General features: G+C 73.8%; 57 protein-coding genes and 3 tRNA genes (2 of these 60 cut by a window edge). 40 read left to right on the top strand and 20 right to left on the bottom strand.

Annotation, left to right across the window (positions count from 1 at the left end; translation table 11 throughout):
- From OG559_RS04830 to serA, 5 genes are all read left to right on the top strand, one after another.
- Positions 1–82, top strand: the 3' end of a protein-coding gene (locus tag OG559_RS04830) for a putative bifunctional diguanylate cyclase/phosphodiesterase (protein WP_405112864.1). It extends 2,381 nt beyond the left edge of the window; only the last 82 of its 2,463 coding nucleotides appear in the window; its start codon lies beyond the left edge, outside the window; its stop codon occupies positions 80–82.
- 183 nt (positions 83–265) lie between these two features.
- Positions 266–2,128, top strand: a complete 1,863-nt coding sequence (locus tag OG559_RS04825; protein WP_405112862.1) for an acetolactate synthase large subunit — start codon at positions 266–268, stop codon at positions 2,126–2,128.
- Positions 2,128–2,643, top strand: a complete 516-nt coding sequence (ilvN, locus tag OG559_RS04820; RefSeq protein WP_405112859.1) for an acetolactate synthase small subunit — start codon at positions 2,128–2,130, stop codon at positions 2,641–2,643. Before OG559_RS04825 ends, ilvN begins: the two co-directional genes overlap by 1 nt.
- A gap of 71 nt (positions 2,644–2,714) precedes the next feature.
- Positions 2,715–3,728 carry a ketol-acid reductoisomerase gene (ilvC, locus tag OG559_RS04815; RefSeq protein WP_396669759.1) on the top strand — a complete coding sequence of 338 codons (1,014 nt, stop codon included), beginning with the start codon at positions 2,715–2,717 and terminating at the stop codon, positions 3,726–3,728.
- Positions 3,729–3,994: 266 nt separating this feature from the next.
- The gene (serA, locus tag OG559_RS04810; RefSeq protein WP_396669760.1) at positions 3,995–5,593 is read left to right on the top strand and encodes a phosphoglycerate dehydrogenase; all 1,599 of its coding nucleotides are present in this window, start codon (positions 3,995–3,997) and stop codon (positions 5,591–5,593) included.
- An 86-nt stretch (positions 5,594–5,679) separates the two neighbouring features.
- Here serA and OG559_RS04805 read toward each other — a convergent pair whose 3' ends face one another.
- Together OG559_RS04805 and OG559_RS04800 are read right to left on the bottom strand one after the other, a co-directional pair.
- Complete coding sequence (locus tag OG559_RS04805; RefSeq protein WP_405112855.1) at positions 5,680–6,036, bottom strand: hypothetical protein; 357 nt, start codon at positions 6,034–6,036, stop codon at positions 5,680–5,682.
- A gap of 351 nt (positions 6,037–6,387) precedes the next feature.
- Entirely contained in the window at positions 6,388–7,263 is an 876-nt protein-coding gene (locus OG559_RS04800) for an FAD:protein FMN transferase (RefSeq protein ID WP_405112853.1), read from the bottom strand.
- Positions 7,264–7,485: 222 nt separating this feature from the next.
- On the opposite strand from OG559_RS04800, the gene OG559_RS04795 reads away from it, so the two are divergent.
- Positions 7,486–8,517, top strand: a complete 1,032-nt coding sequence (locus OG559_RS04795) for a 3-isopropylmalate dehydrogenase (RefSeq protein ID WP_396669763.1) — start codon at positions 7,486–7,488, stop codon at positions 8,515–8,517.
- 182 nt (positions 8,518–8,699) lie between these two features.
- Positions 8,700–9,797, top strand: coding sequence for a branched-chain amino acid aminotransferase (locus OG559_RS04790; RefSeq protein WP_405112850.1), 1,098 nt, complete (start codon positions 8,700–8,702; stop codon positions 9,795–9,797).
- A 104-nt stretch (positions 9,798–9,901) separates the two neighbouring features.
- Here the strand turns inward: OG559_RS04790 and OG559_RS04785 are convergent, their stop codons facing one another.
- The 4 genes from OG559_RS04785 to OG559_RS04770 all read right to left on the bottom strand — a co-directional run bounded on the left by OG559_RS04785 (position 9,902) and on the right by OG559_RS04770 (position 12,440).
- A complete protein-coding gene (locus OG559_RS04785) occupies positions 9,902–10,642 on the bottom strand; it encodes a tyrosine-protein phosphatase (protein WP_405112848.1) in 741 nt (246 codons plus the stop codon).
- 84 nt (positions 10,643–10,726) lie between these two features.
- Positions 10,727–11,185: a PRC-barrel domain-containing protein gene (locus OG559_RS04780; protein WP_405112845.1), complete on the bottom strand. Its 459-nt coding sequence runs from the start codon at positions 11,183–11,185 to the stop codon at positions 10,727–10,729.
- 161 nt (positions 11,186–11,346) lie between these two features.
- Complete coding sequence (locus OG559_RS04775; RefSeq protein ID WP_350885845.1) at positions 11,347–11,877, bottom strand: carboxymuconolactone decarboxylase family protein; 531 nt, start codon at positions 11,875–11,877, stop codon at positions 11,347–11,349.
- A 2-nt stretch (positions 11,878–11,879) separates the two neighbouring features.
- Positions 11,880–12,440 carry a peroxiredoxin gene (locus OG559_RS04770; RefSeq protein WP_405112841.1) on the bottom strand — a complete coding sequence of 187 codons (561 nt, stop codon included), beginning with the start codon at positions 12,438–12,440 and terminating at the stop codon, positions 11,880–11,882.
- A gap of 372 nt (positions 12,441–12,812) precedes the next feature.
- Between OG559_RS04770 and cimA the strand changes: the two genes are divergently transcribed.
- Positions 12,813–14,396, top strand: a complete 1,584-nt coding sequence (gene cimA, locus OG559_RS04765; RefSeq protein WP_405112838.1) for a citramalate synthase — start codon at positions 12,813–12,815, stop codon at positions 14,394–14,396.
- 65 nt (positions 14,397–14,461) lie between these two features.
- Here cimA and OG559_RS04760 read toward each other — a convergent pair whose 3' ends face one another.
- A complete protein-coding gene (locus OG559_RS04760) occupies positions 14,462–15,403 on the bottom strand; it encodes an endonuclease/exonuclease/phosphatase family protein (RefSeq protein WP_405116389.1) in 942 nt (313 codons plus the stop codon).
- A gap of 428 nt (positions 15,404–15,831) precedes the next feature.
- On the opposite strand from OG559_RS04760, the gene OG559_RS04755 reads away from it, so the two are divergent.
- The 8 genes from OG559_RS04755 (at position 15,832) to OG559_RS04720 (ending at position 23,061) form a co-directional block, all read left to right on the top strand.
- Positions 15,832–16,356, top strand: coding sequence for a hypothetical protein (locus OG559_RS04755; protein WP_405112835.1), 525 nt, complete (start codon positions 15,832–15,834; stop codon positions 16,354–16,356).
- Positions 16,357–16,530: 174 nt separating this feature from the next.
- A complete protein-coding gene (locus OG559_RS04750) occupies positions 16,531–17,580 on the top strand; it encodes an AAA family ATPase (RefSeq protein WP_387016601.1) in 1,050 nt (349 codons plus the stop codon).
- A 95-nt stretch (positions 17,581–17,675) separates the two neighbouring features.
- Entirely contained in the window at positions 17,676–18,689 is a 1,014-nt protein-coding gene (locus OG559_RS04745; RefSeq protein WP_405116387.1) for a DUF58 domain-containing protein, read from the top strand.
- Complete coding sequence (locus OG559_RS04740) at positions 18,686–19,645, top strand: VWA domain-containing protein (RefSeq protein ID WP_405112833.1); 960 nt, start codon at positions 18,686–18,688, stop codon at positions 19,643–19,645. Before OG559_RS04745 ends, OG559_RS04740 begins: the two co-directional genes overlap by 4 nt.
- A gap of 95 nt (positions 19,646–19,740) precedes the next feature.
- Positions 19,741–20,604 carry a S1C family serine protease gene (locus OG559_RS04735; protein WP_405112831.1) on the top strand — a complete coding sequence of 288 codons (864 nt, stop codon included), beginning with the start codon at positions 19,741–19,743 and terminating at the stop codon, positions 20,602–20,604.
- 109 nt (positions 20,605–20,713) lie between these two features.
- A complete protein-coding gene (gene arfB / locus OG559_RS04730; RefSeq protein WP_396669771.1) occupies positions 20,714–21,139 on the top strand; it encodes an alternative ribosome rescue aminoacyl-tRNA hydrolase ArfB in 426 nt (141 codons plus the stop codon).
- 57 nt (positions 21,140–21,196) lie between these two features.
- Complete coding sequence (locus OG559_RS04725) at positions 21,197–21,778, top strand: GNAT family N-acetyltransferase (RefSeq protein ID WP_405112828.1); 582 nt, start codon at positions 21,197–21,199, stop codon at positions 21,776–21,778.
- A gap of 182 nt (positions 21,779–21,960) precedes the next feature.
- The gene (locus OG559_RS04720) at positions 21,961–23,061 is read left to right on the top strand and encodes a cellulose binding domain-containing protein (RefSeq protein WP_405112826.1); all 1,101 of its coding nucleotides are present in this window, start codon (positions 21,961–21,963) and stop codon (positions 23,059–23,061) included.
- 60 nt (positions 23,062–23,121) lie between these two features.
- On the opposite strand, the gene OG559_RS04715 is transcribed toward OG559_RS04720, so the two are convergent.
- Positions 23,122–23,988: a 3-methyladenine DNA glycosylase gene (locus OG559_RS04715; protein WP_405112824.1), complete on the bottom strand. Its 867-nt coding sequence runs from the start codon at positions 23,986–23,988 to the stop codon at positions 23,122–23,124.
- Positions 23,989–24,071: 83 nt separating this feature from the next.
- Positions 24,072–25,436 carry a hypothetical protein gene (locus OG559_RS04710; protein ID WP_405112822.1) on the bottom strand — a complete coding sequence of 455 codons (1,365 nt, stop codon included), beginning with the start codon at positions 25,434–25,436 and terminating at the stop codon, positions 24,072–24,074.
- 233 nt (positions 25,437–25,669) lie between these two features.
- Between OG559_RS04710 and OG559_RS04705 the strand changes: the two genes are divergently transcribed.
- The 4 genes from OG559_RS04705 (at position 25,670) to OG559_RS04690 (ending at position 27,186) form a co-directional block, all read left to right on the top strand.
- Positions 25,670–26,473, top strand: a complete 804-nt coding sequence (locus OG559_RS04705; RefSeq protein ID WP_405112820.1) for a fumarylacetoacetate hydrolase family protein — start codon at positions 25,670–25,672, stop codon at positions 26,471–26,473.
- 124 nt (positions 26,474–26,597) lie between these two features.
- Positions 26,598–26,669, top strand: a tRNA-Gln gene (locus tag OG559_RS04700).
- Positions 26,670–26,802: 133 nt separating this feature from the next.
- Positions 26,803–26,875: transfer RNA gene (locus OG559_RS04695), tRNA-Glu, on the top strand.
- A gap of 238 nt (positions 26,876–27,113) precedes the next feature.
- A tRNA-Glu gene (locus tag OG559_RS04690) sits at positions 27,114–27,186 on the top strand.
- A gap of 90 nt (positions 27,187–27,276) precedes the next feature.
- Here the strand turns inward: OG559_RS04690 and OG559_RS04685 are convergent.
- The gene (locus OG559_RS04685) at positions 27,277–27,963 is read right to left on the bottom strand and encodes an IclR family transcriptional regulator (protein ID WP_091671614.1); all 687 of its coding nucleotides are present in this window, start codon (positions 27,961–27,963) and stop codon (positions 27,277–27,279) included.
- 49 nt (positions 27,964–28,012) lie between these two features.
- Here OG559_RS04685 and leuC point away from each other — a divergent pair, with 49 nt between their 5' ends.
- From leuC to OG559_RS04665, 4 genes are all read left to right on the top strand, one after another.
- Positions 28,013–29,455: a 3-isopropylmalate dehydratase large subunit gene (leuC, locus tag OG559_RS04680; RefSeq protein ID WP_405112818.1), complete on the top strand. Its 1,443-nt coding sequence runs from the start codon at positions 28,013–28,015 to the stop codon at positions 29,453–29,455.
- A 17-nt stretch (positions 29,456–29,472) separates the two neighbouring features.
- Positions 29,473–30,060, top strand: coding sequence for a 3-isopropylmalate dehydratase small subunit (leuD, locus tag OG559_RS04675; RefSeq protein WP_405112815.1), 588 nt, complete (start codon positions 29,473–29,475; stop codon positions 30,058–30,060).
- A gap of 172 nt (positions 30,061–30,232) precedes the next feature.
- Positions 30,233–30,955 (top strand): HU family DNA-binding protein, encoded by a 723-nt coding sequence (locus OG559_RS04670; RefSeq protein WP_405112813.1) that lies wholly within the window; start codon positions 30,233–30,235, stop codon positions 30,953–30,955.
- 142 nt (positions 30,956–31,097) lie between these two features.
- Complete coding sequence (locus OG559_RS04665) at positions 31,098–33,092, top strand: endonuclease/exonuclease/phosphatase family protein (RefSeq protein WP_405112811.1); 1,995 nt, start codon at positions 31,098–31,100, stop codon at positions 33,090–33,092.
- Positions 33,093–33,150: 58 nt separating this feature from the next.
- On the opposite strand, the gene OG559_RS04660 is transcribed toward OG559_RS04665, so the two are convergent.
- The 4 genes from OG559_RS04660 to cofC all read right to left on the bottom strand — a co-directional run bounded on the left by OG559_RS04660 (position 33,151) and on the right by cofC (position 37,381).
- Complete coding sequence (locus OG559_RS04660; RefSeq protein ID WP_405112809.1) at positions 33,151–34,029, bottom strand: NUDIX domain-containing protein; 879 nt, start codon at positions 34,027–34,029, stop codon at positions 33,151–33,153.
- Between the two features lie 15 nt (positions 34,030–34,044).
- Complete coding sequence (locus OG559_RS04655) at positions 34,045–36,267, bottom strand: RNA degradosome polyphosphate kinase (RefSeq protein ID WP_405116385.1); 2,223 nt, start codon at positions 36,265–36,267, stop codon at positions 34,045–34,047.
- Positions 36,268–36,491: 224 nt separating this feature from the next.
- The gene (locus tag OG559_RS04650) at positions 36,492–36,689 is read right to left on the bottom strand and encodes a cold-shock protein (RefSeq protein WP_350885811.1); all 198 of its coding nucleotides are present in this window, start codon (positions 36,687–36,689) and stop codon (positions 36,492–36,494) included.
- Positions 36,690–36,724: 35 nt separating this feature from the next.
- The gene (gene cofC / locus OG559_RS04645; RefSeq protein WP_405112806.1) at positions 36,725–37,381 is read right to left on the bottom strand and encodes a 2-phospho-L-lactate guanylyltransferase; all 657 of its coding nucleotides are present in this window, start codon (positions 37,379–37,381) and stop codon (positions 36,725–36,727) included.
- A gap of 120 nt (positions 37,382–37,501) precedes the next feature.
- On the opposite strand from cofC, the gene OG559_RS04640 reads away from it, so the two are divergent.
- The 3 genes from OG559_RS04640 to OG559_RS04630 are packed head-to-tail and all read left to right on the top strand — an operon-like array spanning position 37,502 to position 40,372.
- The gene (locus OG559_RS04640; protein WP_405112803.1) at positions 37,502–38,245 is read left to right on the top strand and encodes a lysophospholipid acyltransferase family protein; all 744 of its coding nucleotides are present in this window, start codon (positions 37,502–37,504) and stop codon (positions 38,243–38,245) included.
- Positions 38,242–39,249 carry an NAD(P)H-dependent glycerol-3-phosphate dehydrogenase gene (locus tag OG559_RS04635; RefSeq protein ID WP_405112801.1) on the top strand — a complete coding sequence of 336 codons (1,008 nt, stop codon included), beginning with the start codon at positions 38,242–38,244 and terminating at the stop codon, positions 39,247–39,249. The genes OG559_RS04640 and OG559_RS04635 overlap by 4 nt, the downstream gene beginning before the upstream one ends.
- A 7-nt stretch (positions 39,250–39,256) precedes the next feature.
- On the top strand, positions 39,257–40,372 hold the full coding sequence (locus tag OG559_RS04630; protein WP_405112798.1) for a cystathionine gamma-lyase: 1,116 nt from the start codon (positions 39,257–39,259) through the stop codon (positions 40,370–40,372).
- A 231-nt stretch (positions 40,373–40,603) separates the two neighbouring features.
- Here the strand turns inward: OG559_RS04630 and OG559_RS04625 are convergent, their stop codons facing one another.
- A complete protein-coding gene (locus tag OG559_RS04625) occupies positions 40,604–40,804 on the bottom strand; it encodes a DUF397 domain-containing protein (protein ID WP_405112796.1) in 201 nt (66 codons plus the stop codon).
- Between the two features lie 4 nt (positions 40,805–40,808).
- Complete coding sequence (locus tag OG559_RS04620) at positions 40,809–41,654, bottom strand: helix-turn-helix domain-containing protein (RefSeq protein WP_405112794.1); 846 nt, start codon at positions 41,652–41,654, stop codon at positions 40,809–40,811.
- A gap of 428 nt (positions 41,655–42,082) precedes the next feature.
- Here OG559_RS04620 and OG559_RS04615 point away from each other — a divergent pair, with 428 nt between their 5' ends.
- Complete coding sequence (locus tag OG559_RS04615) at positions 42,083–42,298, top strand: hypothetical protein (protein ID WP_396669786.1); 216 nt, start codon at positions 42,083–42,085, stop codon at positions 42,296–42,298.
- A gap of 187 nt (positions 42,299–42,485) precedes the next feature.
- Positions 42,486–43,583, top strand: coding sequence for a D-alanine--D-alanine ligase family protein (locus OG559_RS04610; protein ID WP_405112792.1), 1,098 nt, complete (start codon positions 42,486–42,488; stop codon positions 43,581–43,583).
- Between the two features lie 42 nt (positions 43,584–43,625).
- Here the strand turns inward: OG559_RS04610 and OG559_RS04605 are convergent, their stop codons facing one another.
- On the bottom strand, positions 43,626–44,285 hold the full coding sequence (locus OG559_RS04605) for a DUF3515 family protein (RefSeq protein ID WP_405116383.1): 660 nt from the start codon (positions 44,283–44,285) through the stop codon (positions 43,626–43,628).
- Between the two features lie 9 nt (positions 44,286–44,294).
- Positions 44,295–44,528: an Lrp/AsnC ligand binding domain-containing protein gene (locus OG559_RS04600; protein ID WP_161687828.1), complete on the bottom strand. Its 234-nt coding sequence runs from the start codon at positions 44,526–44,528 to the stop codon at positions 44,295–44,297.
- A gap of 182 nt (positions 44,529–44,710) precedes the next feature.
- Here OG559_RS04600 and OG559_RS04595 point away from each other — a divergent pair, with 182 nt between their 5' ends.
- Both OG559_RS04595 and OG559_RS04590 read left to right on the top strand, forming a co-directional pair.
- Positions 44,711–45,649, top strand: coding sequence for a thiamine-phosphate kinase (locus OG559_RS04595; RefSeq protein WP_405112790.1), 939 nt, complete (start codon positions 44,711–44,713; stop codon positions 45,647–45,649).
- A 28-nt stretch (positions 45,650–45,677) separates the two neighbouring features.
- Positions 45,678–46,145 carry a GNAT family N-acetyltransferase gene (locus OG559_RS04590; RefSeq protein ID WP_405112787.1) on the top strand — a complete coding sequence of 156 codons (468 nt, stop codon included), beginning with the start codon at positions 45,678–45,680 and terminating at the stop codon, positions 46,143–46,145.
- 105 nt (positions 46,146–46,250) lie between these two features.
- On the opposite strand, the gene rpmB is transcribed toward OG559_RS04590, so the two are convergent.
- Positions 46,251–46,442: a 50S ribosomal protein L28 gene (rpmB, locus tag OG559_RS04585; RefSeq protein ID WP_013284551.1), complete on the bottom strand. Its 192-nt coding sequence runs from the start codon at positions 46,440–46,442 to the stop codon at positions 46,251–46,253.
- Between the two features lie 177 nt (positions 46,443–46,619).
- Here rpmB and OG559_RS04580 point away from each other — a divergent pair, with 177 nt between their 5' ends.
- The 3 genes from OG559_RS04580 (at position 46,620) to OG559_RS04570 (ending at position 51,527) form a co-directional block, all read left to right on the top strand.
- Positions 46,620–48,236, top strand: coding sequence for a DAK2 domain-containing protein (locus OG559_RS04580; protein WP_405112784.1), 1,617 nt, complete (start codon positions 46,620–46,622; stop codon positions 48,234–48,236).
- Entirely contained in the window at positions 48,233–50,437 is a 2,205-nt protein-coding gene (gene recG, locus OG559_RS04575; RefSeq protein ID WP_405112781.1) for an ATP-dependent DNA helicase RecG, read from the top strand. The genes OG559_RS04580 and recG overlap by 4 nt, the downstream gene beginning before the upstream one ends.
- Positions 50,438–50,588: 151 nt before the next feature.
- Positions 50,589–51,527 (top strand): serine hydrolase domain-containing protein, encoded by a 939-nt coding sequence (locus OG559_RS04570; protein WP_405112779.1) that lies wholly within the window; start codon positions 50,589–50,591, stop codon positions 51,525–51,527.
- Positions 51,528–51,728: 201 nt separating this feature from the next.
- On the opposite strand, the gene OG559_RS04565 is transcribed toward OG559_RS04570, so the two are convergent.
- Positions 51,729–53,009, bottom strand: coding sequence for a hypothetical protein (locus OG559_RS04565; protein ID WP_405112777.1), 1,281 nt, complete (start codon positions 53,007–53,009; stop codon positions 51,729–51,731).
- 306 nt (positions 53,010–53,315) lie between these two features.
- Here OG559_RS04565 and rsmD point away from each other — a divergent pair, with 306 nt between their 5' ends.
- The 6 genes from rsmD to OG559_RS04535 all read left to right on the top strand — a co-directional run.
- Positions 53,316–53,879, top strand: coding sequence for a 16S rRNA (guanine(966)-N(2))-methyltransferase RsmD (rsmD, locus tag OG559_RS04560; protein WP_405112775.1), 564 nt, complete (start codon positions 53,316–53,318; stop codon positions 53,877–53,879).
- A complete protein-coding gene (coaD, locus tag OG559_RS04555; RefSeq protein WP_387016554.1) occupies positions 53,876–54,358 on the top strand; it encodes a pantetheine-phosphate adenylyltransferase in 483 nt (160 codons plus the stop codon). Before rsmD ends, coaD begins: the two co-directional genes overlap by 4 nt.
- 222 nt (positions 54,359–54,580) lie before the next feature.
- Complete coding sequence (locus OG559_RS04550) at positions 54,581–55,078, top strand: hypothetical protein (RefSeq protein WP_396669795.1); 498 nt, start codon at positions 54,581–54,583, stop codon at positions 55,076–55,078.
- Between the two features lie 111 nt (positions 55,079–55,189).
- Positions 55,190–55,753 (top strand): YceD family protein, encoded by a 564-nt coding sequence (locus OG559_RS04545; protein ID WP_350888493.1) that lies wholly within the window; start codon positions 55,190–55,192, stop codon positions 55,751–55,753.
- A gap of 5 nt (positions 55,754–55,758) precedes the next feature.
- Positions 55,759–55,932 (top strand): 50S ribosomal protein L32, encoded by a 174-nt coding sequence (rpmF, locus tag OG559_RS04540; protein WP_161687848.1) that lies wholly within the window; start codon positions 55,759–55,761, stop codon positions 55,930–55,932.
- A gap of 114 nt (positions 55,933–56,046) precedes the next feature.
- On the top strand, positions 56,047–56,081 hold the 5' end (the start) of the coding sequence (locus OG559_RS04535; RefSeq protein ID WP_405116381.1) for a phosphate acyltransferase PlsX. The gene runs 964 nt beyond the window's last position; the window shows 35 of its 999 coding nt (coding positions 1–35); the start codon lies at positions 56,047–56,049; its stop codon lies beyond the right edge, outside the window.

Raw genomic sequence — 56,081 nt, 5'->3', positions numbered from 1 at the left:
TGTGCCGGAGAGCACGTCACCGACGCCCGTGAACCAAAATGTGGGATCAGTTGACTCATCGCGTGAGATGCGGCAGGCTTGACCGCATGCCGTCGACCTCTCCGCGAGTACTTACCTGAGCGCACTCTCCGTCATCGAGAGTGCGCTGGCCCCGTGCATCTGCACGAGGGCCGTTTTTATTGCCGTCGGACCCATCCGGGTGTGCCCCGCCCGCGTTGCACCGCCTGAAGAGCATCAGCCACTCCAGCCGAAGGCCTGAACCGCCATGACGAGACCCACGCCAGAGACCCTCGCCCACTCCGCCCGCCGGACCCGTGCCGGCGCCGAGCCGGCGACCGCCGACCAGGTCGCGCCGTCCGCCCCGGCGGTACGGCAGCCCGCGCCCGCGCAGATCTCCGGAGCCGGGTCGCTCGTGCGGTCCCTGGAGGCGCTCGGCGTCGACGTCGTCTTCGGCATTCCGGGCGGGGCGATCCTCCCGGCGTACGACCCGCTCTACGACTCCACCGTCCGGCACATCCTGGTCCGGCACGAGCAGGGCGCCGGACACGCGGCCACCGGGTACGCCCAGGCCACCGGCAAGGTCGGGGTCTGCATGGCCACCTCCGGCCCCGGCGCGACGAACCTGGTCACCCCGATCGCCGACGCGTACATGGACTCGGTGGCCATGGTGGCGATCACCGGTCAGGTGGCCCGGCCGTCGATCGGCACGGACGCCTTCCAGGAGGCCGACATCCAGGGCATCACCCTGCCGATCACCAAGCACAACTTCCTGGTGCAGACGCCGGAGGAGATCCCGCAGGTGCTCGCCGAGGCGTTCCACCTGGCCTCGACCGGTCGCCCCGGCCCGGTGCTGGTGGACATCCCGAAGGACGTCCTCCAGGCGCAGACCACCTTCTCCTGGCCGCCGACGCTGGACCTGCCCGGGTACCGGCCGACCCTGCACCCGCACGGCAAGCAGATCCGGGAGGCCGCCCGGCTGATGACCTCGGCCCGCCGGCCGGTGCTCTACGTCGGCGGCGGGGTGCTCAAGGCCGGCGCCACGGACGGGCTGCGTCGGCTGGCCGAGCTGACCGGCATCCCGGTGGTCACCACGCTGATGGCGCTCGGGGCGTTCCCCGACTCACACCCGCAGCACCTGGGCATGCCGGGCATGCACGGCACCGTGTCGGCGGTCTACGGCCTGCAGAAGTCGGACCTGATCGTGGCGCTCGGCGCCCGGTTCGACGACCGGGTCACCGGCAAGCTGGACTCGTTCGCCCCGGACGCGACCGTCGTGCACGCCGACATCGACCCGGCCGAGATCGGCAAGAACCGGCACGCGGACGTGCCGATCGTCGGCGACGCCCGGCACGTGATCGACGAGCTGATCGCCGCGGTCACCACCGAGCGGTCCGCCGGCCGGCCGGCCGACCTCGGCGACTGGTGGGCCCAGCTCGACGAGCTGCGCAAGCGGTACCCGCTGGGCTACGAGGAGTCGGCCGACGGCTCCCTCTCCCCGCAGTACGTGATCGAGCGGCTCGGGAAGATCGCCGGGCCGGAGGCCGTCTACGTCGCCGGCGTCGGCCAGCACCAGATGTGGGCGTCGCAGTTCATCTCGTACGAGCGGCCGGGCACCTGGCTCAACTCCGGCGGCCTCGGCACCATGGGCTACGCGGTCCCGGCCGCCATGGGGGCCAAGGTGGGCAGGCCGGACACGGTGGTCTGGGCGGTGGACGGCGACGGCTGCTTCCAGATGACCAACCAGGAGCTGGCCACCTGCGCGCTGGAGGGCATCCCGGTCAAGATCGCCGTGATCAACAACGGCAACCTCGGCATGGTCCGGCAGTGGCAGACGCTGTTCTACAACGAGCGGTACTCGAACACCGAGTTGGGCACCCACAAGCACCGCATCCCTGATTTCGTCAAGCTCGCCGAGGCGCTCGGCTGTGTCGGCCTGCGCTGCGAGAGCGCGGCCGACGTGGACTCCACCATCGAGGCGGCGATGGCGATCAACGATGCCCCCGTCGTGATCGACTTCGTGGTCGGCAAGGACGCGATGGTCTGGCCGATGGTGGCCGCCGGCACCAGCAACGACGAGATCATGTTCGCCCGCGGCGTCCGCCCGACCTTCGACGAGGACGATATCTAATGAACCTGCACACCCTGTCCGTGCTCGTGGAGAACAAGCCGGGCGTCCTGGCCCGGGTCTCCGGGCTGTTCTCCCGGCGCGGCTTCAACATCGACAGTCTCGCCGTCGGCGAGACCGAGAACCCGGACGTCTCCCGGATCACCATCGTGGTCAACGCCGAGTCGTCCCCCCTGGAGCAGGTCACCAAGCAGCTCAACAAGCTGGTCAACGTGCTCAAGATCGTCGAGCTGGACCCGCAGGTCTCGGTCGCCCGGGAACTGCTGCTGGTCAAGGTCCGCGCCGACCGGGCCATCCGTGGCCAGGTGCTCGAGACGGTCAGCCTGTTCCGCGCCCGGGTGGTCGACGTCGCGCCCGACACGCTGACGATCGAGGCCACCGGCACCCCCGACAAGCTGGACGCGCTGCTGCGCGACCTCGAAACGTTCGGGATCAAGGAGATGGTCCAGTCCGGCACGGTGGCGATCGGGCGCGGCTCGCGTTCGATCACCGCCGGCCCGGCGCTGAGGGCCGCCTGAGCCCCTTGCCCGCCACACCACCCGCACAAGCCACGACGGGCCGCCCGGGCCGCCGTACGAAAGGGAAGTCAATGAGCGTTGAGGTGTACTACGACGACGATGCCGACCTGGGCCTGATCCAGGCCAAGAAGGTGGCGGTGATCGGGTACGGCAGCCAGGGCCACGCCCACGCGCTGTCGCTGCGGGACTCCGGCGTCGACGTGGTGATCGGCCTGCCGGCGGGCTCGAAGAGCCGGCCCAAGGCCGAGGAGCAGGGCCTGCGGGTGCTCACCCCGGCGGAGGCCGCGGCCGAGGCCGACGTGATCATGATCCTGGCCCCGGACACCGCCCAGCGGACCCTCTACACGGAGGCGATCGCGCCGAATCTGGCGCCCGGCAAGGCCATCCTCTTCGGCCACGGCTTCAACATCCGGTACGACCTGATCAAGCCGCCGGCCGACGTGGACGTCGCGATGGTCGCCCCGAAGGGCCCGGGTCACCTGGTCCGCCGCCAGTACGTCGACGGCAAGGGCGTGCCCTGCCTGGTCGCCGTCGAGCAGGACGCCACCGGCACCGCCCTCGCGTTGGCCCTGGCCTACGCGAAGGGGATCGGCGGCACCCGGGCCGGCGTGATCCGGACCACCTTCAAGGAGGAGACGGAGACCGACCTCTTCGGCGAGCAGGCGGTGCTCTGCGGCGGCGCGGCGGCCCTGGTGCAGACCGGGTTCGAGGTGCTCACCGAGGCGGGCTACGCCCCCGAGGTGGCCTACTTCGAGTGCCTGCACGAGCTGAAGCTGATCGTCGACCTGATGTACGAGGGCGGCATCGCGAAGATGCGCTACAGCATCTCCGACACCGCCGAGTACGGCGACCTCTCCCGTGGCCCGCGCGTCGTCGACGCCCGGGTCAAGGAGGAGATGCGCAAGATCCTCTCCGAGGTCCAGTCCGGCGAGTTCGCCCGCGAGTGGGTGGCTGAGGACGAGGCGGGCCGGCCGAACTTCACCAAGTGGCAGGCCGAGGGCGCGGCGCACCCGATCGAGGAGACCGGTCAGAAGCTGCGGTCCATGATGAGCTGGGTCGACCGGCCGATCACCGAGACCGCCTGACCCCGGCGTGGACAGCGGCGACCCGCCCGACGCCCACCCGGCGCCGGGTGGGTCGCCGCTGTCTTCTCACCTGTCCGTAACCCCGCTGACATGTCGGGTTTGTGAGGGCCCTCACCCCGCAGTCCGGGGCACGCCGGCCGGCCCGCGCCCTAACATCGCGGGTAGGTGCGTAGCCGCCACCTGACGGCCATGGCACGACTCGGCGCAGGGCGCAGCGCGGCGCCCCCACGTCCCGGCCGACCGCCACACGACCTCTACGAGGACCGATGACTCCTGTCGTACTGATCGCCGAAGAACTCGCCCCCGCCGCCATCGAGGTGCTCGCCCACGACTTCGACGTCCGTCACGTCGACGGCACCGACCGTCAGGCCCTGCTCTCCGCGCTCTCCGAGGCCGACGCGGTGATCGTGCGCAGCGCCACGCAGATCGACGCCGAGGCGATCGCCGCCGCCCCGCGGCTGAAGGTGGTGGCCCGGGCCGGCGTGGGTCTGGACAACGTCGAGGTGCCGGCTGCCACCGCGCGGGGCGTCATGGTCGTCAACGCCCCCACCTCCAACATCGTCTCCGCCGCCGAGCAGGCCGTCGCGCTGCTGCTGGCCGTGGCCCGCAACACCGCAAGCGCCAGCGCCGCGCTGAAGGCCGGCGAGTGGAAGCGGTCCAAGTACACCGGCGTCGAGGTGCAGGGCAAGACCGTGGGCGTGGTCGGCCTCGGCCGGATCGGGGTGCTCTTCGCGTCCCGGATCGCCGCCTTCGGCACCCGGCTGATCGCGTACGACCCGTACATCCAGCCGGCCCGCGCGGCGCAGCTCGGGGTGCGCCTGGTCGGGCTGGAGGAGCTGCTGCGGGAGAGCGACTTCATCTCGATCCACCTGCCGAAGACCCCGGAGACCGTGGGCCTGATCGGCGAGAAGGAACTGGCGATCGTCAAGCCGGGCGTGCGGATCGTCAACGCCGCCCGTGGCGGACTGATCGACGAGCAGGCCCTCGCCGACGCGCTCGCCGAGGGCCGGGTGGGCGGTGCCGGCGTCGACGTGTACGTCAAGGAGCCGTGCACCTCCTCGCCGCTGTTCGCCTTCGACAACGTGGTGGCCACCCCGCACCTGGGCGCCTCCACCGCCGAGGCGCAGGACAAGGCCGGCCTGGCCGTGGCCAGGAGCGTGAAGCTGGCGTTGCAGGGCGAGTTCGTGCCGGACGCGGTCAACGTGCAGGCCGGCGGCGTGGTCGCCGAGGACGTCCGCCCGCTGCTGCCGCTGGCCGAGAAGCTCGGCCGGGCGTTCACCGCCGTGGCCGGCGGGGTGGCCGCCAGCGTCACCGTCGAGGTGCGCGGGGGAGTCGTGAACCACGACGTCTCGGTGCTCAAGCTCGCGGCCACCAAGGGGCTGTTCAGCTCCGTGGTCGAGGAGCAGGTCACCTACGTCAACGCGCCGCACCTGGCCGCCGAGCGTGGCGTCGAGGTCAACCTCGCCAGCCTGGCCGAGACCGCCGAGCACCAGACCCTGGTGACCGTCCGCGGCGCGCTGCCGGACGGCCGCACGGTCAGCGTCTCCGGCACGGTCGCCCACACCGGTGCCCGCGACATCCTCAAGCTCACCGAGGTCGACGGCTTCGACGTGGAGATCGGCGCGGAGGGCATCCTGCTCTTCCTGCGCTACGCGGACCGGCCGGGCGTGGTCGGCACCGTCGGCACCCTGCTCGGCGAGGCCGGTATCAACATCGCGGCGATGCAGGTGGCCCGTCGGGAGGCCGGTGGTGAGACGCTGATGACCCTCACGGTCGACCAGGCGCTCGGCGCGGACCTGCTCACCTCCGCGGCTGACTCGATCGGCGCGACCTCGGCCAGCGCCGCCGACCTGCGCGACGAGTAGGTCCATCCAGGAACCGAGTGACACGGCGTCCACACAGGACGGATCGGGGGCCCGGCCGAACGGCCGGGCCCCTCGCCGTCGACCGGTCAGCGGCGCGCCGGGGCGGGTGGCGGGTAGACCGAGCCGTCCTGGTAGTCGAACAGCATCAGGTGGCACTCGCCGGCCAGCCGCTCGATGTCGAGCAGCACCTGGTCCTCGCAGGCCGGGTTGAGGTTCATCTCGATGTGGTCGTTGGCCGCGTGCAGGGGCGCGACCACCCACGGGGAACCCGGGCCCGCCGGTCGGTCCGGATAGCGGGCGGTGATCGCCCGGTAGAAGGCGACGACCCGTGGGTCCGGGTAGCGGTCGTAGTGCTGCCCCTGTCGGCACAGTTGCACCGCTGCCCGCACGTCCATGGGCGTGGCCCTGTCCGGGAGGGCCCACACGCTCAGATCGAAACTCACGGCGGACAGCGTGCCATCCCGGGCCGGGGAAGTCACCGTGACCCCGCCGCAGGTCAGTCGCGAAACTTCCGAGTGTCCTTCGGAGACGGTCCGCTGTGGAGACCCTTGCATCGAGTTACGGCGATTCGCTAGCGTACTCGTGCGGTCACTGGTTGAGTTCGGCGTCGGCCCGTCTTCGGGTGACGTGGTTGACGTCCGCCCCGGCCCGGGTCCGCACCCCTCGATTGCGCGAGCCACGCGCACTCGTCGCTGACCGGCCCCCACGGCCGTTGCCGAGACCGTGGGGGCCGATCGCGGGTCACCCACGGCCGGGATGCGAAGACCGGCCGCCGAGGGTGGCCCGGTCGGATCTCAGCGGCGGCGGTGCGCGAACAGTGCCCGGTAGTCCGACCCGTCGCGGAACCAGTCCAGCCCCGCCGGGCCCGCGGCGTAGAGCGCGGTGGCGTAGGCGTCGGCCACCGCCAGGTCCGGCCCGATCACCGTGGCGGCGTCGAGCTGGTCGGCGGGCTCCCCGGTGTGCGGGTCGACCACGTGCCCCCGCCGCCCGGTCACCCCGGAGGTGCCCACCGCGCCGGCCGTCATCTCCAGCACGAGCGGAGGCCGGCGGGAGTCGGTCGGGTGGTGCACGGCCACCCGCCACGGGCCGCCGTGCGCGGCGTGCCCGCGTACCACCAGGTCGGCGCCGGTGAGCACGGCGTAGTCGTGGATGCCGGCGGCGCGCAGCCGGGCCGCGGCCCGCTCCACCGCCCAGCCGCCGAGCAGGCCGCCCGGGTCGAAGCCGCCGGGCACCGCCCACGCGTCGAACCAGCCGTCGGTCGCCGCCCGCATGGCGGCGCACCGGTCCACCAGGTCGGCCAGCGGTGGGTACGACTCGGGGCTGATCTCCCCCCGGCGCAGCCGGGAGACGAGGCTGTCGCGCCGGGTCGGGCCGTAGGTGAGGTCGATGGCGCGCAGCTCGGCGACGGCGTCGGCGAGCGCCTCGCCCACCCCGCGCCGGCCCAACCAGCTCGGGGCGTTGAGCAGCAGGGAGTACTCGGCCGTGCTGGTGCCGACGGTGTGCTGCACGGCGATCCGGTCGACGGCAGTGCCACCGGCCCGGTCGAGGCGGTGGGTGCGGCTGCCCAGGCGCAGGTCGGGGCGGCGGCTGGCGAATGTCGACTGGTCCACCCACTGCGTGCGGGGCTGCTCGTCGACCCACCGGTGCCGGGGCTGTTCCTCGATCCGCATGGCAGTTGCTCCTTCGCTGACGGCGCCGCAGCGCCGCGACGAATCCCGTCCGGGCCCCGTGACCCGTTCACCACCGACCCTAAGCAGCGAAGTTGGCCGCACCATGAATCCCACCTGGGAGCCTGCTGTGCGTTCCAATTCCCAGAATGCGGAAGCATCGTACCGGGAGGCGGGACAGAGTCGTACCGTTGCGGAAGACGACGAGGCGAGGGAGCTCACGACGTGGCACGGATCGCGGTGGTGGCCGGGGACGGGATCGGATCCGAGGTGGTCGCGCAGGCCCTCAAGGTCGTCGACGCCGTGCTCCCCGGGGTGGAGACCACCGAGTACGACCTCGGTGCGGCCCGTTACCACCGCACCGGCGAGGTGCTGCCGGACTCCGTCCTGACCGAGCTGGCCGGGCACGACGCGATCCTGCTCGGCGCGGTCGGCGACCCGAGCGTCCCGCCGGGCGTGCTGGAGCGCGGCCTGCTGCTCAAGCTCCGGTTCGCCTTCGACCAGTACGTGAACCTGCGCCCGTCGCGGCTGTGGCCCGGCGTCGCCGGCCCGCTGGCCACCGTCAAGCCCGGCGAGGTCGACCTGGTCGTGGTCCGGGAGGGCACCGAGGGGCTCTATGCCGGCGCGGGCGGCTCGCTGCACCGGGACACCCCGGCCGAGGTGGCCACCGAGGAGAGCCTGAACACCCGGCACGGGGTGGAGCGGGTCATCCGCGACGCGTTCGCCCGGGCGTCCCGCCGCGAGCGGCGCAAGGTCACCCTGGTGCACAAGACCAACGTGCTGACCCACGCCGGGTCGCTGTGGGCCCGCGCCTTCGCGGCCGTGGCCGCCGAGCACCCGGACGTGGCCACGGAGTACCAGCACGTCGACGCCGCCGCGATGTTCCTGGTCACCCAGCCCCAGCGGTACGACGTGGTGGTCACCGACAACCTCTTCGGCGACATCCTCACCGACATCGCCGCCGCGGTCACCGGTGGCATCGGGCTGGCCGCCAGCGGCTGCATCAACCCCACCGGGGCGTACCCGTCGATGTTCGAGCCGGTGCACGGCTCCGCGCCGGACATCGCCGGCCAGGGCATCGCCGACCCGGTGGCCGCCGTGCTCTCCGCCGCCCTGCTGCTCGACCAGCTCGGGCACGCCGACGCCGCGACGCGGGTGACCGCCGCTGTCGGCGCGGAGCTGGCCGGCCGCGCCCCGGGCGTACCGTTGCGCACCGCCGAGGTGGGCGACCGCCTCGCCGCGCACGCGGCGGCCTGACGGCGGCTCCGCCCCGCCCCGATGCCCCGAGGAAGGGTCGTCTGAACAGCCGGAACGCCCGTTCGGGGCGTCCGTCCCGCCGGTACGCGGCTACCCGCTGAACGACCGTTCGGGGTAAATTGCTGGAACCAGTGAATCCGGCGTGCGGTCCCGGCCGCCGTCGTCCCAGGGAGGTCCGCGCGATGAGCGGTGGTGACATGCTCGACTTCGAGATCCGTCCGAATTCCACGCCGGTATCCGCCGCGGACCGGGCCGCCCTGCTCGCGAACCCGGGCTTCGGCCGGGTCTTCACCGACCACATGGTCACCATCCGGTACGCGGACGGCAAGGGCTGGTACGACGCCCGGATCGAGGCGCGTGCGCCGATCCCGATGGATCCGGCCGCCGCGGTGCTGCACTACGCGCAGGAGATCTTCGAGGGCCTCAAGGCCTACCGCACCGGCGACGGCGCGGTGACCATGTTCCGGCCGGAGGCCAACGCCACCCGGTTCGCCGAGTCGGCCCGCCGGATGGCGATGCCGCAGCTGCCGCCGGAGACGTTCGTCGAGTCGCTGCGCCGGCTGGTCGAGATCGACCGGGAGTGGATCCCCGAGGGCGACGGGAGCAGCCTCTACCTGCGACCGTTCATGTTCGCCAGCGAGGTCTTCCTCGGCGTCCGCCCGGCCAACGAATATCTCTACGTGGTCATCGCCTCCCCGGCGGGGGCGTACTTCTCCGGCGGGGTCAAGCCGGTGACGGTGTGGGTGTCGCCGGACTACACCCGCGCGGCCCCGGGCGGCACCGGCGCGGCCAAGTGCGGTGGCAACTACGCCGCCTCGCTGGCCGCCCAGGCCGAGGCGATCGAGGCCGGCTGCGACCAGGTGGTCTTCCTCGACGCCGTGGAGCGCCGCTTCGTCGACGAGCTGGGCGGGATGAACGTCTTCTTCGTCTACGACGATGACACCCTGGTCACCCCGCCGCTGACCGGCACCATCCTGCCGGGCATCACCCGCGACGCGATCCTCACCCTGGCCGCCGAGGCCGGCCACCGGGTCGAGGAGCGGCCGGTCAGCTTCGCCGACTGGCAGGCCGACGCGGCCAGCGGTCGGCTGCGCGAGGCCTTCGCCTGCGGCACCGCGGCCGTGGTCACGCCGATCGGCAAGGTCCGCTTCTCCGACGGCGAGTTCCTCGTCGGCGGCGGCGAGCCGGGCCGGGTGACCACCGACCTGCACCGACGGTTGGTGGACGTCCAGCGCGGCCGGGCCGCCGACCCGCACGGCTGGGTCACCCGGGTCCTCTGAGCACCGGCTCCGATGCCCGGGGCGCCCGCCGCCCCGGGCATCTCTCGGTGCCCCCACCGCGCCCGGCGGCCGTCGCCGGGTCGGGGGAGCGGCCGGGTCGGAGGTCAGTCCAGCAGGTGGTCGCGGAGGGCGGTGAGTTGGGCGTCGGTGACGCCGGCGTGCCGCAGGTACTCCTCGACGGAGCCGTGTCCCGCGCGCAGCTCGGTCAGGAACAGCGACATCGCCTCGGCCGGGGACGCCAGGAACGGCGCGGGGAGTTCCTCGGCCTCGGGGGTGGTGGCGGCCACCCAGGCGCTGAACCGCGCCGACGCCTCCGTGCTCAGCGCGTAGTCGGCGACGATGTCGGCGTCGCTCACGCCGAGCACCGAGAGGGTCAGCGCGCAGACGATGCCGGTGCGGTCCTTGCCGGCCACGCAGTGCACGACGACCGGGGCGGCGGCGCCGTCGGCGATCAGCCCGACCGCCTCGGCCAGCCCGGCGGCGCCGGTCCCGGCGAGGGCGGCGTACCGGTCGGCGAGGTAACGGGCCAGGCTCGAGCCGGGCTCGTACTGCGACTCCGCCCACGGGGTGTGCTCCGGGTGGATGTGCCGGTAGGTGAGCCCGTCCAGCTCCGGCACCCGGCCGTCCCGGGCCACCTCGTCCGGGCGGCGCAGGTCGATCACGGTGCGGACGCCGAGGGCGACGAAGGCGTCCCGGTCGGCGCCGTCGATCCGGTGCGGTGAGTCCGAGCGGTAGAGCCGTCCCAAGGCGACGGTGCGCCCGTCGCCCGCCGGATAGCCGCCGACATCACGGAAGTTGAACATCGCGGAGAAGGGGATTCTGCGGTTTACCTCGATCGCGTCCACCCTGCCACGGTAACGGCCGGTGGGGGTGAACCCCACCGGCCGTGACGGTGAACCGAGCCCCGCCGGCCGGGCCGGCGGCCCCGCTCAGCGAGCGGTGCCCGGGGGCAGGTTGCCGTAGCTCTCGTCGTAGTAACCGCCGAGCTTGTCCCGGTACGCCGGGTCGCTGTGGCTGTCCTCGTCGTACTCGGGCGCGGCCTTGATCTGGTCCTTGTCGCGGTCGACGTGCACCTTGCGCTCGTCGTGGTCGACGTGATTGACCGTGCCGGCCGGCAGCATCACCTTCTTGCCGAAGATCCACGGGCCGGTGTCGACCACGAGGTAGCTGCTGCCGACCTCGTGACTCGCGCTGTCGATCTTGCCGATGCCGCCGTCGGTGGCCTCGACCTTGTAGCCGACCAGGTCGGCGTCGGCCGCCGACGCCCGGTCGCGGTAGCTCCACGGGTCGAACGCGCCGGCGGGGGCGCCGCCGGCGACCGAACCCTGCCCGCCGTGGGTCAGGGGCTCCGGCGTGCCGTGTGTGGTGTGCGGATCGAGCCTGTCCATGGGGTGCTCCTGCCTCGACTGTCGTAGTCGCCTGGGAGAGGGGATGTTCTCGTGTCCGAAATACACCTACCCAGCCGAGTCGGCCCCTACACACGTACCGCCGGAAACGCCGACTCCGCCGGTACCGCGGTAGCGGCGTCGGCGGAGTCGGGGCGGCGGGCTCAGGCCAGCGCGGCCTGCGCGTCGAGCGCCACCGCGGCGGCGTGCACCACGGCGGCGATCCGCAGTCCCTCGTGCACCTGCTCGCGGGTGAAGCCGGCCCCGCGCAGCGTCTTCTCGTGCGACTCCAGGCAGACGCCGCAGCCGGTGATCGCCGAGACGGCGAGGCACCAGAGTTCGAAGTCGCCCTTCTCCACACCCGGTCGGGCGATGATCTGCATCCGCAGCCGGGCCGGCATCGACGCGTACTGGTCGTCGCCGATGAGGTGCTTGGCCCGGTAGTAGACGTTGTTCATGGCCATGATCGTGGCGGCGCCCTTGGCAGCCTCGACCGCCTCGGGGGTGAGGTGGCCGGCGGCCTCGGCGGCGATCTCCCGAAGCACCACCGGGTTGCGCGCCGCGACGGCGCAGGCCAGCGCGGTGCCCCAGGCCTGCTCCGGCTTGAGCGTCGAGGCGCCGACGGTGGAGCCGAGGTTGAGCTTGATGTCCTTGGCGTACTCCGGCAGGGCCGCCTTGACCGCGTCGAGACCCATCGTCAGACCCCGGCGCCAGCGAGCAGCTTGTTGGCGTCGAGGGTGTCGCCGCCCTTGTTCCAGTTGCACGGGCACAGCTCGTCGGTCTGCAGCGCGTCGAGCACCCGCAGCACCTCGGAGACGTTCCGGCCGACCGAGCCGGCGGTCACCATGGCGAACTGGATCTCGTTGTCCGGGTCGACGATGAAGGTGGCGCGCTGGGCCACGCCGTCCTCGCCGAGCACGCCGCAGTCGGCGGTCAGCTCGCGCTTGATGTCGCTGAGCATGGGGAACGGCAGCTCGCGCAGGTCCGGGTGGTCCTTGCGCCAGGCGTAGTGGACGAACTCGTTGTCCACCGACACGCCGAGCACCTGGGCGTCCCGGTCGGCGAACTCGCCGTTCAGCCGGCCGAACTCGGCGATCTCCGTCGGGCAGATGAAGGTGAAGTCCTTCGGCCAGAAGAAGACAACCCGCCACTTGCCCTGGTGAGACTTGTGGTTGATCGACTCGAACGCGTTGTCGGCGTCGAGAGACACGCAGGCGGTGAGTTCGTACTCGGGAAAGCGGTCACCGACAGTGAGCACGGGGTCCTCCTTGGCAGCGGCACGAGGCCGGTAACTGGATCTGTTCCAGATACTGCCGCAGCGGTGTTTCGCCTTGATGGCGGCCAGGTGACTTGTGAACCCGATCACCAGCGGCGGGTTCTGCCCCGCAGGTGGGGGCGGATGAGGTATCGCAACCCTGCGTCACCGTCCCGACATGTGGATTGCGCCTCCCAAAACGGTGGGGCGGGTGGCAGAGTGGTGATCGTGACCAGCAGCGTCGTCATTATCGGCACCTAGCGCGCCCGGCCTCCCTCCGCCGAGCGCGCAGACCTCCCGCATCCGCGGGAGGTCTTTTTGTTGGTCCCACCCCGCCCCGCCGCCCCGTCCCACTCGCGCCCGAGAGGACCCTCCATGACGTTCCAGGTCTACGACACGACGCTGCGCGACGGCGCCCAGCGAGAGGGGCTCACCTACTCGGTGGTCGACAAGCTGGCCGTCGCCCGGCTGCTCGACGAGTTCGGGGTCGGCTTCATCGAGGGGGGCTGGCCGGGCGCCGTGCCCAAGGACACCGAGTTCTTCCGCCGGGCCCGCACCGAGCTGGACCTGAAGCACGCCCAGCTCGTCGCGTTCGGGGCGACCCGCAAGGCGGGCGTCGCGGTGGCCGACGACCCGCAGGTCCGGGCGCTGCTGGACGCGCGGACCCCGGCCGTCGCGCTGGTCGCCAAGGCCGACCTGCGGCACGTCGAGCGGGCGCTGCGCACCACCGCCGCCGAGAACCTGGCGATGATCCGGGACACCGTGACCCACCTCGTCGCCGAGGGGCGGCGGGTCTTCGTCGACGGCGAGCACTTCTTCGACGGCTACCGGCACGACCCGGCGTACGGGGCGGCGGTGGTCCAGACCGCCCTGGCCGCCGGCGCCGAGGTGATGGTGCTCTGCGACACCAACGGCGGGATGCTGCCCTCCCAGGTGACCGCCGCGATCGCCGACCTGGTCGCGCGGACCGGCGTCGATCCCGGGCGGCTCGGCATGCACGCCCAGAACGACACCGCCTGCGCGGTGGCCAACACCATCGCGGCCGTCGAGGCCGGCGTCCGCCACGTCCAGGGCACCGCCAACGGGTACGGCGAGCGCCCGGGCAACGCCGACATCTTCGCCGTCGTCGCCAACCTCCAACTCAAGCTCGGGCTGCCGGTCCTACCGGAGGGCTGCCTGGAGCAGATGGTGCGGGTCTCCCACGCCATCGCCGAGATCGCCAACATCGCCCCCGACACCCACCAGGCGTACGCCGGGGCCGCCGCCTTCGCCCACAAGGCGGGGCTGCACGCGAGCGCGATCAAGGTGGATCCGCTGCTCTACAACCACGTGGACCCACGTGTGGTGGGCAACGACATGCGGATCCTGATCACCGAGATGGCCGGCCGGGCCAGCGTCGAGCTGAAGAGCCGCGAGCTGGGCCTGGACCTGGCCGGCCATCCGGAGACCCTGTCGAAGGTGACCAGCCGGGTGAAGGAGTTGGAGGCCGAGGGCTGGTCCTTCGAGGCCGCCGACGCCTCCTTCGAACTGCTGGTCCGCTCCGAGCTGCCCGGCGCCGCGCCGACCCGGCCGTTCGCCCTGGAGTCGTACCGGGTGCTGGTCGAGCACCGCGAGGACGGCGCGGTCGTCTCCGAGGCCACCGTCAAGATCCGGGTGCGCGGCGAGCGGGTGATCGCCACGGCCGAGGGGAACGGCCCGATCAACGCCCTGGACGAGGCGCTGCGGGTCGGCCTGTGCCGGCACTACCCGGAGCTGCGCGACTTCGAGCTGGCCGACTACAAGGTGCGCATCCTGGAGGGCAGCCACGGCACCGGCGCGGTCACCCGGGTGCTGGTGGAGACCGCCGACGGGACGGGCCGGGACTGGACGACCGTCGGCGTGCATCCGAACGTGGTCGAGGCGTCCTGGCGCGCCCTCGTCGACGCGCTCACCTACGGCCTGGACCGCGCCCACGTCTGAGCGGGGGCGCGGTGCACGCTGGTCGGTGACCGCGTCGTACTGCCCGCCGCGCAGGGGCCGCCCGCTCACCCGCCCGTCGGGGGTGGGGCGGGCACCCGCAGCCCCGCCAGGACCGCGCGGTGGTCGCTGCCCGGCAGCGGGTGCACCGCCACCGACCGGACGGCGATCCGCCGGTCCACCAGCACGTGGTCGATCGTCACCGGCGGGATCAGGTCACCGTCGTAGGGGCCCCAGGTGCCGGTGAGCCCGGCACCGACCGCGTCGGCCGCGTCGGCGTACCCGGTGGCCAGCAGGGAGCGCAGCGGCGCGTGGTCGAGGGTGGCGTTGAAGTCCCCGGCCAGGATCGACAGCCCCGCCGTCGGGGTGGCGGCCGGCTGCGCCTCCAGGTCGGCTCGCCAGGCCCCGACCTGGTCGACCGCGTACGGGGCCGCCGGGTGGGCCGACTCGATCCGCACCGGCGGCCCGCCCGGCGGCAGCACCGTGCCGTACGCCTGGCTGAATCCCCAGCCGCCGCGGTTCTGCCGGATCCCGCCCCCGGCGATCGGGAAGCGGGCGTAGAGGCCCGAGCCGGTGGTGCCCACCTGCGGGTTGAGCTGCCGGTGGGGCAGCAGGCCGGCCAGGCCCAGCCGGTCCAACTCGGTTGCCGCGCCCGGGGTGAACTCCTGCACGGTCAGCACGTCGACCCGGTGCGCGCGGACCAGGTCCACCACGGCGCGGGCGTCGGCCGCGCCGGCCAGCAGGTTGGCGGTGAGCAGCCGCAGCTCCGGCCCTTGCGCGGCGGGCCGCCCGCCGGGCAGCGCCCGGGGCGCGACCGTCCCGATCAGCGCCACCGCGACCAGGGCCGCGACCGCCGCCGGCCAGCGACGTCGCAGGGCGAGCGCGAGCAGCAGCGGCACGGGCGACCAGGCCGCCACGTACGGGGTGAAGGCGACCGCCTGCACGAGCGGGCCCCGTTCCAGGCCGGTCAGCCGGACCGCCGCCCAGGCCAGCCCGGGCGCCACGGCCAGCCAGCATAGCCCCGCGCGGACCCGGGCGCCCCGGTCGAATCCGGGCGGCGCCTTCTCGGACGTGTTCACGGCGACACGTTAGCGCCTTCGCCGATCACCCGGTGGCCCGGTGCCCCGGACGCCTTTCGCGAATTGTCGAGCGCTCACGTTTCGCAATTTCTTGATCGCCTGAATAAATCCGAAACGCCGTGGTCATCTATTGACCCTGCACTTTTCCCGATGCTAGTTTCCACCTGGTTCCAGCCCTGGTGCTCTCGGCAATAAGAGCTGTTCAGAGCTTGTGTGGCGGCACGCCTTCCGGCATCGTCAATGTGTCGGCGGCGGCTGTGCCGACGCTTTTACGAAGCACCGATCAGGCTCGGAGGCTATCCGACTCGTTGCCTGACGAGCCGGTCGTTTCGACACGGTCAACAAAAGGGGGACCTGTCATGGCGAGATTCATTTCCGGTAGGGCGGCTGCGGTCACGTTCAGCGTGCTGGCGCTGACGCTGACCGGTGGCGGCATCGCCGTCGCCCAGACGACGACGGCGAAGCCCGCGGCCCAGACCGGGCAGCCGGGGGCCCGCCCCGCCGCGCGGGTGGGCCAGCCGACGGTGACGCCGGCCGAGGCGGCCCAGGCCAGGGCGGCGCTGCGGGACGTGAGCCCGTCGTTCGTGGCCGGCTCCGCCTCCTTCGCGGTGGTCAGCGGCGCCGGCGTGCTGCTCCGCGGGCACGACGCGGTCTCCGCGACCAGGTACGGCCCCGGCCAGTACCAGGTCGTCTTCAACCACAGCCTGGTCCGGGGCGCGTACATGGCCAACGTCGGCGATGCCGCCAACTGCTGCGTCCCGCCGGCCGGCGAGGTCTCGATCGCGCCGCGGCTCGGCACGCCGAACGGCGTGTTCGTGCAGACGGTCGACTCGACCGGCGCCCCGTCGGACCGACCCTTCCACCTGGCGGTGTTCACCCCCTGACCCGTGCCACCCGACGACGCCGGCCCCCGGTGGGCCGGCGTCGTCGCGTCCGCTACCGGACCCGGGGCGTGCTTCGCGGCGGATGGCGACGGTCGCCCCGGTCAGGGGGACAAAGGGCCCCCGAGTGGCGTAATTTCCGACGTTTGCCGGACCGCCGCCCGGGAAGCAAGCACCGTGACGGACATCTCGGACACCCTGGCCAGCCTGCCCAGCCCGGTCGATCCCGATCCGACCGGCGCCGAGCTGCAACAGACGCTCTTCGAGGTCAAACGCGTGATCGTCGGGCAGGATCGGCTCGTCGAACGCCTGCTCACCGCGCTGCTCGCGAACGGCCACTGCCTGCTGGAGGGCGTCCCCGGCGTGGCCAAGACGCTCGCCGCGCACACCCTCGCCACCGTGGTCGGCGGAACCTTCTCCCGGATCCAGTTCACCCCGGACCTGGTGCCCTCCGACATCGTCGGCACCCGCATCTACCGGGCCTCGAAGGAGAGCTTCGACGTCGAGCTCGGCCCGATCATGGCCAACCTGCTGCTCGCCGACGAGATCAACCGGGCCCCGGCCAAGGTGCAGTCCGCGTTGCTCGAGGCGATGGCCGAGCGGCAGGTCTCCATCGGCGGGCGGAGCTGGCCCGTCCCCGACCCGTTCCTGGTGCTCGCCACCCAGAACCCGATCGAGTCCGAGGGGGTGTACCAGCTCCCCGAGGCGCAGCGCGACCGGTTCCTCCTCAAGATCGTCGTGGACTACCCGGGGGACGCCGACGAGCTGGCCATCCTCTACCGGATGAGCGCCGGCCGGCCGAGCCCGCGCCCGGTCCTCGACCCCGGCCGGCTGCGCGCGCTGCAACGCCGGGCCGGCGACGTCTTCGTGCACCACGCCCTCGCCGAGTACGTCGTCCGGCTGATCCTGGCCACCCGGGACCCGGGCCGGTTCGGGCTGCCCGAGATCGCGCCGCTGCTGGCGTACGGGGCCAGCCCCCGGGCCACCCTGGGCCTGGTCGCCGCCGCCCGGGCCCAGGCGCTGCTGCGCGGCCGGGACCACGTGCTGCCCGAGGACGTCCGGGAACTGGCGGTGGACGTCCTCGCCCACCGGCTGGTGCTCTCCTTCGACGCGGTCGCCGACGGGGTCTCCGCCGAGGCGGTGGTGCGCCGGCTGGTCGACGCGGTGCCGCCGCCCCGGATCGCCACCCACCACACCGGGTACGCCACCGACCTGGCGGCGGCGTGAGGGGCCCCGCCGTCCCGCCCGCGCGGGGCGGGACCACGCGGTCGTCGAACGGAACCCCGCCGACGTGGAGCGGGGCCCCGCCGGCCGACCCGACCCTGGCCGACCCGACCCTGGCCGACCTCGCGCCGGGCGGGCGGCTGCGCCGGCTGGAGCTGACCGTCACCCGCCGCCTGGACGGGCTGCTGCACGGCCAGTACCGCGGGCTGCTGCCCGGTCCGGGCAGCGAGGTCGCCGGCAGCCGCGAGTACCGGCCAGGCGAGGACGAGGTGCGCCGGATGGACTGGGCCGTCACCGCCCGGACCACCGTCCCGCACGTCCGCGAGGTCGACGCCGACCGGGAGCTGACCACCTGGCTGCTGGTGGACGCCAGCCCCAGCATGGAGTACGGCACCGCCGAACTGGACAAGCGCGAGCTGGCGGTGGCCGCGGTGGCGGCGGTCGGCTTCCTCACCGCCGGCTCCGGCAACCGGCTCGGCGCCCAACTGCTGGCCCCGCACGGGCTGCGCCGGTTCCCCGCCCGCAGCGGCCGGACCCACCTGCTCGGGCTGCTCCGCACGCTGCTGTCCGCGCCGCGCGTCGGCGGGTACGAACCGGACACCGCGCCGCTGGCGCCCCCGGACCTGACCGACGGGCTGGCCGCGGTGGGGCGGGTCGCCGCCCGACGGGGCCTGGTCGTGGTGGTCTCCGACTTCCTCGACGGCCTGCCCGACGACCCGGCGGCCCCGCCACCCTGGGAGGCGCCGCTGCGCCGGCTCGCCGTGCGGCACCAGGTGCTCGCCGTGCAGGTGACCGACCCGCGTGAGCTGGAGCTGCCGGACGTCGGCCTGATCACCCTGGTCGACCCGGAGACCGGCCGGCGGCGGGAGGTGTGGACCGGCGACCCCCGGTTGCGCGAGCGGTACGCCGAGGCCGCCGCCGCCCAACGCGACCAGATCAGCCAGGCGCTGCGCCGGTGCGGGGCGGCCCACCTGCCGCTGCGCACCGACCGGGACTGGTGCGCCGACATCGTCCGGCACGTGCACGCCCAGCGCCGGCTCGCCCTGGCGCCGGCGGCGAGCGGGGGCGGCCCGGCACGGGTGCCGGGCGCGGCGCGGGGAGGTGCCGCGTGAGCTGGCAGTCACCCGCCCGGCTCTGGCTGCTGCTCGGGGTCGCCGCCCTGGCCGCCGGCTACCTGCTGGCCCAGCGCCGCCGCAGCCGGTACGCCGTCCGCTTCACCAACCTGCGGCTGCTCGACCGGGTCGCCCCGCACCGCCCCGCGTGGCGCCGGCACCTGCCGGCCGGTCTCTTCCTGGCCATGCTGGCGCTGCTGGTGGTGGGCTTCGCCCGGCCGCACGACGAGGTGCGGGTGCCCAGGGAACGGGCCACCGTCATGGTGGCCGTGGACGTGTCCACCTCGATGCTCGCCTCCGACGTCGAACCGGACCGGCTCAGCGCGGCCAAGCAGGCCGCCCGGCGGTTCGTCGACGGTCTGCCCGACGAGTTCAACGTGGGGCTGGTCGCGTTCGCCGGCAGCGCCGCGGTGCTGGTGCCGCCCGGCACCGACCGGGAGGCCCTGCACGAGGGCATCGACCGCCTCGCCGAGGGTGCCACCGGCGTGCAGGGCACCGCCATCGGGGAGGCGATCAACACCTCGCTCGGCGCGTTGAAGGGGCTGGACAGTCAGGCGGCCAAGCAGCCACCGCCGGCCCGGATCATCCTGCTCTCCGACGGGGCGAACACCTCCGGCATGGACCCGATGGAGGCCGCCGACGAGGCAATCGCGGCGAAGGTGCCGGTGCACACCATCTCGTTCGGCACCCCGTCCGGGTTCGTCGACCGGGGCGGCCGACCCATCCAGGTGCCGGTGGACGGGCAGACCCTCAGGGCGGTCGCCGACTCCACCGGGGGCGGCTTCCACGAGGCGACCAGCAGCGCGGAGCTGCGGGCGGTCTACGACGACATCGGCACCTCGGTCGGCTACCGCCGGGAGCGGCAGGACGTCTCCGCCCGGTTCATCGGGCTCGGGCTGGTCCTCGCGATGGGGGCCGCGGCGGGGTCGATGCGGTGGTTCTCCCGGCTGCCCTGAACCGGTCGGGCGGGGGTCCCGGCGCGTCAGCACGCCGACCCTTCCGGGTTCCCGAGACGGACATCCGCGGTGACAAGGACGTGAGGAGCGCACGCATGGCAGTGCAGACCGGACTGGGCGAGCCGCGCGGACCGTGGTTCGTCTCGCCCGAACTCGACCCGGACGGACGGGGCCGGTGGGACGTACCCGGTCAGGAGGGGGGCGGCGGGCGGCGCGGCTGGCGGGACCGGCTGCTGGCCGCGGCCGGGGTGGTCGCCCTGTCCACCCTGTCTGGTGCGGCGGCCGGCATGTGGGTCGCCGACCAGGCCGGCGCGCCGGGCCCGGCGGCGGCGTCGGCGGCCCCGGTGCCCGCCGAGCTGGTCACCGCCGCCGAGCGGACCGTGCCGGGCGTGGTCTCGGTGCTGGTCGGGGGCGCATCCGGTGCCGGGGCGACCGGCTCCGGGTTCGCCATCGACGATCAACAGCACCTGATCACCAACGACCACATCCTGGCCAAGGGCGGCGGGACAGCGGTCACGGTGGAGCTGCCGGACGGCCGGCGGTTCCCCGCCGAGGTGGTCGGCCGGGAGCCGGGCAGCGACCTGGCCGTGCTCCGGGTGCCCCCGGACGCCGGCCTGGCCCCGCTGCCGCTGGCCAAGCCGGGCGCCACCCGGGTCGGCGAGCCGGTGCTCGCGGTCGGTTCCCCGCTCGGGCTGGCCGGCACCGTCACCGCGGGCATCGTCAGCGCGCTCGATCGCCAGGTGCGGCTCGGCACCAACCGGCACCGGGCGGTGCAGACCGACGCGTCGATCAACCCGGGCAACTCGGGCGGCCCGCTGGTCAACGCCCGGGGCGAGGTGGTCGGGGTGAACACCGCCATCGCCACCATCGACGGCAGCGGCTCGATCGGCATCGGCTTCGCCATCCCGATCGACCAGGTACAACAGACCGCCGACACCATCATCGGCAAGGGCGGCTGAGCGGACCGGCCCCGGCCCCGGCCCTCGGCCCCTGACCCCCGGCCCGGGCCCTGGCCCTTCGGCGACCCATGCCCGACCATGGGCGCGGGTGGGGCGCTAGCCTCGGGGCGTGGACGACGGACTGCGGGTGACCGACCGGCTGGTGGTGCCGGGAGCCGAGCTGCGCGAACGGTTCTCCCGCTCGTCGGGCCCGGGTGGGCAGGGCGTCAACACCACCGACTCGCGGGTGGAGCTGAGCTTCGACGTGGCCGGCTCGCCGAGCCTGCCGGAGCCGCTGCGTGCCCGGGCGCTGCAACGCCTGGCCGGCCGGCTCGTCGACGGGGTGCTCACCGTCGCCGCGAGCGAGCACCGGGCCCAGCTCGCCAACCGGGAGGCCGCCCGGGAGCGGATGGCGGCGCTGCTGCGCGAGGCGGTGGCCCCGCCGCCCCCGCCGCGTCGCCCGACCCGCCCGTCGCGGCGCGCCAAGGAGCGCCGCCTCACCGACAAGAAGCGCCAGTCCCAGCGCAAGCGCGACCGCCGGGCCGACGACGACTGACCGCCCCGGCGGAAATCGGGTATGGCGGGGCCGGAACGGGCCCTAGCGTCCCAGGGCATGACGAACACCGCCCCGACGCCCGACTTCGCCGTCAAGCCGACCCTCACCGGGGAACGCGTCGTCCTGCGCCCGTTCGTCGACGGGGACGTGGCGGCCCTCGGCGCCGCCACAGCCGACCCCGAGGTCGGCAGGCTGACCGGCAGCCCGCCAGGCGGCTCCGACGAGCGGCGGCTGCGCGACTGGTACGGCAGCCGCAACGCGCAGGCCGACCGGCTCGATCTGGCCGTGGTCGACCGGGCCACCGGCGACTGCGTCGGCGAGGTCGTCCTCAACGACTGGGACGGGTGGAACCACAGCTGCAACTTTCGCACCCTGTTCGCCGCGTCCGGCCGGAACCGGGGGCTTGGCACCGAGGCGGTGCGGCTGGTCGTCGGGTACGGCTTCGAGCGGCTCGGCCTGCACCGGATCTCGCTGGAGGTGTTCGCCTTCAACCCCCGGGCCCGGCGGGTCTACGAGAAGGTCGGCTTCGTCGCCGAGGGGGTGCTGCGCCAGGTGCTGCGCGACGGCGACGACTGGGTGGACGCCACGGTGATGTCGATCCTCGCCCCCGAGTGGGCCACGCATCGCGGTCACCCCTGACCGGGGCGCGACGGCCCCCGTCGGGACCTCGACCGGGCCCACGCCGGTGGGCGATCCCGGAGCGGCCGGGGGCCGGTATTCGGGAGGCCGTTGAGGGACGGGCGGCGATCTGGTGGAATGGCCCTGGGAGCAACCGGGCCGTCACCGACCGTACGACGTCACGTGACAGGAGCCTCCTCACCATGCTTCGAAGGCCAATCGTTCCGGCCCTGCTCGCCGCCCTCGCGGCGGTCTCCCTCACCCTGCTGACCGGGCTGTTCGTCGCCACGCCCACCCTGCCCGCGTCCGCCGCGCCGGCCGCACCCGCACCGGTGCGGGTCATGCCGCTCGGCGACTCGATCACCGGCTCGCCCGGTTGTTGGCGGTCGATCCTCTGGAACCGCCTCCAGTCCACCGGCCACACGAACATCGACTTCGTCGGCACGCTCGGCCCGCAGGGCTGCGGGCAGGCGTACGACGGTGACAACGAGGGCCACGGCGGGTACCTGGTGACGAACGTCGCCAACCAGAACCTGCTCCCCGGCTGGCTCTCCGCCACCCACCCCGACATCGTGCTCATGCACTTCGCCACCAACGACGTGTGGAGCAGCATCGCGCCGGCGACCATCCTGGCCGCCCACTCGAAGCTGGTGGACCAGATGCGGGCCAGCAACCCGGCGATGCGGGTGATCGTCGCGAAGATCATTCCGATGGCCCCGGCCACCTGCGCCGAGTGCGGGCAGCGGGTGGTCGCGTTCAACAGCGCGATCGACGGCTGGGCGGCGGGGAAGACCACCGCACAGTCCCCGATCGTGGTCGTCGACCAGTGGACGGGCTTCAGCACCGCCACCGACACGTACGACGGGGTGCACCCCAACGCCGCCGGCGACCAGAAGATGTCGGACCGCTGGTACCCGGCGCTGGTCGCCGCGCTCTCCGGCACCACCCCCACCCCGACGAGCACGCCGACGGCGACGCCCACCGCCAGCCCGACCCCGAGGGTCGGCTGCACGGCCGGCTACCGGATCGTCGGGCAGTGGCAGGGCGGCTTCCAGGGCGAGGTGATCGTCCGCAACACCGGGACCGCCCGGACGGTCGGCTGGACGGTCGGCTTCACCCTCCCCGACGGCCAGCGGATCAGCCAGTCGTGGAACGCCGAGCTGACCCAGACCGGCGGCGCGGTCACCGCCCGCAACGTGAGCTGGAACGGGGCGCTCGCCCCGGGCGCGGAGGCCACCTTCGGCTTCCTCGGCAGCAGCGCCGCCGCGCCCACCGTCCCCGCCCTGAGCTGCACGGCGAGCTGAGGCCGGAAGGGTAAGCAGGGGCTCCTGCCGCGCCACGGGCGTCGGGAGGGGCCCCTGCGCTCAGCCGAGCGCGGCGAGCAGCCGGGCGCGCAGGAGGGCGGCCCGCTCGGCGAACCCGCGCTGCGCGGCGGCGTACTCGGCGCGGCCCTCCGGCGTCTCCACCCGCACCGGTGGGTACCCGAGCGCGGCCAGGTCGTACGGGCTGGCCCGCATGTCCAGCGCGCGGATCTCCTGGGCCAGGGCGAAGCCGTCGGCCACCAGCTCCGAGCAGACCAGCGGGGACAGCTTGTACGCCCACTTGTAGAGGTCCATGTTGGCGTGTAGACAGCCCGGCTGCTCCAGGTCGTGCTGGCTCTCCCGGGTCGGGGCGAGCAGGTTCAGCGGCCGGGCCGGCGCGGTGAAGAACCGGTACGCGTCGAAGTGGCTGCACCGCACGCCCCGCTCCTCGACCACGGCTGCCGTCTCCGCCGGGCTGAGTCGCAGCGGCCACGCGTTGTGGCGTACCTCCTCCTGGGTCTGCCGGTAGACCATCGCCCACTCGTGCATCCCGAAGCAGCCCAGGTGCGCCGGCCGGCCGGCGGTCGCCGCGAGCAGGGCGCGGATCCAGTCCACCGAGCCGGCCCGCCGGGCGCGTACCCCCTCGGCGTCGAGGGTGAGCCCGGCGGCGGTGGCCCGGTAGTCCGGGCCGAACTCGGCCGGGTCCGCGCCGCGCAGCACCACGCCCGCCCCGGGATGCCAGCGGCGGAGCTGGGCGGGGCGATGCGAGTAGTAGGTGAAGAGGAAGTCCTCCACCGGGTGCTTCGCGCCGGTGCGGCGGCGGGCCAGGTGCGGGGTCAGCCACCCGTCGACCCGCCCCTCGTGGGCGCGCCGCCGGGCCTGCCAGTCGGTCAGGTGCAGCGGTGCGGCGGGGGCGAGGGCGGCGGTCACCGTCCCAGCGTACGACCGCCGCCCGCCCGCCCCCTGCGCCCACCCCGGCCTGGCTCGGGGCGGCGCCAACGGTCTCCGCCCGGTCAGGGCACGTCCACCCGGACCCCGGCGGAGAACACTCCGCTGCGCAGCTCGAGCTGCTTCGGCCGGGCCGGGCCGTCGACCGTGAACACCAGCGGCAGCACCAGCCGGCTGCCCGCGGCGAGCGGCTGGGCGAACACGTCCCGCCCCTGGTTGGCCAGCCGCGTCGCCGCCTCGTCGGTGCTGACCCAGGTGCCGCCCGGCAGGTACGCGCGCTGCATCTGACCGTGCCAGGTCTGCTGCTGCGGGCTGACGTTGCGGACCCCGACGGTGGCCTGGCACTGCCCGCCGGCGACCGGCCTGCTCGGGCAGGCGACCCGGTAGACGGTGAACTCCAGCGCCTGCTCGCGCAGCGGCACGCCGACCACCCCCGTCGCGCTGCGCCCCACCCAGGCGCCGCTGGTCGGCTGCTTGGTCGTGTCGATCGCGGCGACCCGCCGGGTGGCGGTCAGCGTGGCCGCGAGGACCACCCCGGCCAGGAGCGCCAGGGCCGCCCCCACCAGCAGCCAGACCGGAGGCCTGCGGCGGCGGGCCGTAGCCGTCGGCGTGGCGGGCCGGGGATACACGGTCCCCCGGTCGCTCGTCCCCGGCGCGGTTGCCCCGGCCGGCACGGTCGCCCCGGGCCGCCGGGCACCGGAGCGTACGCGTCGGCGCCGCTGCCACCACCACAGCCCGCCGAGCCCGGCCAGGAGAACCACGGCCAGCGCGGCGAGCAGCACCGGGGGCCGGCGCCACGGCGGGGCCGCGGTGACCTCGGCCGCCGGTACCGTCGCGCCGCTCCAGGTCGCGGTCGCGCAGTCGTACGGCCGGTTGCCGTCGCTCGTGAAGGCGCAGGCCGGCGCGGTGAGCGGTCGGCCCGGCGCGGCGGCGGAGAGCGCGGTGTGCAGCGTGGTGGTGCTGCGGGCAGGCAAATTGAGCTGCCAGGTCACCTCGGTGCTCGCCGCCGAGCGGGTGGCCCGCCCGCCGGGGGTGATCCAGGTCGCGGACGTCCCGGCCGGCAGCTCCTGGCGCACCGTGGTGGCCAGTGGCCGGCTCCCGGTGTTGCGGACCTGGACCTGGTAGCCCGGCGCGGGTGTGCCGGCCGGCGTGACCGCCACCGTCACCGGTGACGGTGCGCCCTGGGTCGGCACCACCACGGACGGCGAGACCAGCGGCGGCGGCGCGGGCGCCGCCGGCGTCGGCGCCGTCGCCGAGTCGGTTGGTGTCGGGGTCTCCGTCGGCGTGGCGACGGCCGCGGCCGGGCGGGCCGCCGCTGCTGGCGTGGCCGCCTCCGGGGCCGCCGTGGGCAGTGCCGGCACGGCGGCGAGGATGCCGAGGCAGTGTACGAACACTGCGAGGGCCCTGTGGTTTCGTGTCGATGCAGGCATACGAACGAACCTCCGGTAGCCGACGCTAGGCGCGACGCCACGTCGTGCGGGTACGAAGTGGCGAACCCGGCCCGCGCCGGCGACGGACCACGTAGGGTGGCCGCCCCGGGTCCTCCCCCCGACACCCCGCCCGCCGCCTGGGGTGCCGCCCCGTGCGCGTAGCAGGAGGGCCCTCGCCGCCCTGGCGTGCCCGTCGGCGCGGCCGGACGTCGTCCCGGGGCTAGATTGGCCTGGTGCGTATCGCTCGTTTCGCTCATGCCAAGGGAATGTCGTTCGGGGCCGTCGAGGGCGAGCCGGAGGCGGGTCCGCAGGGCCTGACCATCGCCGAGATCGAGGGCCACCCGTTCGGTCAGATCCAGTTCAGCGGCGCCCGGTGGGCGCTCTCCGACGTCCGACTGCTCTCCCCGATCCTGCCCAGCAAGGTGGTCTGTGTCGGCCGTAACTACGCCGAGCACGCCGCCGAGCAGGGCAGCGCGGTGCCGAAGGAGCCGCTGCTCTTCCTCAAGCCGTCCACCTCGGTGATCGGCCCGCGCGACGCCATCCGGCTGCCGATCTTCTCCAAGCGGGTCGAGCACGAGGCCGAGCTGGCCGTGGTGATCGGCGCCCCGGGGGCCCGCCGGGCCGACCGGGCCGCCGCCGAGCGGGCCATCTTCGGCTACACCTGCGCCAACGACGTGACCGCCCGGGACCTGCAGCGCTCCGACGGGCAGTGGACCCGGGCCAAGGGCTTCGACTCGTTCTGCCCCATCGGGCCCTGGATCACCACGGGCCTGGACGTCACCGACCTGGAGGTCCGGTGCGAGGTGGGCCGCAACCCGGAGGAGATGGAGGTGCGGCAGCTCGGCCGGACGCGGGACATGGTCTTCGACGTCCCGGCCCTGGTGTCGTACGTCTCGCACGTGATGACGCTGCTCCCCGGCGACGTGGTGCTCACCGGCACCCCTGCGGGGGTTAGCCCGCTGGTGGAGGGGGATACCGTCACCGTTCGTATCGAGGGGATCGGGGAGCTGACCAACCCGGTCGTCCCGGTCGGCTGACTCGTCGGGGCCCGAAACCGCAGTACAGCACGGGTTCGGGCCCCCGATTTGGCCTAGCCGGGGCCGGGAGGGTAAAGTTTCTCTCCGGTGCCGCAAGGCACCGAACGGCACCGTGAGGTGCCAATGGGGTATGGGGTAATTGGCAGCCCAACTGATTCTGGTTCAGTTAGTCTAGGTTCGAGTCCTGGTACCCCAGCAACCGGTGGTCGCGAGAGCGCCGGTCGCTGGATCCCGCTGGAGAGCGCTCCGGTCGCCCGCAAGGTGGCTGGAAGAATTCTCTGGTAGAGTTCGGCGGCACCGCCCGGAAGGGCGGTGCAGGAGAAGGTTCTGGCCCCGTCGTCTAGTGGCCCAGGACGCCGCCCTCTCAAGGCGGTAGCGCCGGTTCGAATCCGGTCGGGGCTACAGTTCCGATCAGCCCGTCTCACTTCGGTGAGGCGGGCTGTTTCGCGTTCCAGGCCCGGTTTCGCGTTCGGTGCCCAGTAGTGAGCCCCCGGGAGCAGGCTCACGAAGGAGCCCGCAGCCGGGGCCGTGGTGGCGGTGCTGTGCTCGACCCCGCCACCCACCCCCTGCGCGCCGCGAGGGACCCGCCGCTAGACTACAGCGGCGCCGACCGTCAGGCCGGCGATGCAGGAAAAGTCTTGGCCCCGTCGTCTAGTGGCCCAGGACGCCGCCCTCTCAAGGCGGTAGCGCCGGTTCGAATCCGGTCGGGGCTACAACTCCACTCGGCCCGTCTCACCTCGGTGAGACGGGCCGTTCTCACACCCACCCCACCCCACCACCCGGGGGCGAGGGGCGAGGGAGGGCTAGAGGCCGGAGAGGCGTTGGCCGGCTCTCACCACCGCCATGGCGTGGCGTTCGCCGGGGCGCCGGCCGAGGCGCTCGATCGGGCCGGAGATGCTGATCGAGGCGATCACCCGGCCCGTGCGGTCGCGGATCGGGGCCGAGACGCTCGCCACACCCGCCTCCCGCTCGGCGACGCTCTGCGCCCAGCCCCGCCGGCGTACCTCGGCCAGTGTGCGGCCGGTGAACTTCGACCGGGGCAGCAGCGGCATCACCGCCTCCGGCGGCTCCCAGGCCAGCAGGATCTGCGCCGCCGAACCCGCGGTCATCGGCAGCACCGAGCCCACCGGCACGGTGTCCCGTAGGCCGCTGGCCCGCTCGGCGGCGGCCACGCAGATCCGCTCGTCTGCGCGGCGCAGGTAGAGCTGGGCGCTCTCCCCGGTGGCGTCGCGCAGCGCGGCCAGCAGCGGCTCCGCCGCTGTCAGCAGCACGTCCGGCGCGGCGTTGGCGAGCTCACCGAGTCGAGGGCCAGGGCGCCAGCGGCCCTGGGTGTCCCGGACCAGCATCCGGTGGATCTCCAGCGCCTGCGCCAGCCGGTGCGCGGTGGCCCGGGGCAGCTTGGTGCGTTCAACGAGTTCGGCCAGGCTGGCGCCGTCGACACAGGCGGCCAGGATGACCACCGCCTTGTCGAGAACGCCGACACCGCTCATACTGTGTCCCACAAACCGAAACTTACCTCCCAGAATTTAGGATGTCCAGATGGTGGGAGTCACTCGACCGAGGACCCTGGCCGAGAAGGTCTGGGACACGCACGTCGTCCGGTCCGCCGAGGGCGAACCGGACCTGCTCTACATCGACCTGCACCTGCTGCACGAGGTCACCAGCCCGCAGGCCTTCGACGGGCTGCGGCTCGCCGGCCGCCGCGTGCGCCGCACCGACCTCACGCTCGCGACCGAGGACCACAACACCCCGACGGGGTACGCGGATCCGGCGTTCCAGCAGCGGCGCGGCGACCTGCTCACGATCGCGGACCCCACCTCCCGCACCCAGATCGAGACGCTGCGCCGCAACTGCGCCGAGTTCGGCGTCCGGCTGCACCCGCTCGGCGACGCCAACCAGGGCATCGTGCACGTCATCGGCCCGCAGCTCGGCGTCACCCAGCCCGGCATGACGATCGTCTGTGGCGATTCACACACCGCCACCCACGGGGCGTTCGGCGCCCTCGCGTTCGGCATCGGCACCAGCGAGGTCGAGCACGTGCTGGCCACCCAGACGCTGCCGCAGGCCCGCCCGAAGACGATGGCCGTGAACGTCACCGGCCAGCTCGGCCCCGGCGTCACCGCCAAGGACCTGGTGCTCGCCCTGATCACCCAGGTCGGCACCGGCGGCGGGCGTGGGCACATCGTGGAGTACCGGGGCGAGGCGATCCGCGCGTTGTCCATGGAGGGGCGGATGACCGTCGCCAACATGTCCATCGAGTGGGGCGCCAAGGCCGGCATGATCGCGCCGGACGAGACCACCTTCGCCTACCTCAAGGGACGGCCGAACGCGCCGCAGGGGGCCGACTGGGACGCGGCGGTCGACCACTGGCGGACGCTGCCCACCGACGGGGGAGCGACCTTCGACGCCGAGGTGACCCTCGACGCGAGCCGGATCACCCCGTTCGTCACCTGGGGCACCAACCCCGGTCAGGGCGCCCCGTTGGGCGCGGCCGTGCCGGACCCGGAGGAGTTCGGCACCGACTCCGAACGGGCCGCCGCCCGCCGGGCCCTGGAATACATGGACCTCGCGCCGGGCACCCCGCTGCGTGACCTCTCCGTCGACGTGGTCTTCGTCGGCTCCTGCACCAACGGCCGGCTGGAGGACCTGCGCGCCGCCGCCGACGTGCTGCGTGGGCAGAAGGTCGCCGACGGCGTACGGATGCTCGTGGTCCCCGGCTCCGCAGCCGTCCGGGAGGCCGCCGAGGCCGAAGGACTGGACAAGGTGTTCACCGACGCCGGGGCCGAGTGGCGGTTCGCCGGCTGCTCGATGTGCCTGGGCATGAACCCGGACACGCTCTCCCCGGGGGAGCGTTCCGCCTCGACCTCCAACCGCAACTTCGAGGGGCGCCAGGGCCGGGGTGGCCGCACCCACCTGGTGTCACCGCCGGTCGCCGCCGCCACCGCTGTGGTCGGCCGGCTGGCCGCCCCCGCCGACCTGTAGAAGGGCAGCCGCGACAGATGGACAAGTTCACCGTGCACACCGGCACCGCCGTGCCGCTGCGCCGTTCCAACGTGGACACCGATCAGATCATCCCCGCCGTGTACCTCAAGCGGGTGACCCGGACCGGATTCGCCGACGGGCTGTTCAGCGCGTGGCGGGAGGACCCGTCATTCGTGATGAACGATTCCGTGTATTCGGGCGCGTCGATTCTCGTGGCCGGCCCGGAGTTCGGTACGGGGTCGTCTCGGGAGCACGCCGTCTGGGCGCTGCGGGACTGGGGGTTCCGGGCGGTGATCTCGCCCCGGTTCGGCGACATCTTCCGCGGCAACGCCCTCAAGGAGGGTCTGCTGCCGGTCGAGTTGGAATTGAAAGCCGTCGAGGAGTTGTGGCGCCTCGTCGAGTCCGACCCCACCACCGCCGTCACCGTCGACCTGACCTCCCGCGAGGTCCGGGCGGGGGATGCCGCCTGGTCGTTCCCCCTCGACGACTTCAGCCGCTGGCGGCTGCTGGAGGGGTTGGATGACATTGGACTCACGCTCCGCCACGAGGCCGAAATCACCTCGTACGAGCACGGTCGGCGGCCGTTCCTGCCCGCCGTGGCATAGCCGTACGCCCGATCCGGCATCGCTTTCCGCCCCCACCGGCCCGCCCGGTGGGGGCGAATCTGTTGCGACACAAGGCCTTTTTTCGACCGAATGTTTGTGTCCAGGCAGCACAGGGCATACCGTGCGCGCAGAATGGCTCGCGTCGAGTCAGTTGCACAATCGGGAGGAAGTCGTGAACAAGGCCGAGCTCATCGAGGCGCTCGCCGTTCGCCTGGGGGACCGGAAGACGGCGACGGCCGCGCTCGACGCGGTCCTCGCTGAGGTCCAGGCGGCGGTCACCAAGGGCGAGAAGGTGGCGATCACCGGATTCGGAGCGTTCGAGAAGCGCGTCCGGGGAGCCCGAACAGCGCGCAACCCGCGGACCGGCGAGGCGGTGAAGGTCAAGAAGACATCCGTCCCGACCTTCCGGCCGGGTGCCGGGTTCAAGGAGATGGTGGCCAGCGGCAAGGTGCCGAAGGCCACGGCGGCGGCGAAGAAGACCGCCACGGCCGCCACCAAGACCACGGCCGCCAAGGCGACCGGGGCCAAGACGACGACCGCGAAGGCCGCGACGGCCAAGGCGGCGGGCGCCAAGGCCACCGGTGCGAAGGCGGCCGGTACGAAGGCGGCCGGTACGAAGGCCGCGACGGCCAAGGCGGCGGGCACGAAGGCCACCGGCGCCAAGGCCACCGCCGCGACGAAGAAGGCGGCCCCGGCCAAGGCGACCAAGACAACGGCGTCCACGGCCACCACCAAGAAGGCCGCCCCCGCGAAGAAGACCGCGGCGGCGACCAAGTCGACCACGGGGAAGAAGACCACCGCGGCGGCGACCAAGAGCGCGGCGACCAAGAGCGCGGCGGCCAAGAAGGCGCCGGCGAAGAAGTCCTCGGCCAAGAAGGCGGCTACCAAGCGCTGACCGGCCGAACCGTCGAAAGGGGCGCCCACCGAACCGGTGGGCGCCCCTTCCGCTTGTCCGGATACGGGTTCCGGCCCGTTGACCGACGGCGTGCGGCGCGCGCAGAATCGCCGGACCCCCACCGGTCGGCGAAAGGCATCCCGTGCGCTACCGCCACCTCCACACCGCCACGCTCGCCCTGGGCATCGTCGTCCTGATCGACGTGCTGCGGGTCTTCCTCCCCTCGGTCATCACCATCTTCGGGCAGGCAGCATCCACCCCCGCCGAACTGCTGGGAGCGTTCGCGCTCGGCTGGTTCGTGCTCGCCCTGGCCTTTCCCGCGCTGCTGCGCCGGTTGGGCGCCCGCCCGGTCACGCTGGTCGCCGCCGTGGCGCTGGCCGGCCTCCGGCTCGCCCTCACCGCCGCCCCGGGCGGCCGGGCGCAGCTCTGGCTGGCCACCGCAGGCCTGGTGGCCGGGCTGCTCTGGCTGGCCGGCACCGCGGCCGGCACCCACCGGCCGGTGCCCGGGCTGGCGCTGGGGCTGGCCCTCGGCGCGGTCGTGCACGCGGGGCTCGGCACGTACGACCTGGTCTGGCGGGGTGGCTGGGCCGGGTGGGCCGGCAGCGTCGTCCTCGTGGGGCTCTTCCTGGCCGCGGCGACCCGCCCCGCGCCGCCGGTGGAACCGGGCGGCGGTGCCCGCGCGTGGCTGCTCGCCGGCCCGGCGTTGCTGTTGACCGGGATGGTGGCGCTCTCCCCGGCGGTGGCGGAGACCGCGTCCTCCTACCGGCGTGGCCCCGGCGACGTCCTCGCCCACTCGGCGGCCGGTGACGTGTCCGCCCTGTTCAGCTACGCAGTCGCCTTCTTCCTGTTCGCCGCGCTGGCCCGGCCGCCGCGCGGGTACGCGCGGCTGCTCGGCCCGCTCGCGCTGGTGCTCGGGGTGGTGCTGTTCGCCGCCGGGGAGCCGGGCTGGCTGGGGCCGGCGGTCCTGCTGACCGCCGCCGGCGTCGGCGCGTGCCTGAGCCTCGCCGGGGCCGGCGCCCCGATCGCCGCCCCGGCCACCGCCACCGCCGTTCCCGATCCCGCCGGCGTCCCGGACGCCTCCGCCGGTGCCGCCGCCGTCTCGGCCTCCGTCGGGGCCCCGGGCCGACCCGCCCGGTCGCCGCTCGCGGCGGTGCTGGGCATGCTGTTCTTCGCCGTCGCCGCCGTCGGCTACTACGCCGCGTACGACCTCGGCTACCCGAACGCGGCGGTGCCGGTCGTCGTGGCCGGCCTCGTCGCCGTCGTGGCGCTCGCCCCGGTCTCCCGGGGCGGGCCGACCTCGCCGGCCGGGGCGGCGTCCTGGGCGTGGGCGGGGCGCGTCGCCGCGGTCTCCGGCGCGGTCACCGTCCTCGTGACGAACCTGCCGGCCGCCGAGGTCGCCCCAGTCCGGCCCGGCAGCCCGCCCGCCGACGTGCGGGTGGTGGCGTACAACGTCCGGATGGGGTTCGGGCTGGACGGGCGGTTCGACCCGGACGGGCTGGCCCGGGTGGTCGCCGCCGAGCGGCCCGACGTGGTGCTGCTGAGCGAGGTGGACCGGGGCTGGTTGCTCAACGGCGGCCACGACACACTCACCCTGCTCGCGGCGCGGCTACGCATGCCGTACGTCTTCGCGCCCGCCGCCGACCCGGTGTGGGGCGACGCGGTGCTCAGCCGGTTCCCGATGGAGTCGGCCCGCAGCGAGCGGCTGGCGGCCCTCGGCGCGCCCACCGGCGCCCAGGCGCTCGGCGTCACCGTCGACCTCGGCGGCGACGCGCGCCTCGCGGTGGTCGCCACCCACCTGCAACCGCCGCCCGGCCAAGAGCCGGTGGCGCAGGCCCGCGCCGTGGCGCGGTTCGCCCTGGGGTACGCCGCCGGCCGGCCCCTCGTGGTCGCCGGGGACCTGAACACCGAGCCGGGCGCCCCGGCGTACGAGGAGTTCACCCGCGCCGGGCTGGTGGACGCGCTCGCCGCGGCCCGGCCCCTGTTCACCAGCCCGGCCGACGACCCGCGCGAGCAGATCGACCACGTCCTGGTCTCGCCGGGCGTGGGGTCCGGTGGGCCGGTGGCGCCGCGCAGCACCGCCAGCGATCACCTGCCGGTGGCGGTGACCCTCACCCTGCCGCCCACCGCCACCGGCTGACGCCCGCGCCGAACCCCGTCGGCCGTGCCCTTTCGTCCGGGGCGGCCGGCTGACGCCGTCACAGGGGGTCGGCGGCGAGAAGGCGGTCGGCGGCGAAGGCGAGCAGCCAACCGCCGCCCTTCGGTGTGGTGAAGTCGTCGGCGCGGCCGGTGAGGCGTTCCATCGCCCCGGGGATCACCTTGCCCTGGGTGCACACCCCGGCCCTGGCCTCCTCGGCGGCCAGCTCGGTGAGGCAGGCCGCGGCGGCCAGCGTCCGCTCGTCCGGGTCCTGGCCGGGCTGCGGCTCGTCGAGGTCGCCGGCCACCTCGATCGGCAGGTCCAGCAGGGCCGCCGCCGGGTCCAGTGTCTGCACACAGCGGCGGGCCGAGGCCGACAGCAGCCGGGCCGGGCGCACCAGGGCCACCAGGGGAGCCAGGGCGTGCGCCTGCGCCCAGCCGGTGTCGTCGAGCGGTCGGCCGGCGTCCGGGCCGGACCAGGTCCCGCGCCTGCCGGCGTGGGCGTGCCGGACCAGCGCCACCGTCGCGGTGACCGGCGGCAGGGCGGCGAACGCGGCCAGCACCTCGGCGTCGTGCGGGTAGCTGACCAGGCGCGTCGCCTCCCCGGCGGGGAGCCAGCGGATCCCGTCGACCTCGGTGTCGGGCTGGAAGCCCCCGTCGGCGACCGCCCGCATCGACCAGTAGTCGACCGCCTTCGGCCGGCCCTCGCTGCGGTACCGCATGGTGGGCAGCCGGACCTGGGGCACCGCCCGCACGTCGGCCTCCTCGGCGACTTCCCGGACGGCGGCCGACAGCGGATGCTCGCCCGCCTCCAGCTTGCCCTTGGGCAGCGACCAGTCGCCGTACCGGGGGCGGTGCACCAGGCAGACGAGCACGTCGTCCTGGTCCGGGCGCCAGACGACCCCGCCCGCCGCCCGGATCATCCGTTCCCCCTCCGACATCCGCTCAGCCTAGGCTCAACCGGGGGTGCCGCCGACGCGGCGCAGCAGCAGGTCCTGCAGATGGGTCAGCGGACCGCCCGGCGCTCCCGTCCGCCGGGTCCAGGAGCCGTCCCCGGCCAGCTCGAACGCCTCCACGTCGGGGCTGAACGCCGCGGCCAGCACGTGGTCCAACTCGGCCCTGGCCACCGGGTCGCTCACCTGCACGAGTGCCTCCACCCGGCGGTCCAGGTTGCGGTGCATCAGGTCGGCCGAGCCCATCCAGAACTCGGCGGCCCCGTTGTTGCCGAACCGGAAGATCCGGGAGTGCTCCAGGAACCGGCCGAGGATCGACCGGACCCGGATGTTCTCCGACAGCCCCCGCACCCCCGGGCGCAGCGTGCACATGCCCCGGATCAGCAGGTCCACGTGCACCCCGGCCCGGGACGCCCGGTAGAGCGCGTCGGTGACCTTCTCGTCGACCAGCGAGTTCACCTTGAACTGCACCAGCCCCGGCATGCCGAGCCGGACGTGGGTGATCTCCCGCTCGATCCGCTCGATCAGCCCCCGCCGGATCCCCTGCGGGGCCACCATCAGCCGCCGGTACGCGGTCTGCCGGCTGTAGCCGGTGAGCACGTTGAACAGGTCGGTGAGGTCGGCACCGATCTCCGGGTCGGCGGTCAGCATGCCGAAGTCCTCGTACAGCCGGGCGGTCTTCGGGTGGTAGTTCCCGGTGCCGATGTGGCAGTAGCGGCGGATCTGGGTGCCCTCCTGGCGTACCACCAGGGCGGTCTTGCAGTGCGTCTTGAGGCCGACCAGGCCGTACACCACGTGGCAGCCGGCTCGCTCCAGCGTGCGCGCCCAGCCGATGTTGGCCACCTCGTCGAACCGGGCCTTCAGCTCCACCAGCACCACCACCTGCTTGCCGGCGGCGGCCGCGTCGACCAGCGCGTCGACGATCGGGGAGTCCCCGCTGGTGCGGTAGAGGGTCTGCTTGATGGCCAGCACGTCCGGGTCGGCCGCCGCCTGCTCGACGAAGCGCTGCACGCTCGTCGCGAACGAGTGGTACGGGTGGTGCACCAGCACGTCCCCGTCCCGCAGGGTGGCGAAGACGCTGCGCGGCACCTCGCCCTCGGTGAGCCGGGGGTGGGTGGCCGGCACGAACGGCGGGTCCTTCAGGTCGGGGCGGTCGGCGTCGCCGTAGAGCTGCCACAGGGCGGACAGGTCGAGCAGGCCACGGACCCGCAGCACGTCGTGGCCGTCCATGTCCAGCTCGCGGACCAGCAGCTCCAGCATGTGGTCGGAGATGGAGGCGGCCACCTCCAGCCGTACCGGCGGGCCGAACCGGCGGCGGGCCAGCTCCCGCTCCAGGGCTTGGAGCAGGTCCTCGTCGCGGTCCTCGTCGACCTCCACCTCGGTGTTGCGGGTGACCCGGAACAGGTGACACTCGACCACCTGCATACCGGAGAAGAGCTGCTCCAGATGCACCGAGATCAGTTCCTCGACCGGGAGCACCCGTACCCCGGGGGAGTCCCGGCCGACCCGGACGAACCGGGGCACGTTGTTCGGCACCTTGACCCGGGCGAACAGCTCCGAGCCGCCGTCGGGGTCGCGGACGGCGACGGCCAGGTTCAGCGATCGCCCGGAGATGTACGGGAACGGGTGCGCGGGGTCGACCGCGAGCGGGGTGAGCACCGGGAAGATGTGCTCGCGGAAGTAGGTGCGCAGCCGCTCCCGCTCGGGCGCGTCCAGGTCCGACCAGCGCAGGATCCGGATGTCCTCGGCGGCGAGCTTCGGCAGCACGTCGTCGACGGAACAGGCGGCGTGCCGGCCGACCAGGTCGGCGGTCCGCTCGGTGATCAGCTCAAGCTGGGTGCGCAGCGGCAGCCGGTCCCCGCCGCGCACCGGCAGCCCCGCCGACAGCCGGCGCTTCAGCCCGGCCACCCGCACCATGTAGAACTCGTCGAGGTTGCTGGCGAAGATGGCCAGGAACTTCGCCCGCTCCAGCAGCGGGGTGCGCGGGTCCTCGGCCAGGGCCAGCACCCGGGCGTTGAAGTCGAGCCAGGACAGCTCCCGGTTGAGGAACCGGTCCTCGGGCAGCGGCTCCGGCGGCGTCGGCTCGTCGTCGTCGGAGCCGGAGCCGGAGCCGGAGCCGGGCGCGGGCGCGGGCCGGGCCGCCGCCGTCGGCTGCTCGCTGGGCGCGTCGAGCACCTCCTCCAACCCGGCGGAGGCCGCCCCGGCGGCCGGGCCGGACGCCGCCAGCTCATCCTCGGGGGTCTCCCGGGGGCGGAAGCGGCCGTCGACGCCGCGCCGGCGGGACCCGTTGCGGACGGGCGTGGGGTCGACGGCTTCCCGCCCACCGGTGGGGCGGTCGTCGGCGGGTGGGCGGTCGTCGGTGGACGGGCCGGTGGGTTGCTCGCGAGGGGTGCTCACCCGCTCATAATGTCCCGGAACGGGTTAACGCAAAATGAACTTGGGCGGGTAGCTCACGGCATCGTCGGCAACGTCACCCGGACGATCTCCCCGACGGTGTCGGTCTCGATCCGGACCCGCTGGCCCAGCCGGAGCAGCCGCAGCCCGGAGGCGTCGAACGCCCGGGCCGGGAAGGCCAGCTCGGTGCCGTCGTCGAGGAGCAGCACGCCGCTGCGCGTCGCCGCGTCATAGGTGGCCACCGTGCCCTGCATGGCAGCACCGTACACCCCGCGCCGGGCCGGTCGGGTCAACCCGGGTCGGCGGCCGGCCGGTCGGCGCCGGCCAGGGCGGCGGTGCGTGGTCCGAGCCCCAGCCGGGCGGCGGCGGCCAGGTCGGCGGCCGTGTCGACGTCCCGGCGCAGGGTCGGCCATTCGCCGGTCAGCGGCACCGCGCCACTCGCCAGGTGGGCCGCCGCCGAGCCGACCCCGAACCGGGGGTCCAGCGGCACGCCGGGCGGCGCGGCGAGCAGCACGGTGCCGCTCCCCGGGGCGTCGGTCACGAACCGGCGTACCCCGGCAGGGCCGGCGGTGACCGCGTCCAGCGCGGCGGCCAGCTCGGCCGGGCGCAGCGCCGGCAGGTCCGCGGTGAGCCCGGCCACCCACACCCCGCCGCCGGCGGTCGCGACCTCGGCACCGTGCCGGAAGGCGGCGTTCAGGCCGGCGTCCGGCGCGTCCGGCACGGCCCGCCCGCCCGCCGCGCCGGCCATCGCCGCCACCAGCGGGTCGTCGGTGACCACCAGCACGGCGGCCACCGCCGGGCACGCCCGCACCGCGGCGACCGTGTCGGCCGCCAGGGCCAGCGCCAGCCCCTCGTGGGGTACGCCGGGCAGCGCCCCGCGCAGCCGGCTCTTCGCCGCGCCGAGGCGCTTCACCGGTACCACCACCGTCCAGGTTCGATGCCGCACGGGACAATCCTGCCAGTCGGGGGGCGGCACCCGCACTGGCCGTACCCGGGGCGAGCAGGCATGATTTCGCTGCGGGCAGCGCGGGCGGGTGCGGCGCGGGTCGGGCTACGAGGAGGCAGGGTGACACGGCGCAGGCTGGGGTTCTGGCAACGGTTCGCCGTGCTGCTGGTGAAGCCCGTGATGGTGGTCTGGACCCGGCGCACCTGGCGGGGCATGGAGCAGCTGCGCCGTGACGGCGGAATCATCATCGTGCCGAACCACCTCTCGCACGCCGACCCGCTGGTCTCCGCGCACTTCGTCTACGACGCGGGGCGCTGGCCCCGGTTCCTCGGCAAGGCCAGCGTCTTCCGGGTGCCGGTGGCGGGCTGGATCCTGCACCGGTGCCGGCAGATCCCGGTGGAACGGGGCACGGCGGACGCCGTCAAGTCGCTGGACACCCTGGTCGCCGCGCTCTCCGAGGGGGGCGCGGTGGTGATCTACCCGGAGGGGACCACCACCCGCGAGCCGGAGCTGTGGCCGATGAAGGGCAAGACCGGCGCCGCCCGGCTGGCGCTGGCCACCGGCGCCCCGGTTGTCCCCGTCGCCATGTGGGGCCCGGAGAAGCTCTTCGACCCGCGGACCAACCGGTTCAGCCTGCGGCCCCGCATCCCGGTGACCGTGGTCGCCGGTCCGCCGGTCGACCTGAGCCGGTGGGCCGGCTCGACGCCAACCAAGGCCACCCTGGAAGAGATGACCGAGGCCATCATGCTGCGCCTGCGCGACCAGCTCGCCGAGATCCGCGGCGGGACGCCGCCACCGCTGTGGGAACGGCCGTCCCGTCCCGCCGTCACCCGCTCCCTGCCGGCCGAGGGGGGTGCGGCGTGACCGGCCACGTGGCCGTGCTGGGGGCCGGGTCGTGGGGGACGGCGTTCGCCAAGATCCTCGCCGACGCCGGCCGGGACGTGACGATCTGGGCCCGGCGGCAGCCGGTGGCCGAGGCGATCCGGTCGCGTCGGCACAACCCGGAGTACCTGCCGGACCTGCGGCTGCCGGAGCGGGTCACCGGCACCGCCGACGCCGCCGAGGCGATCACCGGCGCGGAGATCGTGGTGCTGGCCGTGCCGTCGCAGACGCTGCGCGGCAACCTCGCCGAGTGGACCGGCCACCTGCACCCGGACTCGACGCTGGTGTCGCTGATGAAGGGCATCGAGCTGGGCACCACCAGGCGGATGAGCGAGGTGATCGTGGAGACCGCCGGGGTCACCCCGGACCGGGTGGTGGTGGTCTCCGGCCCGAACCTCGCCCCCGAGATCGCCGCCGAGCAGCCCGCCGCCACCGTGGTCGCCGGCACCGACGACGACCGCGCCCAGCTCGTCCAGGCGTCGATCCGGACGCCGTACTTCCGGCCGTACACCAACGACGACGTGATCGGCTGTGAGCTGGGCGGGGCCGTGAAGAACGTGATCGCCCTCGCGTACGGCATCGCCACCGCGATGGGCTTCGGCGACAACACCCGGGCGATGCTGATGACCCGGGGGCTGGCCGAGACCGCCCGCCTCGGGGTGGCGCTCGGCGCGGACCCGATCACCTTCGCCGGGCTGGCCGGGATGGGCGACCTCGTGGCGTCCTGCTCGTCGCCGCTGGCCCGCAACCGGACCTTCGGCGAGCACCTGGGCCGGGGGGAGACCCTGGAGCAGGCCCAGGCGGCCACCCGGCAGACCGCCGAGGGCGTGAAGAGCTGCCTGGCCATCCGGGACCTGGCCCGCTCGCACGGGGTGGAGATGCCGATCACCGAGCAGATCGAGCGGATCTGTCACGAGGGGATGGATCCCCGGCTCGCCGTGGACGTGTTGATGAGCCGCACCGCCAAGCCCGAGTCGTACGAGTGAGGCCCGCATGAGCGCGCCGACCGGTGACGGTGACGGCACCCGCTGCGTCCGGGCCGGCCTGCCCGAGCCGACCCCGGGGCAGCCGTTCCTGCCCGGGCCGGTCTTCGCCGCGACGTACCACCTCGACCCGTGGCAGGGACCGGCGGCGACCCCGAACGGGTACGGCCGGCCGGACAATCCGACCCGCCGGCTGCTGGAGGCGGCCATCGGCGAGCTGGAGGGCGGTGACGTGCGGGTCTTCGCCAGCGGGCAGGCGGCCATCACCGGCCTGCTGCTGGCGCTGCTGCGCCCCGGCGACACCGTGCTGCTCCCCGCCGACGGGTACTACCCGATGCGGACGTTCGCCACCGACACCCTCGCCGGGATCGGCGTGCGGGTGCTGTTCGCGCCGACCGCCGGGCCGTACCCGTCGTTCGACGGGGTCCGGCTGGTGCTGCTGGAGACCCCGGCCAATCCGGGACTGGACGTCGCCGACATCGCCGCGCTGGCCCGGGACGCGCACGCCGCCGGCGCCCTCGTCGCGGTCGACAACACCACCGCCACGCCGCTCGGCCAGCGCCCGCTGGATCTCGGCGCGGACCTGGTGGTCGCCTCCGGCACCAAGGCCCTGACCGGGCACTCCGACCTGCTGCTCGGCTACGTGGCGACCCGTACGCCGGAGCTGCTCGACCCGGTCACCGCCTGGCGCACCGTCACGGGCGCGGTGCCTGGGGCGTTCGACGCGTGGCTGGCGCACCGCTCGCTGGCGACCCTCGACCTGCGGCTGGCCCGGCAGTCCGCCAACGCCGAGGCGCTGGCCCGGCTGCTCGCCGGCCGCCCCGACGTGACGGGCCTGCGCTGGCCGGGCCTGCCCGACGACCCCGCGTACCTGGTGGCGGCGGCGCAGATGCGCCGGATGCCCGGGATGCTCGCGTTCGATCTGGGCGACGCCGAGCGGGTCGGCCGGTTCGTCGACGCGGCCCGGCTGGTGGACGCGGCCACCTCGTTCGGCGGCCTGCACACCACGGCGGACCGCCGGGCCCAGTGGGGCGACGACACCGCCCCCGGCTTCGTCCGGCTCTCCTGCGGGGTGGAGGACACCGCCGACCTGCTGGCCGACGTCACCGCCGCTCTCGACGCCTGAGCGGAAGGCCCCCGCCTGCGGTCCACCGGATCACTCGGCGTGATCTCCACCAGCCGACCCGCACCGGAAGGATCGCCGGGGCGCGGAGGTGGGGTGTGGTGGTGGCCCACCCGCTGGCCGGCGGTGCGGACCGGGCGGCGGGTGGACCACGACGAGGGGCCGGCGGGTGCCGGCCGGGGTGGGCCGCGCCGGCCGGCCGGGGCGGGACCCCCCGGCCGGCCGGCGCGGCGGTCAGCGGCGGGGCGGGGCTGTGGCGAAGGCGGTCCAGGCTGTCGGCGGGAAGATCAGCGCCGGGCCGGCCGGGTCCTTGGAGTCGCGGACCGCGATCGCGTCGGGCACGACCGCCATCTCCACGCAGGCACCTTCGTCGCCGCTGCGGCTGCTCTTGCGCCATCGCGCCGCAGCCAGTGCCGCGCTCGTCGTCGGGGTCATTGTCCTACCGTCCTTTCAGGATGCGGAAGAGCTGTTCCCGGCTGGCCGCGGGGCTGAGCGCGACCGTCCGTAGATGCTCCATGATCTTGGTGCAGGTACGCAGGTCACCGGGCCGGTCCAGGACCATCTGCCCGGCCACCGTCTCCACCGACGCGATGATCGGATCCTCCGGGTCGGGGAACTCCAGGATGTGCAGCGAGCCCCGGGTGCCCCGGTGGTAGCCCGCGACCAGCGGGATCACCTGGACGGTGATGTTGGGCAGCTCGGACGTCTTGAGCAGGTGGCGTAGTTGCTCCTCCATCACGCTCCCACCGCCCACCGGGCGCAGCAGCGCGCCCTCGTCGATGATCGCGTCGAGGATCGGTGGATTCTCGTCGGTGAGCCGCTGCTGGCGGTCGAGTCGCAGGTGGACCCGCTGCTCCACCTGGTCGTCGCTGAGGGTGTGCGGGCCGCCCCGCATCACCGCCCGGATGTAGTCCGCCGTCTGCAACAGGCCGGGCACCACCGAGGGCTCGAAGTTGGCGATGCCGGTGGCCTCCGCCTCCAGCGCGATGAAGTCGATCGTCCGTCGGTCCAGCAGGTACGAGTAGGACACCCACCAGCCCGGCTTGCGGGCGTCCTTGGCGAGCTGGACGGCCGCGGCGAGTTCGTCGGCGCCCACGCCGTAGAGGGTGAGCAGGGCGCGCACCGTGGCCGGGCTGATCAGCGTCTGGGCGTTCTCGTACCGGGACAGGGTGCTCCGGGTGCTGTTGATCTCGTCGGCGGCGGCCTCGAGGGTGAGGCCGGCCGCCTCCCGGTGCGTACGCAGCGCGATGCCGAGCCGTCGGGCCCTGGCGGTCTTCGGTGCCATGCATTGATGGTGACACACATCTTCGGGAAGGTGTACATGAGAGAACGTCGATGAGAGTTGCATTCACGCCCATCCACGTGTCAATGTGTGACCAGTTCCTCACTGCCGGTTGTCGTGGCGACGGCGGTGGTGAGTGACCGGAGGGGATGGGGCGCGTGGCGATCGGGTTTTCTCCCCCGTACCCGATCGCCGCGTGCCGCCACCCGGGACGCACCGGAAGGGAGTCGCATGACGGTGACCGCCTCCTGGCCCAGGGTGTCGCGGTGCCGCTGGTGCGCGCATCCGGTGCTCCGCGACAACGACGACGCGTGGATCCACGCGAGCCTGGCCTACGTGTGTCGGGACCGTTCGGGCGGCCTCGCGGCGACCACGGCGGAGCCCGAACAGGCGTCCGCCCGGTCGGAGTGGGGCGGGACCGGAGGGCGGCCATGACCCGGTTCCTGGTGGTGCTGACCGACGTCCGGCCCGTCGACGGACCCCTCCGGGACGAGCGGCGTGCGCCCGAGCGGCGCCGTCAGGTGGTCGGCGCGAGCAGCCGGGAGGCGGCCGACCGGATCGCCGGCGCGTTCATGGCGCTGGGCATGGTGCGGGCCGGCCGGCAGCGGGTGAAGGTCATCGCGGTCGGCCGCCGCTACGGCCTCTGACCGCCGGTCGGCCGCCGACCGCCCCGAGCGTCCGAGCTGATGCGATTACGCTGCGTGTAGGCGATGTTGACCGGTTGCGGTGTATTGCCGCCCTCCCCGGGTATCGGCATCCATGTCTCGCCACCCACAGTAAGGTCAACCGGGTGAGCGCCATCAGCCTCGCAGTCGCGGACGAAAGGGTGACCGAGTGACCACCCCAGGCAAGACCCGTGTGGCCCTCGTCTTCGGCGGCCGAAGCCCCGAGCACGGCATCTCCTGCGTCAGCGCCGGCAGCGTGCTGGGCGCGCTCGACCCGGACGAGTTCGAGGTGGTCCCCGTGGGCATCACCCGGGCCGGCAAGTGGGTGCTGACCAGCGGTGACCCTCGCGAGCTGGCGATCAGCGCCCGGCGACTGCCGGAGATCACCGCCACGGCCGGTGCCGACATCGTGCTGCGCGCCGACCCGACGGGCAACGGGCTGATGGTGCTCGACCCGACCCAGGGCCCCCGGGCCCTCGCCGACGTCGACGTGGTCTTCCCCGTCCTGCACGGCGCCTACGGCGAGGACGGCACCATCCAGGGCATGCTGGAGATGGCCGGCATCCCGTACGTCGGGGCGAACGTCTTCGCCTCCGCCGCCGCCATGGACAAGGAGTTCACCAAGAAGCTCTGCGCCGCCGAGGGCATCCCGGTCGGGCCGTACGCCGTGCTGCGCAACGGGGTGACCCTCTCCGAGGAGGACAAGCGGCGGCTCGGCCTGCCGGTCTTCGTCAAGCCGTCCAGGGCCGGATCGTCGTTCGGCATCACCAAGGTCGACGACTGGGCCGACCTGGAGGCCGCCGTCGCCGCCGCCCGGGAGATCGACCCGAAGGTGCTGGTCGAGGGCGCGATCGTCGGCCGGGAGATCGAGTGCGGCGTGCTGGAGGGCGAGGCCGGCGGCGGAGCCGAGGCGTCCCTGCTGGCCGAGGTGCGCGCCGGGGGCGAGCACGCCTGGTACGACTTCGAGGCGAAGTACCTCTCCGAGCCCGAGTACGACCTCCCGGCACCCCTGCCCGAGCATGTCACCCGCCAGGTCCAGGAGTACGCCGTCCGTGCGTTCGCCGCGCTGGACTGCGCCGGGCTGGCCCGGGTCGACTTCTTCGTCACCCCCGAGCTGGACGTCTACCTCAACGAGATCAACACCATGCCGGGGTTCACCCCGACGTCGATGTTCCCGCTGATGTGGGCCGCCTCCGGGCTGGAGTACCCGAAGCTGGTGAACCGCCTGATCCGCACCGCCCAGCGGCGCGGCGTAGGCCTGCACTGAACCCGCACCCGGCCCCCCGCGCCGAGCGGGCCCGGCCCGCGCTCAGCCCGTGCAGCCGGCCGGCACGGCGCCGCCGGAGGGCACCGTGGCGACCACCACGTCGGAGATCGGGCTCACCCACTGCAGGGCCGGCCCGTGCGTGTGGGGGACGGTGACCCGCACGGCGGTCTCCCGGTCGAGGGTGGTGAGCACGGTCGCGTCCGGCCCCTCGACCGGGTACCAGCAGACCTTGTTGACCACCCAGACGTCGTCGGTGGTGCCGGGGGTCGGCTCGTCGCCGCCGCAGGCGACGGTGAGCGCCGGATCGCCGTACGCGGCGTTCTGCTCGGGGCCGGCGGTGACCGGCCGCTGGCCCAGGCCCCGCACGGTCGACGGGAGCTGCGACGTCAGGGCGCGGCACACGATCTCGGGCCGCTCGGGCAGCTTCGGGGCGGCCATCTCGACCGGCGCGGTGGACTGCGGCTGGGCGCTGGTCGCCGCCGGGGCCGGCTCGGCGGCCGGGGTGTCCGGGGCGAGCTTGGCGAAGGTGAACCCGGCGACGGCCACGGTCACCGGGACGGCGATCAGCGTGGCCATCAGCGCCGCGCTCCGGTTGGCCCGGTCCCGGCGCGGCGTGCCCGGGGCCTGCCCGTCGGCACCGCTGGCGCCGTCGGGCTTGTCGGTGTTGTCGGTCTTGTCGGTCTTATCGGGGGAGGAGCTGATCTCGTCCACTTACAGGCGCACCACCGAACACGTGAGGGTGCGGGTGATGCCGGGCACCATCTGCACGTTGCTGACGATGAGTTTGCCGAGCTCGTCGACCGTGTTGGCCTCGGTGAGCACGACCACATCGTATGGGCCGGTGACGGCGTCGACCCGTACCACGCCGGCAAGGTCCGCGATCAGATCGGCCACGTCACGCGCTCGGCCGACCTCGGTCTGGATGAGGATGTACGCCTGTACCACGACTCGACCTCCGTCCGTCGCCGCCCGCAGGCGGCCCGAAGGGTGAAAGTACCTTACGGACCAGGTCTGATCCCTATCGGTGGCCAAGGAGAAGCGGTGAGCGAGCGCGACGGGCGCGACAGCGGATGGGGCGCGGGACGGTTCCGGGCCCACGGCGGGTACGGGCGCGACGGGGGACGGGCATGAGCGTGGCGGGGATCGGCGAGTTCGGGTTGATCGACCGGGTCACCGCCCGGCTGCCCCAGGGAGCGGCCTGCCTGCTGGGGCCCGGCGACGACGCGGCGGTGCTGGTCGCGCCGGACGCCCGCGTCGTCGCGTCCACCGACGTGCTGGTCGAGGGGCGGCACTTCCGGCGGGACTGGTCCAGCGCCCGGGACGTGGGGCACCGGGCGGCGGCGGCCAACCTGGCCGACATCGCGGCGATGGGCGGCACCCCGACCGCGCTGCTGGTGGCGTTGTGCATGCCGGCGGACCTGGACCCGGCCTGGGCCGAGGAACTGGCCGACGGGCTGGCCGCCGAGGCAGCCACGGTGGGGGCGAGCGTGGTCGGCGGCGACATGTCCGCCAGCCCGACGCTGACGATCGCGGTCACCGCCCTCGGCGACCTGGGCGGGCTGGCCCCGGTGGTCCGCTCGGGCGCCCGAGCGGGGGACGTGCTGGCCCTGGCCGGCCGCAGCGGGTACGCCGCCGCCGGGTACACCGTGCTGTCCCGGGGCTTCCGCACCCCGAAGCTGCTGGTCGAGGCGTACCGGCGGCCCGAGGTGCCGTATCCGGCCGGCCCGCACGCCGCCCGGCTCGGCGCCACCGCCATGATCGACGTGTCGGACGGGCTGCTGGCCGACCTCGGACACGTGGCCCGGGCCAGCGGGGTCGGCATCGACGTGCGCCGGGACGCCTTCGAGGTGCCCCGGCAGATGCGTGACGCCGCCCAGGCGCTCGGGGTCGACCCGTACCTGTGGATCCTCGGTGGCGGCGACGACCACGCGCTGGCCGCGACCTTCCCCCCGGCGGTGGCGTTGCCCGCGCCGTGGCAGCCGGTCGGCCGGGTGGTCGAGGGCGGGGGCGTGACCGTCGACGGCGCACCGTACGCCGGGCCGACCGGCTGGGACCACTTCCGGTAACGGCTGGTCAGCGACGTACCCTTCACCGGTGAGTGAGATTGAGATCCGCGCGACCCGCTTCGACTCGCCGGAGTCGCAGCGGCTCGTCCGGGCCGCCCTGGCGGACCTGGGTCAGCGGTACGGAGGCAGCGGGGACGACACCCCGGTCGACGCCGTCGAGTTCGAGCCGCCGGGCGGGGCGTTCCTGGTCGCGTACCTGGCCGGGGAGCCGGTGGGGTGCGGCGGCTGGCGCAGCCACGGCGACACCGGGGACACCGCGGAGCTGAAGCGGATGTACACCAGCCCCGTGGCGCGCGGACGAGGCGTGGCGCGGGCGGTGCTCGTGGCCGTCGAGCGGTCGGCGCGCGAGCACGGGCGCAAGCGGCTCATCCTGGAGTGCGGGGCCAAGCAGCCCGAGGCGATCGCCATGTACACCTCGGCCGGGTACGAGCACATCCCGAACTTCGGGTACTACCAGGACGCCCCGGGCTGCCTCTCCTTCGGCCGTACCCTCTGACGCCCCCATCCTCGCCGTGCCCCGCCCCGAGGGCGGACACGAAAAGCCGACGGGCCCTCGGGGCCCGCCGGCTTTTCGGCGAAAGGGTGGGTCGGCGCTACCGCGTCAGGCGCGGGTGACCTTGCCGGCCTTGATGCAGGAGGTGCAGACCTGCAACTTCTTGGTGGTACCGCCACCGGCCGGAGTGCGCACCGACTGGATGTTCGGGTTCCAGCGGCGGTTGGTCCGCCGGTGCGAGTGGGACACGTTGTGGCCGAAGCCCGGTCCCTTGCCACAGACGTCGCACACGCTAGCCACGGGATACTCCTGGGTGTTTTGAAACGTTCATGAGGTCGCCGCCAAGCGCTGCCCGGGCAACCTGGTCAGGTTACCCGATGCCCCCGTGCCTGGCCAACCGGCCCCTGTCGAGTGGACACGCCGGAACGGGACGGTCGGCCCGGGCGCGTGTCGGTGCGCGCCAGTAGGCTTCTCGCCGTGCTGGACACCCTCGACGCCGCCGCGGTGCGCCGCTGGTGCGCGGGCGGGTTGGCCGCGCTCCGCCGGCACCAGGGGGAGATCGACGACCTCAACGTCTACCCGGTCCCCGACGGCGACACCGGCACCAACCTCGTGCTCACCCTCACCTCGGCCCAGCAGGCCCTGGCGATGGACCTGGCCACCGTCGGCGACGGCGGGTCGACCCCGCACGGGCACGCGCTGCGGCTGATGGCGCGCGGCGCGCTGCTCGGCGCCAGGGGCAACTCCGGGGTGATCCTGTCGCAGATCCTGCGCGGCTTCGCCGACGCCCTGGCCACCGTGCCGGCGGTGCGGGGCCGCCAGCTGGCCGCCGCGCTGCGCGACGCCACCGCGGCGGCGTACGCCGCTGTCGCCCGCCCGGTCGAGGGCACCCTGCTCAGCGTGGTCGCGGCGGCGGCCAGGGCGGCCGAGTCGGCGGACAGCGACGACCTGCGCATCGTCGCCCGGGCGGCGGCCGGAGCGGCGGCCCGGGCCCTGGCGCGCACCCCCGAGCAGTTGCCGGCCCTGGCCCGCGCCGGCGTGGTCGACGCCGGTGGTCGGGGGCTGTGCCTGCTGCTCGACGCGCTGGTCGAGGTGATCACGGGGGAGAGCCCGACCCGGCCGGCGCCGGACCCGCGCGAGGCCCGCCAGCCGGCCACCGCCGCCCGGGAGACCGGCTCGGCGGAGTACGCGTACGAGGTGCAGTTCCTGCTCGACGCCGGGCCCGAGGCGGTCACCCGGCTGCGGGAGATCCTGGCCGGGCTCGGCGACTCGCTGGTGGTGGTCGGCGACGGGGCCACCGATGCGGCGTCGACCACCTGGAACGTGCACGTGCACGTCAACGACGTGGGCGCGGCCGTGGAGGCGGGGGTGGAGGCCGGCCGGCCGTACCGGATCTCGGTGACCCGCTTCGCGGACCAGGTGGCCACGCCGACCCCGGCCCACCACGGCCGGGCGGCCGTGGTGGTCGCCTCCGGCGTCGGCATGGCGGAACTGTTCGAGGGCGAGGGGGCGACCGTGGTGCCGGGCAACCCGTCCATCGGTGAGCTGCTCGACGCCATCCGGGCCACGGCGGCGGCCCGGGTGGTGGTGCTGCCCAACGACCCGAACACCCAGGCCGTGGCGAGCGCCGCCGCGCGAGAGGCGCACGCGCTCGGGGTGAAGGTCAGCGTGGTGCCGACCCGGTCGCCGGTGCAGGCGCTGGCAGCCCTCGCCGTGCGCGACCCGGATCGCCGCTTCGCCGACGACGTGATCGCGATGGCCGAGGCCGCGGGCGCGTGCCGGTACGCCGAGGTCTGCTGGGCCAGCCGGGAGGCGCTGACCGTCGCCGGCCCGTGCCGCCCCGGCGACGTGCTCGCCCTGGTCGAGGGGGAGGTGCACCTGATCGGCGTCGACCTGGCCGACACCTGCGCCGCCGTGGTCGACCGGATGCTCGGCGGCGGCGGCGAGCTGGTCACCCTGCTCTCCGGCGCGGACGCCCCCGACGGGCTGGCCGAGGCCGTCCGCGAGCATGTCGCCCGGCGCTGGCCGTTCGTGGAGGTCCAGGCGTACCCGGGCGGCCAACCGCACTATCCGCTCCTGGTGGGGGTCGAATGACGACGTCCGAGCCGGCCACGGTCGACACGCCGCTGAAGAAGCTGGTCGGGGACAAGACGGCCAAGGCCCTGGCCGCGCACCTCGACCTGCACACCGCCGGTGACCTGGTCTACCACTTCCCCCGCCGGTACGACGAGCGCGGCGAGCACACCGACATCCGCTCGCTGGACGTCGGCGAGCAGGTCACCGTGCTGGCCCAGGTGCAGAAGACCACCGTGCGGCCGATGCGCCAGCGCCGGGGCAACCTGCTGGAGGTGACCGTCGGGGACGACTCCGGCGGCGTGCTGACCCTGACCTTCTTCGGAAACCAGGCGTGGCGGGAGCGGGAGCTGCGCCCCGGCCGATGGGGGCTGTTCGCCGGCAAGGTCACCGAGTTCCGGGGCAAGCGGCAGCTCAACGGCCCGGAGTACGTCATGCTCGGCGACGGCGGCGACGGTGAGGCCGCGGTCGGCGAGGAGGTCGAGGAGTTCGCCGGGGCGCTGATCCCGGTGTATCCGGCCGCGGCGGCGGTGCCGACCTGGGTGATCGCCCGCTGCGTGCGGGTGGTGCTGGACACCTTCACCCCGCCGGAGGACCCACAGCCCGCCACCGTCCGGGCCGACCGCAAACTGGTCGGGATCGGCACCGCGCTGCGCGAGATCCACCGGCCGTCCAGCAAGGAGAACCTGTACCGGGCCCGCCGCCGGCTCAAGTGGGACGAGGCGTTCGCCGTGCAGCTCACCCTCGTGCAGCGCAAGCTTCGAGCCGCCGCCTGGCCGGCGAGGGCCCGGCCGCCGCGCGCCGGTGGGCTGCTCGACGCGTTCGACGCCCGGCTGCCGTACGAGCTGACCCCCGGCCAGCGGGCGGTCGGCGCGGAGATCGCCGCCGACCTGACCGTCCCGCACCCGATGCACCGGCTGCTCCAGGGCGAGGTCGGCTCCGGCAAGACGGTGGTGGCGCTGCGGGCGATGCTCCAGGTGGTCGACGCCGGCGGGCAGGCCGCGCTGCTCGCCCCGACCGAGGTCCTCGCCGCCCAGCACCACCGGGGGATGCTCGACCTGCTCGGCCCGCTCGCCCGGGCCGGTGAGCTGGGCGCCGCCGACGACGCCACCCGGGTCGAGCTGGTCACCGGCTCGCTCGGTGCGGCAGCCCGCCGGCAGGCCCTCGCCGAGGTGGCCGGCGGGCGGGCCGGGATCGTGCTGGGCACCCACGCCCTGCTGTACGAGGGGGTGGACTTCGCCGACCTGGGCCTCGTGGTGGTCGACGAGCAGCACCGGTTCGGCGTGGAGCAGCGCGACGCGTTGCGCTCCAAGGCCGACCAGCCGCCGCACGTGCTGGTGATGACGGCCACCCCGATCCCGCGCACGGTGGCGATGACCGTCTACGGCGACCTCGAGACGTCCACCCTGTCCCAGCTCCCGCAGGGGCGCTCGCCGATCGCCTCGCACGTGGTGCCCGCCGCCGAGAAGCCGGCCTTCCTGGACCGGGCCTGGCGCCGGCTCCGCGAGGAGGCCGCCGCCGGCCACCAGGCGTACGTGGTGTGCCCCCGGATCGGAGAGGGGCCGGCGTCGGAGGAGGAGCCGCCCCGGGAGGACGACAACGGTCGACGGCCCCCGCTCGCGGTGACCGAGGTCGCCCCGCTGCTCGCCGAGGGGCCGTTGCACGGGCTGCGGATCGGCGTCCTGCACGGGAAGCTGCCCGCCGACGAGAAGGACGCCGTGATGCGCTCCTTCGCCGCCGGCGACCTGGACGTGCTGGTCGCCACCACGGTCGTCGAGGTCGGCGTCGACGTGCCCAACGCCACCGTGATGATCGTGCTGGACGCCGACCGGTTCGGCGTCTCCCAGCTGCACCAGCTTCGCGGCCGGGTGGGCCGGGGTTCGGCGGCCGGGCTCTGCCTGCTGGTCAGCGAGGCCGCCGAGGGCTCCTCGGCCCGGGAGCGCCTCGACGCGGTGGCGTCCACCACGGACGGTTTCAAGCTCGCCGAGCTGGACCTGGAGCAGCGCCGCGAGGGCGACGTGCTCGGGGCCACCCAGTCCGGCCGGCGCTCGCACCTGCGGCTGCTGTCGCTGTTGCGCGACGCCGACCTGATCCGGGACGCCCGGGCCGAGGCGATCGCCCTGGTCGAGGAGGACCCGGAGCTGGAACGCCACCCGGCGCTGGCCGCCTCGGTGGCCGCCCTGGTCGACGAGGAACGAGCGGAGTACCTGGAGAAGGGCTGATCCCGCTTGGGCGGGGTGATCGACTCCGGGTGGAGCGCAGGGGCCCCCTCGTCGGGCGGAGCGTGTGCGGCACATCGGGAGGAGCGGCTTCGCCCGCCGTCAGGGTCGTCGGCGGCCCCACCGCAGGCGCGTCCGCGCCTAGGCTCGGCCGATGTCGACCCCATCTCTCCTTCGTGGCATGGCGCTGCTGGCCCAGGGCGACCGGCGCGCCGTCGAGCAGGCCACCGGCCTCGCCGACGACGTCACCGGTCAGCCCTGCTCCGGCCGGACCCGGTTCCAGATCGCCTCGATCAGCAAGAACATGGCCGCCGCGGCTGTCCTGCTCCTCGCCGAGCGGGGAAGGCTCGACGTGCACGATCCCGTCGACCGGTGGGTGCCGAACTGCCCGCCGGCCTGGCGGCCCATCACCCTGCATCACCTGCTCACCCACACCTCGGGCCTCGGGCACTGGGAGGAGTACCCGCTGCTCGACCTGGCCGGCGCGATCGACCCCGACGAGCTGCTGGCCAGGTTCCGCGCGCTCCCGCCGCTGTTCACCCCCGGTGCGGGCTGGCACTACAGCAGCCCGGGTTACGTCCTGCTCGCCCGCGCCGTCGAGCGGGCCGCCGACCGGCCGTACCGGGACTTCCTGGCGGAGGAGGTCTTCGCGCCGCTGGGCATGACCGGCAGCTTCGCCGGCTCCGGCGCGGGACGCGCCGACGTGGCGACGGGCCACTCCGGCGGCCGTCCGGTGCCCTCCTGGGACCTGGACACGGTGGGCATGGGCGCAGGTGACGTCTGGTGCACCGCCGACGACCTACTGGCCTGGCTCGACGGGCTGCGGGACGCCCGACTGCTCACCCCCGCCTCGGTCGCGCGGATGATCACCGCGTACGCGCCGGCCAGCTTCGGGTCGCAGGCGTACGGGTACGGCTGCTTCGTCGGCCTGTCGGCGGGGGAGCGGTCGATCGGCCACTCCGGGCACAACCTCGGCTTCAAGGCGTTCGTCGCCTGGCTGCCGGACTCCGACCGCCGGCTGGTCGTGCTGACCAACGACGACGAGGACCCGGTCGCCCCAACCCTGATCGACCATCTCCTCACCCCCACCTGACCACCCCCACCCCCCGCGTCCCACACAAGCGCTCTTTCACGGAATTAGTGGCCTCCGGCGAGCACGACGCCACTAATTCCGTGAAAGAGCGCGATTCTGTGGGGGCGGGGGACGGCCTGGAAGGGGCGAGGGCGCGTCGGCCGGGTGGTCGACGCGCCCTCGGTTCGTGCGGTTTCGGGGGAACCCCGTCAGGTCAGTGGGTCAGGAGGTGAAGCGGATCCGCCGACGCCGGGCGACGACGAAGAGCACCGCGCCGGCCGCCAGCAGGGCCACCGCGCCCGCGGCGATGCCGCCGGCCGCCGCGCCGGTCACCGGCAGGCCACCGTCCTGGTCGCCGCCACCGCTGCCGCCACCGTCGCAGCCGGAGATCGGGGCGGTCCACTCGATCGGCTCGTCGGACTCCAGGTCGCCGGTGAGGACGACGGTCAGACCCTTGGAGGCCGGGAATTGCACGGACTTGTTGGTGCCCGGCTCGATGGTGACGGTCTGCGGCGTGCCGGTGCTCGGGGTGAAGGTCACGGTCAGGCTGACGCCGTCCTTCGGGTTCTGGACCAGGAGGTACAGCTCGTCGCAGGTGGACTCGTAGGAGGTCTCCGGCTCGCCGACCTCGGGCTCCTGGCACTCCGCCGGGGCCTTTTGGGTGCCGGTCCAGAGGCTCTTCTCGTTCGCGGTGACGGTGATCTGGCCGTCCACCGCGGCGGCGTCCAGCTCGACCTTCTCGATGCTGCGCAGGGCGACCGTGACGGCCTTGCTGAAGCCCTTGTCGGTGGTGATCACGAAGTTCGCCGCAGCGTTGCCGTCGCGGTTGATCAGGTTGAACGTGACCTTGCCGGTGCAGTCGGACTCGACGACCACCTCGGGGGCGGCCTCACAGGTGCCGCCGCCGCCGTTGTACCAGGCCTTCGGGCCCTTCGACTGGGAGCCGATGCCCTTGGGGCTGCCGACCTTGCGGTTGCCGTAGAGGTCGCTCCCCGTCAGCGGGTCAATGATCTTGTCGCCGAAGACGAAGTCGACCTGGGTGTAGCAGGTGGGGACCTCGACCTTGAACTTCAGCGTGGACCGGGTGCCCACCTCGTCCTTGGCGACGGAGGTGAACTTGTCCACCGACTTGCTCAGCACGTACTGCGGGAACTCGACCTTCGTCGACGGTGCGACGTAGGAGACCAGCGCGAAGGACTGCTCCTCGCCCTCGCAGAGCGGGCCGTTGACCAGCGTGATGCTGGCCTCGCCGCGCTTGCCGCGGAAGGTGTGCGTGTACTGCGCGTTGGCCGCGCTGACGCAGGTCGGCCCCTCGGGGGCGGGCGAGGCCGGCGACGCGCTCGCGGACGGCGTCGGCGCGGGCGAGGCCGGGGAGGCCGACGGCATCGGGGACGGGCTGGTGGCCAGCGCCGGCGACGACGCCGCGAACGCCGTGGCGAGGCCGGCCAGGGCGGCGGCGGCCACGACGATCGGCCGTCGTGGCGACAGCTTGGGACGGATCACGCGTACTCCCGGGGTGAAGAAGCATCAGGGGTGCGGCGCGGGGTAGCGGGGGTCAGTGGTCGCGGCCGGGTGCGGCGCGCCCGCGACGACGCCTCCCGGCGCCGGTTGGGCCGGCGGGACGCGGCCGGCACCCGGCAGACCCTAGCGAGAACGGGCCGGCCGGCACAGCGCACGGAAACCTCCGAAAGTGATGTTATGGATTTGAGATCATTGATGTACGCCCGGTGACTGTGGCATGACGCCCCAGCCACGCAGCGTGGCGCCCTGCGGGGTCGCGTAGCGTCGGGGCATGAGCAGGAGCAGGCGGTGACCCGGATCGTGGCCGGGACGCTCGGCGGCCGGCGGATCTCCGCGCCGCCCGGCGCCGGCACCCGACCCACCTCCGACCGGGTGCGGGAGGCCCTGTTCAGCGCGGTGCAGGCCGACGTCGACCTGGCCGGTGCGCGCTTCGCCGACCTGTACGCCGGGTCCGGCGCGGTCGGGCTGGAGGCGCTGTCCCGGGGCGCGGCACACGTGCTGCTGGTCGAGTCCGATCCCCGGGCCGCCCGCGTGGTCCGGGAGAACATCGCCGCGCTGCGGGCCGCCCCGGCCGCCCGGCTGGTCGCCGGCCGGGTCGCCACGGTGCTGGCGGCCGGGCCGGACGGCGGGCCGTACGACGTGGTGTTCGCCGACCCGCCGTACGCCGTGTCCGACGCCGAGGTCACCGAGCTGCTGGCCGCGCTGGTCGACGGTGACTGGCTGGCGGCGGACGCCCTGGTGGTGGTGGAACGGTCCAGCCGGACCGGCCCGGTCGCCTGGGTGCGGGGCGTCGCAGGGGAGCGTAGCCGTCGATACGGCGAGACCACCCTTTGGTACGGTCGCCGCTCATGAGACGTGCGGTGTGTCCCGGCTCGTTCGACCCGGTCACCAATGGACACCTCGACATCATCGGGCGGGCCGCCCGACTCTTCGACGAGGTGATCGTCGGCGTGCTGGTGAACCAGTCGAAGAGCGGCCTGTTCACCGTCGAGGAGCGGATCGACATGCTCCGGGAGGTGACGTCCTCGTACGACAACGTGCGGGTCGCGTCCTTCCGTGGCCTGCTGGTCGACTTCTGCCGGGCGCAGCAGGCCAGTGTGCTGATCAAGGGCCTGCGGGCGGTCAGCGACTTCGACTACGAGCTTCAGATGGCCCAGATGAACATCGGCCTGGCCGGGGTGGAGACGTTGTTCATGCCGACCAATCCGCTCTACTCCTTCCTCTCCTCCAGCCTGGTCAAGGACGTGGCCAAGTGGGGCGGCGACATCTCCTCCCACGTCCCGGACCTGGTTCGCGACGCCCTCCGGTCCCGCCTCACCCCGCACCCCTGACCCGCGCGCCCGATCTCGTGCGTCGGCCACCGGATCGCCCCGTTGCGGGCGATTCGTCGGGCCTACGCGTGCCCGATCGGCCCCGTCGGGCGCGACACGACGCGCGCCGGGCGGGGTGGATCGGCAAGCGGTGGCCCCGGCGCGACATGATGGGTCGAGCGGGAACCCGGCCGTAGCCCGCATCATGTAGGTCGGCCGACGAACGACAGGAGTGAGGTACCGGTGGACCCGCTCGATCGCATCGACGAACTGATCGCCATGGTGGAGCAGGCTCGCTCCGTCCCGATGTCGCGGAACAACTGCATGGTCGACCGGGGCGAGATGATCGCCGTCCTCGACGAGATGCGCGCCGAGTTCCCCGCCAACCTGCGCCGGGCCGCCGTCCTGCTGGAGGAACGGGACAAGATCATGGACGCCGGCAAGCGCGAGGCCGACCGGATCATCAGCGAGGGTGAGGCGGAACACGCCCGCCTGGTGTCGGTGAACGAGATCACCGTCTCGGCCGAGCACGAGGGGGCACGGATCATCGCCGAGGCCCGGGCCGAGGCGCAACGGCTGCGCGAGGAGGTCGACGACTACGTCGACACCGCGCTGGCGAACTTCGAGCAGTTCCTCACCCGGGCGCTCGCCTCGATAGAGCGCGGCCGGGACAAGATGCACGCGCTGCGGGAGATCGGCACCTTCGGTGGGGACGAGGCGGATCGCCCGCTACCCTTCTGAGCGGCACCTCAGCAGCCGACAGGCGGGTGTCGGGCGCCGCCCCCGGTTCGACGGTCCGGCGGTCGCCCAGGTAACCTGCTTTGTCGGCCTCTCACCGGCCGGAGTCTGACTATGCCCAAACACTCGTCTTCATCACTCAACCCCAAGGCGCCGCTGGTCCTCGACACGAGGGACCTGCCGCGTCGCCCTGGCGCGTTGCGTACGGTCAAGCGGGTCGTCCCGGCACCGGCGGACCTCGGCGGGGAGTTGATCGGCGTACCGGAGGGCACGGACCTCGACCTCGACCTGAGGCTGCAGTCGGTGTCCGAGGGCGTGTTCGTCTCGGGGACCGTCAGCGGTCTCGTCAGGGGCGAGTGCGGCCGGTGCCTGCGCGAGATCAACGACTCGGTGGCCGTGAACGTCCAGGAGCTGTACGCGTACGAGGACAGCACCACGGACGAAACGACCGACGAGGACGAGGTGGGCCGGATGCAGGACGATCTGATCGACCTGGAGCCGGCGCTGCGGGACGCGGTGGTGCTCGCGCTGCCGACCAACCCGCTCTGCCGGGAGGACTGCCCAGGCTTGTGCCCCGAGTGCGGGGTGCAGTGGGACGATCTGCCGGCCGACCACAGTCACCAGCAGATCGACCCGCGTTGGGCGGGCCTGTCGCAACTGACCCGTACAGAGGAGTAAGAACCGTGGCCGTCCCGAAGCGCAAGATGTCGCGCAGCAACACCCGGTCCCGCCGGGCGAACTGGAAGGCGGCCGTGGTCGCGACCGTGGCCTGCCCGCAGTGCAAGTCGGCGAAGCTGCCGCACACCGCCTGCTCCGTCTGCGGCACGTACAACGGCCGCCAGGTCATCGAGGTCTGACCTGGACGCCGAGTGACGCCCCCGACCCCAGGTCGGGTGGCGCGTGCATCCTGGCGATCGCCCGGTGCCCCGGCTCCCGCCGTCGCCGGCCGGCCCGTTCCGGCCGACGTCCCGGTGGAGCCGGGCACCGTGCGGATCGCCGTTGACCT

Origin of the sequence: Micromonospora sp. NBC_01405, from assembly GCF_045040155.1 — a bacterium.
Classification (GTDB): Bacteria; Actinomycetota; Actinomycetes; order Mycobacteriales; family Micromonosporaceae; genus Micromonospora.
Note: the sequence above shows the minus strand (reverse complement) of the source record. Positions and strands in the feature narration are given on the sequence as shown.

Coding starts and splice junctions, on each gene's coding strand:
- OG559_RS04620 (WP_405112794.1), bottom strand. CDS start 41,654: ATGGCACCGAAGACCGCCAGGGCCCGACGGCTCGGCATCGCGCTGCGT.
- OG559_RS04790 (WP_405112850.1), top strand. CDS start 8,700: ATGAGCGGTGGTGACATGCTCGACTTCGAGATCCGTCCGAATTCCACG.
- OG559_RS04660 (WP_405112809.1), bottom strand. CDS start 34,029: ATGTCGGAGGGGGAACGGATGATCCGGGCGGCGGGCGGGGTCGTCTGG.
- OG559_RS04570 (WP_405112779.1), top strand. CDS start 50,589: ATGTCGACCCCATCTCTCCTTCGTGGCATGGCGCTGCTGGCCCAGGGC.
- coaD (WP_387016554.1), top strand. CDS start 53,876: ATGAGACGTGCGGTGTGTCCCGGCTCGTTCGACCCGGTCACCAATGGA.
- OG559_RS04625 (WP_405112796.1), bottom strand. CDS start 40,804: ATGACCCCGACGACGAGCGCGGCACTGGCTGCGGCGCGATGGCGCAAG.
- OG559_RS04720 (WP_405112826.1), top strand. CDS start 21,961: ATGCTTCGAAGGCCAATCGTTCCGGCCCTGCTCGCCGCCCTCGCGGCG.
- OG559_RS04775 (WP_350885845.1), bottom strand. CDS start 11,877: ATGGGTCTCGACGCGGTCAAGGCGGCCCTGCCGGAGTACGCCAAGGAC.
- OG559_RS04650 (WP_350885811.1), bottom strand. CDS start 36,689: ATGCAGGGCACGGTGGCCACCTATGACGCGGCGACGCGCAGCGGCGTG.
- OG559_RS04615 (WP_396669786.1), top strand. CDS start 42,083: ATGACCCGGTTCCTGGTGGTGCTGACCGACGTCCGGCCCGTCGACGGA.
- OG559_RS04685 (WP_091671614.1), bottom strand. CDS start 27,963: ATGAGCGGTGTCGGCGTTCTCGACAAGGCGGTGGTCATCCTGGCCGCC.
- leuC (WP_405112818.1), top strand. CDS start 28,013: ATGGTGGGAGTCACTCGACCGAGGACCCTGGCCGAGAAGGTCTGGGAC.
- OG559_RS04710 (WP_405112822.1), bottom strand. CDS start 25,436: ATGCCTGCATCGACACGAAACCACAGGGCCCTCGCAGTGTTCGTACAC.
- leuD (WP_405112815.1), top strand. CDS start 29,473: ATGGACAAGTTCACCGTGCACACCGGCACCGCCGTGCCGCTGCGCCGT.
- OG559_RS04755 (WP_405112835.1), top strand. CDS start 15,832: ATGGCGAGATTCATTTCCGGTAGGGCGGCTGCGGTCACGTTCAGCGTG.
- ilvC (WP_396669759.1), top strand. CDS start 2,715: ATGAGCGTTGAGGTGTACTACGACGACGATGCCGACCTGGGCCTGATC.
- OG559_RS04780 (WP_405112845.1), bottom strand. CDS start 11,185: ATGGACAGGCTCGATCCGCACACCACACACGGCACGCCGGAGCCCCTG.
- OG559_RS04735 (WP_405112831.1), top strand. CDS start 19,741: ATGGCAGTGCAGACCGGACTGGGCGAGCCGCGCGGACCGTGGTTCGTC.
- OG559_RS04630 (WP_405112798.1), top strand. CDS start 39,257: ATGAGCGCGCCGACCGGTGACGGTGACGGCACCCGCTGCGTCCGGGCC.
- OG559_RS04595 (WP_405112790.1), top strand. CDS start 44,711: ATGAGCGTGGCGGGGATCGGCGAGTTCGGGTTGATCGACCGGGTCACC.
- OG559_RS04800 (WP_405112853.1), bottom strand. CDS start 7,263: ATGCGGATCGAGGAACAGCCCCGGCACCGGTGGGTCGACGAGCAGCCC.
- cimA (WP_405112838.1), top strand. CDS start 12,813: ATGACGTTCCAGGTCTACGACACGACGCTGCGCGACGGCGCCCAGCGA.
- OG559_RS04825 (WP_405112862.1), top strand. CDS start 266: ATGACGAGACCCACGCCAGAGACCCTCGCCCACTCCGCCCGCCGGACC.
- ilvN (WP_405112859.1), top strand. CDS start 2,128: ATGAACCTGCACACCCTGTCCGTGCTCGTGGAGAACAAGCCGGGCGTC.
- OG559_RS04545 (WP_350888493.1), top strand. CDS start 55,190: ATGCCCAAACACTCGTCTTCATCACTCAACCCCAAGGCGCCGCTGGTC.
- recG (WP_405112781.1), top strand. CDS start 48,233: ATGACGACGTCCGAGCCGGCCACGGTCGACACGCCGCTGAAGAAGCTG.
- serA (WP_396669760.1), top strand. CDS start 3,995: ATGACTCCTGTCGTACTGATCGCCGAAGAACTCGCCCCCGCCGCCATC.
- OG559_RS04725 (WP_405112828.1), top strand. CDS start 21,197: ATGACGAACACCGCCCCGACGCCCGACTTCGCCGTCAAGCCGACCCTC.